The sequence below is a fragment of the Pseudobutyrivibrio sp. genome (assembly GCF_017471675.1).
GTDB lineage: Bacteria > Bacillota > Clostridia > Lachnospirales > Lachnospiraceae > Pseudobutyrivibrio.
The window spans coordinates 1-47,022 of record NZ_JAFUSK010000071.1; the positions used below are offsets into that span (position 1 = coordinate 1).

A 47,022-nucleotide genomic window follows, 5' to 3' on the forward strand; every position below is an offset into this window, starting at 1 on the left:
AGGGGCTGTTAAAAAACTCCCCTAAAAAAGGACTGGATTCAGTGACTATCCTCGGATAGCCCCTGAATCCTCTTTTATTTTGTTTTTGGATTTTCTTTTGCCCCTATAATTATAAAAAATAGAGTCACTAAGCAAAGCCATGCACTTCATGGCCGGTTAGATGGAAAAGGGACTTAGGCTCTATGCTGCTTTTATGGCTTCTCTTTGCTTTCTGTTATGGTATTTATAAAGGTTAAAACCACAGGAAATTAGTGTAAACTCTAAAATCACACTTTCTAAGCCTTTTCTGAATGCTCTTTTGTATGACTTATCCCATTTCATAACACCAAAAGTTCCTTCTGCCTGAATGCTTCTATTCATACAAAGTAAAGCTCCTTGAATAGAACAAAGGTTATCTAGTACTTCTTCATGAGTCTTAGTTAACTCGCGATTAAGTCTTATGGTTCTATTATTCTTAGCTCTAGGACAGCACTTTTCTTTGTGTTCACAGCCTTCGCAGCTTTCACATTCATAGACTTCTTCAGTTCTGCCATACTGATTACCTTTTACATGTTTTTCATACTTAAACTGAAATTTCTTTCCGGCAGGACATATCAGATTACCTTCTGAATCACTAGCAAAATTGGTGGCTCGATAAGGATTTTCCTGGTATTTCTTATCCTTTGTTTCCTTTTCAAACATTGTGAATTTCATATATTTTTCCATTCCATGTTCTTCGCAGTAGATATAATTATTGTATGAGCCATAGCCAGCATCAGCAACAGGGTACTTTGGATAGTGTCCATACATCTCATTAAATTTCTCCATTAGCGGAACAAAACAATCCATGTCAGAAGCATACTGCTTTGCATCTATGACTGCTATGTATTCATCACATACAGCTATCTGCATATTGTAAGCTGGAAGAATCTGGTCATTTCCCATATAGTCTTTCTTCACTCTCATAAATGTTGCATCATGGTCTGTTTTTGAATAACTGTTTCGTTTATCTCCACAAATATTGATGCTTATGATGTACTTGGAAATCTTATTCCTGTAAGCTTCAAGAAGCTCATAGTTTCTCTGCTCATTGGTTTTTCTATGTCCTTTTCCATGCTTAAATTCTTTAGGATTTAAGTTCATCTGTTTGGCATATTCTTCCATAAGCAAATCCAAATATTCCACTGCATACTCAGATCGTATTTCGAACTTTATCCCCATTGTTGCCAAGTCTTCTATGTTTATGTGCTCAATTAAGGCTGTGATTTTCTCGAATGTTTTATCTCTGTTTTTTGTACATGATTTCTTCCACACCCAGGTGTATTTGTTAGCGTTAGCTTCAATCTTTGTTCCATCTATGTAAGTATGATTTAAGTCTACAGAATCACGTTTAAAAATTTCTTTGTTTATATCGAGGAAAATATCTTGAATTGAAGATTTTAGTGAGTTAATGAAAGATCCTATAGAAACATAGGTTGGAACTTTCATGCCATCTAAAAGATACATATATCGTATATCAGTTTTGCATGATTTTTCTATTTTTCTCAAGGAAAGGTAGCCATTTTCCATAAAAGAGAATAGAACAGCTTTTAAGAGCTTGATTTGATCGTACTTAGGCCTTCCAGTGTTGCTCTCCTTTGTTGCAACATATTGGCTTAGGTCAATACTATCCACAATCTCACAAAAACTATACACAATGTCTGAAACTGGAATTAAAGTTTCAATATCTAGTGGTAATTTTAGTTGTTTTGGTTTAATATTTGTAGTGGTTAGCATAGGTATATTATATACCGGATTTGGGTCACAGCCATAGGTCTGTGGCTCATTTTTTTAATAAAAGAGGAGTGAAATCCGAAGATTTCACTCCTTACCTTTTAGGGGAGTTTTTTAACAGCCCCTTTGCCTTTAATGTTATTTTATTCCATCTTAGCCAAAATAAGCTTCTCAAGATATGCAATACGTGCGCATACTGTGAATATCTTAGCAGCCTGCTCAAGCTCTTCGATTGGTGGAAGAGATGGTGCGAAACGGATGATAGAATCGCCTGGATCCATGTGATATGGGAATGGTGCACCAGCAGGTGTAAGCTTAACGCCAGCCTCAGCTGCCAAATCTACTATACGAGTAGCTGTACCCTTAGGAGCCTCAAATGTGATGAAGTAGCCACCCTTTGGTGAAATCCATGAGCCGCAGCCTGGGCCTGTTAAATCCTCTTCCATTGTCTTGATAACAAGCTCAAACTTAGGACGAAGAATCTTAGCATGCTTTTCCATGTGCTTAGATACTGATTCCACATCCTGGAAATATCTTGCATGACGAAGCATGTTAATCTTATCAAAGCCGATTGTCTGCACTGTAAGCGTTCTCTTAAGCTCCTCACGGTTGTTATGGTTGCAGGCGATTGCTGCAATACCACCACCGGCAAATGTAATCTTTGATGTAGATGCAAATTCGAAAACAAGGTTAGGGTTATCAGCTTCCTCACACTCATGAAGGATGTTTAGAATCTTGCTCTTTTCCTTGTAAAGGTGATGAACTGCATAAGCGTTATCCCAGAATACTCTAAAGTCTTTAGCTGCTGGCTTAAGATTAGCCATACGTCTAACAACCTCGTCAGAATATACGATACCCTGTGGGTTAGAGTACTTAGGAACGCACCAGATACCCTTGATGCTGTCATCTGCAGCAACTAAGCCTTCGATAACATCCATATCAGGGCCGTCCTCGTTCATAGGAACATTTATCATATCAAATCCAAAATGCTGTGTAATAGCAAAATGTCTGTCATAGCCTGGAACTGGGCATAACCATCTTACACGCTCCAGCTTGCACCATGGTGTACATCCATCAAAACCAAACATGTAGCCACGTGCTACTGTATCAAACATAATATTAAGAGATGAGTTACCACAAACAATTACCTGTTCTGGCTGGCAATCCATAATCTCTGCCATAAGGTGCTGTGCCTCAACTATACCCTCAAGCTGACCGTAGTTTCTTGTTTCTACACCATTCATGCACTTCATAAGTGATTTACCATCAAGGATATCAAAAAGTGGCATAGAAAGATTGAGCTGCTCTAAAGAAGGCTTACCGCGGCTCATATCAAGCTTTAGGCCTTTGGCTTGCCATGCAACATATTCCTTTCTAAGAAGCTCCTTTTCGGCTGATAGTTCTTCTGGGGTCATTTCGTTGTACTTTTTCATAGTTGTCCTCTCTCTTTCTATATATGAAATGTCATACCCTCATCAGTCAGCTGCGCTGACAGCTTCCCCCTACTTAAGGGGGAAGCCTTTTAGTGGGTTCTTATATATTCTAGATAGTCTGTTATTTGTTTTTCGTAGCCAAGGTTGCCTGGCTTGTAGAAGTCCCCGATTTCAAGTCCTTCTGGAAGGTACCTCTGGTGGGAGAAATGATTAGGGAAATCGTGGGCGTATTCATAACCGATGCCATGGCCAAGCTTGCCTGCTGATTTGTAGTGAGCGTCCTGCAAATGGGTAGGTATTGGTCTAGTAGTGTTGTTCTTTACCTCTTGCATGGCAAGGTCAATGGCTCCGTAGGCTGCATTGGACTTTGGTGCACATGCCACATAGGTGGCTGCATGAGATAAAATAATCTGACACTCTGGCATTCCTATACGTTCTGTGGCAAGAAATGCACTGGTGGCAACAACAAGTGCCTGTGGGTCTGCATTTCCCACATCCTCTGATGCACAGATGCATATACGCCTTGCAATAAACTTAGGGTCTTCCCCTGCGTATAGCATCCTGGCCAGATAATACACTGCAGCATCCGGGTCGCTTCCCCTCATACTCTTTATAAAAGCTGAGATGGTGTCATAATGATTATCGCCATCTTTGTCGTATTTAATAACTCTTCTTTGTATACATTCGCTGGCAACATCTATTGTAATGTGAATCTTACCATCCTCTGATCTATCAGTAGTAAGAACGCCAAGCTCTATTGCTGTAAGAGCACTTCTGGCATCACCATTTGCAATGTCTGCAAGGAAATCAAGTGCGTCATCATCAATGATGGCATCATAGCTGCCTAAGCCCTTTTCGTTATCTGTAAGAGCCCTCATAATAAGTGTCTTAATATCCTCTGCTTCAAGAGGCTTAAGCTCGAATATAATGGAACGGGAAAGTAAAGCCCCGTTTACCTCGAAGTAAGGGTTCTCTGTGGTGGCTCCTATCAATATGATTGTGCCGTCCTCAACAAATGGTAGCAGGTAATCCTGTTGTCCTTTATTAAATCTGTGAATCTCGTCTATGAATAATATGGTTTTCTTGCCATAAGCTCCAAGAGTTTGCTTGGCACCCTCAACCACTGCTTCCATATCCTTTTTTCCAGATGTAGTGGCATTGATAGATGTGAATTCTGCTGATGTGGTGTGGGCTATAACCTGTGCAAGAGTAGTTTTTCCTGTACCAGGTGGCCCATAGAATATGATGGAAGAAAGCTTATCGGCCTTAATGGCACGATATAAAAGCTTGTCCTTGCCAATAATATGCTGCTGCCCAACCACCTCATCTAAAGTGGTAGGACGAAGTCTTGCTGCAAGAGGCGATTCTTTTTTCTTTGCTTCCTGTCGCATGTAATCAAAAAGATCCATGTGGATACCTTCCTTAATATCTTACTTTTTTCCTAAATATAATAGCACATTTTCAGTGATTTATATAAAACAAAAAAGTATCAGAGATTTAACTTTACCCCACTAAAGTAACCATCTCTGATACTATACTATAAAACCTATTCACTTACAACAAAAAATTTGTCTGTGACGGACATTTGTCCGTAGGGCAAGTAATTCATTTCTAAAACAAACTATCTTGTTTTAATAAATTCCTTAATCTCGTCCTCTTTTGGCATTACCTTTAAGGCACCGCGCTTTGTTGTGATAATAGAAGCTGCGGCATTTGCTACTGTAAGCATTCCTAATAGGCTATCCTCATCATAATTATCAATACCAACCTCAAGTACCGAATTAAGAACTGAGCCCATAAATGTATCGCCAGCACCGGTTGTTTCGATTGTATTTGGATTAAGGAATGGATTGCATTTAACCACCTTATCACCGTAAAGGGCATAGCTTCCATCCTTGCCAAGTGTGGCACACACAAGCTTAATTCCATATTTTTCCTTGATAAGCTTAGCACCCTTTAAAACGTCAGCCTCGCCTGTAAAGAATGTAACCTCATCATCAGAAATCTTAAGGATATCGCATTTGCCAAAACCGTAATCCATCTTTTCCTTAGCAACGCTTAAATCGTTCCAAAGTGGTGGACGAAGATTTGGGTCAAAGCTTACTAAGCATCCGTTATCCTTTGCAAGCTGAATAGCCTTAATTGTGGCATTCTCAACTGTAGAATGTGTCATTGAAAGTGTTCCAAAATGGAAGATTCTAGCCTTCTCAATGATTGAAGGATCTATCTCCTCTGCGCTAAGTCTTACGTCAGCACCTGGATTTCTGTAGAACGAGAAATCTCTGTCTCCATCTTCGTAGGTGTGTACAAAAGCAAGTGTTGTATGAATCTCATCATCGAATTTCAAGTTAGAAACATCGATGCCAAGGGACTTAACAGTGTCAGCCAGCATGTGTCCAAAATTATCATTACCAACCTTACCAATGAATGCTGTGGACTTGCCATATTTTTGAAGCATTGCAAGCACGTTACATGGGGCTCCTCCTGGGTTTGCCTCAAGCAATGGGTTACCCTGCTCACTTAACCCGTTTTCAGTGAAATCAATTAATAGCTCACCTAAAGCAACTACGTCTAATGTTTTTTCCATAATACCTCTCGCTCTAATAATTAGTTTAAATCATATTTGGTGATACTTACTATGGCATCCTCATTAGTGTTAAAGTAAATGCCATCACATGAAACATCTGTAGGAAGTGATGCTGTCATAACATACTTGCCTTCCTCGAAGAATACTTCCATGCTGTATCTGTCCATGACTATTCTAACCTTTATTGACTCTTCTGTCCATGGAATATGTGCACGTCTTTGATGAACTATGGCGCGTCTTGAGCCTGAGAACTTTCTATCAATCTTTGCAATATTCTCCTTTGGACGAAGTACGATATCTGTGTGGAACTTTTCATCAGCAGCAATTGAAATAACAAATCTGTCAAACATTGCATCAATGTCCTTAGGCTTTACTTCAAGCTCCATATCAAGGCATCTGCCCTTGATTCCTTCAAATGAAACACCGCCTGTTATTGATTCGCTATCTCTATCCTTAAGGTCTTTTGTTGCCTCAACTACAGCGTCCTTGATTTCTACCTTGTTAACACGCATGTCTTCAAGCTCTTTGATTGGCCACTGGCAAAGTCTGCCATCCTTTATTGTAACCTCTCTTGGAAGTGACATCTGGCCAAACCATGGGTCAGAACCATCATGGGCACCTGTAGTATCCCAGTTTTGCATCCAGCCAATCATTACGCGTCTGCCATCCTTTGTAAGGATTGTCTGCATAGCGTAAAAATCGATTCCGTAGTCAACAGCCTGAACACTTTCCTCTGTAAAGGTATCTGTAGCATCATCGTATGAACCGATAATGCAAAGGTTACCGTTACCATTGTGGAATTCGAAGCCCTCAGGAAGCATATCCTGTGGACTTGTGAGAAGTACGCCCTTTCCATCTAATGTAAAGAAATCTGGACATTCCCACATAAGACCGTAACGTCTTTCGTTCTTGGCAAATACCCTCTCAAAGTCCCAGTGGATGCAGTCATCACTCTTAAACAAGAGTAAATGACCACTTCCATCTGCAGGACGATTAGCAACAAGACATCTGTAAGTTCCGTCAGACTTCTCCCAAATCTTAGGATCTCTAAAGTCTGTCTTGCTGGCGCCATCAGGGATTTTATCTGAATTAATTACTGGGTTATTTTCATATTTTTCATAATCCAGGCCATCACCTATTGCAACACACTGTGTCTGAAATTCCTTCATCTGTCCATTTTCCACAGTGCGTTTCATAACTCCCGTGTATATGAGCAGGTGTCTTCCATCCTTTAATGTGATTGCACTTCCTGAGAATACACCATCCTTATCGTAGTATTCATCTGGTGCAAGTGCCACAGGAAGGAATTCCCAGTGGAGTAAATCATCACTCACTGCATGTCCCCAATGCATTGGTCCCCAATGTGCATCATAAGGATGATACTGATAAAACAAATGGTACTTATCCCCATAGATACAAAATCCGTTAGGATCGTTCATCCAACCTACTCGTGGAGACAAATGAAACTTAGGTCTTTGCTCCGCTGGAATTAACTTTTCAAAGGCCTCCTCGTATTTTCTAGCCTCTCTCAAAGTTTGACTGTTCATATATCTTCTCTTCCTTACTATTTATTATTATTTTCCTGAATAGAAATCATCGAAATACTTCTGATAGATTTCAAGGTACTGGTCTAAGCCGTAGCTATCAACCTGGTTAATGTATGCATTCCATGAATCATCTGTAATACCATCTCTGATGAACTCAGCCTTGCTTGAGTTTAAGTATGATACTAAATCTGTCTGGATTGCTGAAAGCTTTTCTGTGTCTTCTGATGACATAAATACGCGTGGGTAAACATACTTGCAGTGCATATCATCTGTGTAGTAATCCTTGATCCAATCAAGACGATACTGTGCATCATCTGGGCATGTTACATACTTTCCGTAGTACTCATCAAGAACTGCAAGAGGACCACCAACGCACTCAGCCTCACGAACTTCTACTGGAGAAGCATCGCCAAGTGGTGCATGCTTAAGCATCTTCTCGCCATCTTCGTTCTCGCCAAGCTCGAAGATATCGAAATCATCATCTTCACCGTATGTTCCCCAGTTGTTCTGTGGAGACTGGAATGGATCATACATCTTATCAAGCCATGCGCAAACAAATGCTGGGTTCTTGCAAACGCTTGTTACAACACAACGTCCTCTATCAAAACCTGATGTGAAAGAACCGTTTTGTGGAGTTACATTTACTGTATCAGCCTTAAGAGCCTTAAGTGGAACGTAATCCTGAATGTTATCGATGTTAGCTACATCCCATGTAAAGCAAACACCATATCTGTGTGACTTACCCTTTGCAACGTATGTTGACCAATCCTGTGTGAAGCACTCTGGATCGATGAGTCCTTCAGCGTAGAGCTTGTGTAACCATTCAACACCCTTTCTGAAGCCATCTGTTGTTGCTGTACAAATAACCTTCTTGTCATCTGTAACTGCAATATGCTGTCCCATATCAACATCACCGATACCATCGCCAAAACCGTTGATAAGAAGGTTAGGATCCTGGTCGTTTACGATGCAAGACATAGGGATAATGTCACCATCAATACCAAATTCCTTCTGAAGCTCTGGAGCGTGCTCCTGGAAAGCAAGTAATACCTGCTCGAACTCATCTACTGTTGTAGGTGTTTCAAGTCCAAGGAAATCTAACCATTTTTGGTTGATGAATGTCATGTTGTTACCAACTGTCTGGATTGCAGTCTTCTCTGAACCAAGCTGCTCAATCCAAGGAAGTGCCCAGATGTGTCCATCAGCGTCCTCACACATTGTGCGGTACTCTGGGTACTTATCAAATACTGCCTTAAGGTTTGGCATGTAGTTGTCAATGTATTCTTCAACTGGAACGATAACGCCCTGGTCAGCATATCTGATTAAGTCGTTGTCGCCGAAGCCTGCTGTAAATACGAAGTCTGTAAGAGTGTTTGCATTAGCCATGTTAAGTGAAATCTTGTCACCCCACTGGTCTGAAGAAATTGCTGTCCAATCAACATGTACATTTGTCTCTTCCTCTAATCTCTTGAAGATTGTACGATTGTTTGGATTCTCCTCAGTTCCTACAGGGTAGCTTGTTGTACCTGTAATAGTAACTGTCTCTGCAAGTGGGAATGAAAGGTTTTCCATATCAACCTTATCAGCGTTACTTGCATTGTTTCCCTTTGAACCGCAACCAGCAAACATTGTAGATGCCATTGTTACGGCTAGAGCTGCAGCCACAACTCTCTTTGCGCTTTTCATTTTCATTCTTTTCTCTCCTCCTATATATAGAACTGCTTTGTGCAGTTACTAGCAAAAACGATTTATCCCTTTACTGAACCCACCATAATTCCAGCATCGAAATACTTCTGGAAGAATGGATACATTACAAGAAGTGGTAAACTTGAAATAATAATTGTTGAATACTTAAGTAGCTCTGCAAGGCGAGCTCTTTCAGCTGTAGACTGCATATCTGCAATCATACCTGCATCTGGCTGGTTCTGAATAAGAATAGCTCTAAGTACAAGCTGAAGTGGCTGCTTAGATGCTGTGTTTAAGTAAATCATTGCATCGAAGTAGCTGTTCCACATTCCAACGAACTGCCATAAGCAAAGAACTGCGATAACAGGTGTACATACTGGAAGAAGTATTCTGAAGAATAATGTAAGCTCGTTGGCTCCATCAACCTCGGCAGCTTCTCTAAGCTCACCAGGAATTCCTCTATAATATGTACGGGCGATAATCATGTTCCATACTGAAAATGCTCCAGGAAGAACAACTGCCCACATGCTATCAAGCAAACCTAAGTTACTGATAAGCAAGTATGTAGGAATCAAACCACCGCCGAAGAACATTGTAATCATGAAGATTACGTTAAATATCTTTCTTCCCTTGAAATCCTCTAAAGACATTGGGTAGGCACATAGCATGGTAATAGCTACTGATAGGAAGGTAAACACTAATGAATAAATCACTGCATTTTTAAAGCCTACCCAAATCTGTGCATTAGAAATAACTCTTTCATAGGCAGTTAATGTCCATTTGTCTAAATCAAAAGTAATACCTGTATTCTGTAATGTTATAGGATCCATAAATGATGCTACAACGATGTATACCATAGGAATGATGATTGCTAAAACAAAAAGAGCAAGTATCACATATCCTACAAGTAAAAATGCTTTGTCCCCAGCTGAGTATCGTGAGAACGCGCTTTTTTTCTTTTTCTTTGCTTCCATTTCTTCCTCCCGATTATAGTCCCTGACCATCGTTCATCTTTTCAACAACCTTGTTAACTGTAATAAGCAAGATTAAGTTGATAACTGTATTAAACAAACCAACGGCTGTTGAATAACTGTAGTTTCCATCAAGCAAACCTTTCTTATATACGTAGGTTGCAATGATTTCTGATGCACCAAGGTTCAAATCTGTCTGAAGTGCATAAGCTTTTTCGAAGCCGATGCTCATGATGTTACCAGCCTGTAAAATAAACTGGATAACAACCATATCCTTAATAGCTGGCCACTCTACAGCCTTAATCTGCTGGAAGATGTTAGCTCCGTCGATCTGAGCTGCTTCCTTTAATTCCTGGCTGGCATTTGCAAGTGAAGCTGTGTACATGATTGATGCCCAACCTGCTCCCTGCCAGATACCACTTATAATGTAGATTGGTCTGAATGCCTCTGGCAATGTAAGGAAATTGATTGTGGTATTAAACATCATGTTAACTGGTCCAGTAACTGAAAGAAGAATTCTTACCATACCACAAAGTACAATTACTGATATGAAGTTTGGCATATAAAGCACTAGCTGAATCTTCTGCTTTATCTTGCTGCTTTCTATTCTATTAAGAAGAAGTGCTAAGATAATTGGCACTGGAAAGCCCCATAACAATCCAAATACACTAAGCTTTAATGTGTTTACCAGATAAGATATAAAATCTGGTGAAGATAAGAATTGTTTGAAGTATTCTAGTCCAACCCATTCACTTCCAAAGAACCCTTTAAAAGGACTGTACTTTTCAAAAGCAATTAATATACCGCCCATTGGTAGGTATCTAAATATGATTGTAAGTAACAATGCTGGTCCTAAAAAGAACACATATAATCTCCAGTGATGCATAACATAGGTTAGGGTATTATGCATTTTTCCTTCCTTTTTCATTAATCCTCCTCAATGAAACCCATATTTTATTGTGCGTTTGCACAAATCGGTTATGCATAAATCATACCATGTTTTACATTTGTGTCAATGGAGTTTTGTTTATTTGTAAAAATATAACAAGGGGGATGGTGTGTTTTTGTAACAATTTTCACATGAATTTTTACATTTGACAAATATGTTGTTACATTTTATAATTTACAGGTGTCAAGTACATGTGAATTGAAATATTTTTAGTTTTTACATAATAAATAGGAGAATATAATGGCAAATAAAGTTACTATTCAAGACATTGCCGATGCATTAGGGGTTTCTAGAAACACTGTATCAAAGGCTATCAATAACACCGGAATCCTTGCAGATTCCACTAGGGAAAAGGTATTAGCTAAGGCTGTAGAAATGGGTTACAAGCAGTTTTCTTATGCTAATTCTGTTTCAGATATATTAGGCTCTAACAGCGCAAGCAAGCCTGTTGTATCTGGTGAGATTGCACTTTTTACAGGTAATTTCCTTGGCAATTCCCACTTTGCATCTACCATGCTAGATAAATTTCAGAATGAAATCACTCACTTAGGCTACAGCATGACCATGCATCGTGTTACACCTGACAACATAGAAAATGGCACATTTCCTGCCAGCTTTGACAAAAGCCGCACTCATGGAATCATCTGCGTGGAAATGTTTAATCAAGGCTACTGTGAGCTTCTATGTGATTTAGGCATTCCTGTTTTATTTGCAGATGCCCCAGTAGGTAGCTACACTAAGCAGCTTCCAGCTGACATTCTTCTTATGGATAATTCCACAGGAATTTTTACACTTATCTCTGAAATGGCTAAGCGTGGTGTTAAGAAAATAGGTTTTGTTGGACAGCCAGATCACTGTCGTTCTTTCTTTGAAAGATACATGGCATTTCGCAACGCCATGTTTTTAAATAACCTGCATATTATAGAAAAGTTCTGTCTTACAAATGTTCATCCACACGGTGGCGAATACATTTCTTACCTTTCTGATGCAATAGAAGCATTGGACGAAATGCCAGAGCTTTTCATCTGTGCCAACGATTTTATCGCCTTGGATTTTATTACTTGTCTTAGAAAATTCAGGGTTAACTGCCCTGATGATGTTATGCTATGTGGCTTTGACGATTCAGCCGAATCAAAGGTAATGACTCCCTCACTTACCACCTGTCACATCCACTCACAGATTATGGGTGGCACAGCTGCTAATTTACTTATATCAAGAATTGAGCAGCCTGATCTTAACTACAGAACAGTTTACACTGAGACAAATCTTATCTTAAGAGAGTCTACAAGAGATTAGCATATAGGAGTTTTTTATGCGAAATTTATTAAACTATGATGGGCCAGTACTTAGATTTTTGACAAAGGTTGTATACAGTGTCTGGCTTAATATACTTTGGTTTGTATGCTGCATACCAGTTGTTACAATTGGTGCATCCACCACTGCACTTTGCTATTGCACTGGAAAGATTGCTCGTGATGAGGAGGGCTATATTACAAAGGCCTTCTTTTCAAGCTTCAAGGATGGATTTTTGAAAAGCACTATCATCGGAATCATTATGACTGTACTTGGCGTAGTGCTTGCTGTTGATGCTTATGTAATGTACCATCTTTGCTTTACATCAGCATTCTGGACACTTGTCAGCGCCATCCTTGTGGTAGCCTGCATCGCATACATCATCGTACTTTTATGGGTTTTTCCACTTAACGCCCGCTTCGAAAATACGATAATCAACATGTTCAAGAATTCCATCATGCTTGGCATGAGATTTATCTTTTGCACTGTTATAATGGCTGGCATATACGTAATCATGGCTTATCTCATCTACTACGTGTGCACGCCACTTATCATTTTTGGAGTTGGCACATGTGCATTGTTTTCTGCCATGCTTATGAAGAACATCTTAATCCAGTGTGAAGAACAGAGTGAAAGCTAAAATTATGAAAGAAAGAAATTCAACCTTTAAAGAATTAAGCGCAAAACAAAAACTACAGTGCATATGGGATTATTACAAAATCCACATAATAGTCACTGTAGTTTTGATTTGCGCTATTTTTTCTATTGTAAAAACTGTTAAGCACGCTGGCTCTGTTGATTTATATGTGGCTTACGTGAATGTAGCCGTTGATGATAAGGTTACTGATGCACTTTTAGGTTCCAGCGGGCTGATTATAAGCAGCTACAAGGATTTGCTTATCACCGAAGACCCATCTAGCGAGAACTTAGAATACGCCTACGCATCCTCTATGAAGCTTACCTCAGCCCTAAGTGCTGACAGGCTGGATGTTATTATAGGTGATTCTTATGCTATGTCCTATGCTAATGGCGCTGAGTATCTTGTGAATATTGAAGACTTTGTGAGGGCTAATAGTCCTCAGTTGTTGGATAAGCTTAAGCCACTGTTTCTAATTGATGATAATGGTAAGCCTTATGCTATCGATGTCTCAGGTTTTGCCCCATTTAAAAGCGCCGGCTACAGCGAGCCTATCTACCTGGGTATTGTTGCATCTGACAATCACGTGGATGGAAAGCTGACGCTACTTAGGGAGTTTATGTAATCCCCGCCACCCGCTGGACCCGTCCCCCTTAGGTAGGTGGCTACAGTCACAGATTTTAGATTATCTAAATGTGAAATCTTGCATATTTATTAGTAGGTGTTCTTACAAAGTTTTACAATTCTATCAGTAAAGTATGCAGAGAGCGGACATATTTGTTATTTTCAAGGAGCATAAGTATGAGGCTAGTTATGCAGTATTGCTTTTGCTTTGGAACGAGCTTAGAAAAATAAAAAGCAGGTTTTGTTATATATAGTCATGCGCCGCCATGGACGGCGGCGCAAGTGGCCACTTGAAACACGATGTTGAATGTGCCACGGTGGCTATATATACAAAACCTGCTTTTTAATTTTTGTTAGCGAGTGTAGTAGCAATAGCAATACTGCATAATCTAGCTCATGCTTATGCTTTGTAGTCTATGTTATGTCCGCTCTCTGCATACATTACTTTCGAATTGTAAAAGCTGTGTAAGTACACCTACGTTATGCAAGATTGCTCACATTAAGATAATCTACAAATCTGCTCCAATGTTAGCCACCTACCTAAGGGGGACGGGCCCAGCTGGTGGCGGGGATTATTTGATACCTACGTATTCGTAGCCGGCAGCTTCAACAGCAGCCTTAAGGTCAGCTTCTGCTACATCAGCTGATGTCTTTAGGGTTACTGTGTTGGCCTCATGGTTTGCTGTAGCCTCATCAACTCCTGGGAGTTTTTCAAGTGCTTCCTTTACGTGTGCTTCGCAGTGCTGGCACATCATTCCATTAACTGTGATTTCCATAGTGTTGTTTTCCTCCTTGTTGTTTACTGTATTATTAATAAGCATGTCATGGCCTAAGGTGTTCTTCATCGGTTTGTCCTTAGAGCTGTCATGCATTTTAAATAGATTTAGCCTTAGTGCATTGGTTACTACGCAAAAGCTTGATAGGCTCATGGCTGCTGCACCAAACATAGGGTTAAGTGTCCATCCAAAGGCGTGTATATAGGCTCCTGCTGCAAGTGGAATTCCTATTATATTGTAGAAGAATGCCCAGAATAGATTCTCATGAATATTCTTAAGTGTGGCCTTGCTAAGTCTGATAGCTGCTGCAACATCAGATAATCTGCTTTTTACCACTACTAAATCTGCTGCATCAATGGCCACATCAGTGCCTGCGCCAATAGCAATTCCTATATCCGCCCTGGTGAGAGCTGGGGCATCATTTATTCCATCACCTACCATGGCAACCTTGCCAAATTCCTGAAGCTTTCTAATTACTTCTTCCTTGCCATCAGGCTTAACACCTGATATAACTTCATCTACCCCGGCTTCCTTGGCAATAGCCTGTGCAGTCTTTTCGTTATCACCTGTCAGCATCACCACATGAATGCCCATGTTTTTAAGATGCCTAATTGCCTCTGGGCTGTCATCCTTGATTACATCTGCCACAGATATAATCCCAAGGAACCTGTTTCCTTTGGCAAAGAACAAAGGTGTTTCTCCTTTGTTAGCAAGTGTATCTGCAAGACCAAGGCTTTCTTCATCTATATCAACATATTTTTTGATAAAATCTCCGTTACCACCATATATGTTTTCTCCATCAAGTGTGGCACTTAGGCCACTGCCAGCATGAGCTTTAAAATCAGATATGTCTGCTGGCTCCATGCCATCCTCTAAGCCACGTTCTACTATGGCCTTAGCCAGAGGATGCTCCGATTTGCTTTCAAGAGCAAAGGCTGTTCTTATAAGATCAACATCATCTATTCCTTCTGCCTCAAAAACACCTATAACCTTTGGCTCACCCTTGGTGATGGTACCTGTCTTATCAAGGGCAACTATCTGAGTCTTACCTGCCTCCTCAAGGGAAACTGCCGTTTTAAACATGATGCCATTCTTGGCACCCATGCCGTTTCCTACCATTATGGCAACTGGTGTGGCAAGGCCAAGTGCACATGGACAGCTGATAACAAGCACCGAGATTGCCCTTGCGAGGGCGTAGCCTACAGGCTGTCCCACTAGCATCCATATTACAAATGTGATAATGGCAACTATAATAACTGCTGGAACAAATACTCCCGATACTCTATCTGCAATCTTTGCAATTGGAGCCTTTGTAGCTGCTGCATCACTTACCATCTGAATAATCTGAGAAAGGGTGGTATCCTTTCCTACTCGGGTGGCCTCACAAACCATGTAACCGCTTTCGTTGCTGGTAGCTGCAGATACTGTATCACCCACTGCCTTATCTACAGGGATGCTCTCGCCAGTAAGGGCTGCCTCATTAACAGCACTGCTTCCCTCAACTACCACGCCATCTACAGGTATATTATCACCTGGTCTGACTACAAATCGATCTCCTATCTTCACCTGTTCAATAGGAACCTCTACCTCTTTGCCATCTACTATGACAACAGCTGTCTTTGCTGCAAGCTTCATCAAATCCTTCAGGGCATTAGTAGTTCTGCCCTTCGAAACAGCTTCCAATAGCTTACCTACAGTAATAAGGGTGAGAATCATAGCCGCTGATTCGAAATAAAACTCATCCATCAGCTCCATTACTCTTGTTGAATTTCCATTCAACTGTGCACTTGTCATAGCAAACAGGGCATAAACACTATAAATAAATGAAGCCGCTGAACCCATGGCAACTAATGTATCCATATTAGGAGCCCGGTGCGCAAGCCCCTTAAATCCACTAATAAAGAACCTCTGGTTGATTACCATAATCGTTGCCGCAAGAATCAACTCGTAGATTCCCATAGCAATATGGTTTCCATCTAAGAATCCTGGCAATGGCCAATCCCACAGCATGTGCCCCATGGTCACATACATAAGAGGCAGCAGTATAATCACCGATGCAATCAGCCTATTTCTAATCTTTGGTGTTTCAGTATCCTTTAAATCATTATCATAATTTGGAACTGAGCTACTATTTGCGTCCTCACTGGCCTTTACACTGGCACCATAGCCAGCATCCTCTACAGCCTTTATAATAGCTGCCGCATCTGCACTGCCCTCTACTCCCATGGAATTAGTAAGCAGGCTCACAGCACAGCTGTCAACACCAGGCACAGCCGAAACTGCCTTTTCCACCCTGGCCTGGCAAGCGGCGCAGCTCATTCCCGTAACATTGTATTGCTCCATAATCTATCCTTTCTAACCGGATTACTTCATCAGCTTCTGTAAAACACCTACAAGCTCATCCACCACAACCTCATTTCCTTCACGGATGTTATCAGCCACGCAGGTCTTCACATGATTCGCCAGAAGCACCTTGTTAAAGCTATTAAGCGCCGATGTAATTGCCGACACCTGCATAAGAATATCAGTACAATAAGCATCCTTCTCAAGCATATTCTCGACGCCCCTAACCTGGCCCTCAATACGCTTAAGACGATTCATCAAATCCTTAAACTCCTTATCATCCCGCTCCTTATGCTTACCAGAACAGCAGCACTCACAAGCTTCTACAGTAATCTCTTCCTTATTTCCCATAATTGTAACTCCTATACACGCATACCCCTATGGGGTATCTTTACACAGTCATAATATACCCCTGTAGGGTATTTGTCAAATAGATTTACATAATCTATAGTTCTCCCTATAATCCAATCAAGGAATGGGATATTTATAGCAAGTAACATTTTTACGAAGCGGGCTCCCCCATTTCTTTTTTCTTTTTCCCGCTTTCATATTTCAAGTATCTCCTGAGTGATTTTTTGCAAAAAGATACTCGTTTCAGCCACTAAATACTTCTCTGAGTATCTCCTGAGTGATTTTTATTAAATTCATAACCGATAATTCCACAATATTATAATTCAGAGGTGTATTTCAGCTATACAAAGTATGACTTTAAAATATTCGGGCTATAATATACCAATTTTTCCAGAACCACTATTCCAAACAGACGAAAAAGGTTTGACTTTTAATTTTTCTCTATTTTAGATACTTTTCCACACGCAAAAAGCTCCAGAGCACAGTTGCCCTAGAGCCTTAAGCAAGTTCACTGTATGATTCTACCTAAAATAATAATCCACTAGCATATATCTTCCTTCAGCACCTCAATAATCTCATCCTTCCTTACCTTAGATAGGCTAAGCATCATGCTGGCTCCGATAATGATAAATACAACTGTGATTACCATTAGGTACATTGGTATGTTTATTTCAAATGCCATCTGGCTGTTGGCTTTTTTGGTCATTAGATAGGATAGCATGATGGAAAGTGGAATGCCAAGCACTAGTGCCCTTATGCCATAAAGCAAGCCCTCCAAGGCAAGCATTCTGTTAAATCCCCTTTCGTCCATACCAACAGAACGGTACATTGCAAACTCTTTACGTCGCATGATGGTTCCTGTATAGATGGTGTTTACCATGTTGGCAAGACCGATTAATGTAACAAGTGTGGTAAAGCCGTACATAACAGTTTTTAATATAAGAATTACCACCTTCATGGCGCCAACCGCCTCACTTAAATTACCGCAGGTGTAGTTGTGATACCCATCTTTTTCAAGCATACTAAGCAGCTCATCATTAAGCTTCTCAGGATTGTTTGTTTCAATATCCATAGTTACTGTGGCATTTTCTTCACCCATAGTCTCAACTAATCGTGGATAAAACATGGATTCTGGCACATAGACTACCACTCTATTTTTAGGTACAAGGCGAAATATGTAGTTATCCTTTTCATATGCAACCAATCCACCTATTGTTACAGCAGGAAGATTCCCTTTTTGTTTATCATAAAATAGCTTTTGACCAATTATGCCATCATTTAGCATTGGCTTTTCAGATGTCTTTCTATAGTAATTATTTAGAGCCACCCCTTTAAGCTCATCACCAAAGTAATCTGTCCTATCAAGTCCATTAGCATCTATCAAGGTTGCAAAATCCTCATCGGGAATTGTGCACAGTGACATTACCTTAGCATCAAATACAAATTTGTATCCCTCATTTAAATAATCCTTATTTAAAATCATATCATTTGGTGGCACAAAATCAGGATCCTTATCCTTGTTATAAAACTGATAGAGATAATAATCTGAAGTGTAGCACTTAGTTACATCTTTATTTTTAGCCAACGCATCCTTTAGCATATCCTTGTCAGATACAGCACAGCTTACATATATCTGATATGGTATGTTAAATTCATAAGCATTAGCCTTCTCAAAATCTCCACAAAAATGCATTATTGTCAAAAACATTGTTACAGAGACAGCAATGGATAAGGTGATAATCGTTGCCTTTGAGCCATTTCTTTTGATGTTCTTGTAGGCAAGCTCTCCTTCGTAGCCAAATACTTTTCTAATCAGAGGATTAATCCTTAGCTTTCTTGACTTTACTTTTATATTATTTACACTTCTCAGTGCATCAATAGGCATCACTTTGGAAGCCCTTATTGCAGGCACCATAGATGAAATAGAAATAGTAATTATCGCAATTACGATAACAAATAAATAGACTACTAATGGAGCATTTACTGGTATCGTTTCAAATCCTTCAACACCACCTATAATCATATTGGAATCTATCATTGCTTTGCCCAATATAGATATTGTAAAATAAGCACCTATATATCCTATAAATATACCAAGTGGAATTCCAAAAAGAGCCAGTATAAATGCCTCAAAATAAATGGAACCTCTCTTTTGCTTCTTTGTAGCGCCCACGCTTGCAAGCATTCCCAAATATCTGGTCTTTTCCATTAGAGACATTCCAAATGCATTGTAGATAAGAATAACTGACACCCCTATAATAACTGCAAGAGCCATTAACCCTGCTGGAATTATAGCTGCAACACCCCTACTTGATTTGTCAAAAGAAAACACTGATATAAGTAGTTCTGTGTTTCTGCTTGACAACGTAAGATTGTGGTCAGTAGCTATACTTTGCAGTGTAGCCGAGGCTCTAAAATCAAGCTTTTTCAAACATATACTTACAAAGTTTTCTTTAGGCACTAAATCTTCATCAAAACACATCAGCATATCAAATCCATCAGTTGGAGAATTTGAATGCAGGATTGCTGTGACCTTACAGGTTTCTTCAGAAATCATCTCAAACTCTTCGTTAGAGTGATAATTTCCTGCCATGTAGACCTTTTTTCCATCAGGATCATACATGTATCTGGCGCCTAGATCAAATGAAATAGAATCTCCTGGCTTAATTGATAAATCATTATCCAGCAAAAATTGTTCCTCAATTGCAATTTCACCAGCCTCATTTGGAAGAGTGCCATCATAATCACATGTGACCTTATTCTTTACAGCCTCCCCATCAAGATGAATCACATTGCCAAGCTTCATTCTATCCGCGGTCTTGGAATGCATCCTAACTCCAGTGTTAGCGGCATCACCATCAACAACAGCTACCGAAGCAATTCTTTTATCTGCCTTAAGTTCCGCAAGCTGCTCCTTTGTAAGGTTCTCAAACTGACCGTGCCAGTTGCCATCCTCTTTTAAGGATGTAGTTCCAAAGAAGCCGAAGAAGGATGTGATACCTACAAGCATTGTCGTAATCAAGGCTGTCGCTGCTGCAATGCCAAGAATTGTGACAACAGTCCGCTTCTTGTTTTGTTTTAAATGTCTTAGGGTGAGCTTTGATATGATGTTCATTATGCGCTCACCTCCCCAAAGCTTGCATCTCTTGTGATTTTGCCATCCTCAATTGTGATTACTCTATCCGCCGAAAGGGCAATCCTTTCATCATGGGTGATGATAATTACAGTCTGATTGCTTTCTCTATTAAATTTTCTAAGAAGGGAAATGATTTCCTTGCTGTTTTCGGAATCAAGATTTCCAGTTGGCTCATCAGCAAGCAAGATTGCAGGATGATTCATCAAAGCTCGTCCAATTGACACTCTCTGCTGTTGACCACCTGATAGCTGATTTGGTAAATGCTTCAGCCTTTCCTTTAATCCCAACTTATTTACCAAATCCTTAAGTAGCTGCTTATCTGGCTTTTTCCCGTCAAGCAAGATTGGAAGCGTCATGTTCTCTTCCACATTAAGAATCGGAATAAGATTGTAGAATTGATAAATCAAGCCTATATTTCTTCGCCTAAATATCGCAAGCCTGGTTTCATCCAGCTTTCCAATATCTGTGCCAGCGATATTCACAGTTCCAGATGTAGGGGTATCCACACCGCCAAGTATATGCAAAAGTGTTGATTTACCTGAGCCCGAAGGACCAACTATAGCAACAAATTCTCCCTGCTTCACATCAAATGAAATGTCTTTTAGGGCATCTACCCTGGTTTCACCTTTTCCGTATACCTTGCATAGATTTCTAATTTCTAATATGTTCATGCCATTCTCCTTTTCTCAATATTTTATCTTGAGAATAGGTTACATTTTTTATCTTACAATCAAGTGACTCTTTTATTACAATTTAGTCACATTAGATAAGTGTCTTATAAAATCTTATGAAAAACTTTGTACCGATTCCCTCTTTGCTTTCCACTAATATATCTCCATGCTGGCTTATGATAATGCTTTTGGCCAGTGCCAGTCCAATGCCTACGCTATCCTTTATGGCGTTCTTTCCCTTATAAAAACGTTCAAAGATATGTGGCAAATCCTCTTTTGCAATACCACATCCCATATCAGCAATAATAATCTGATTGTAGATATTAGTATCTTCCGAGGATATGGTAAGTGTGCCGCCATTTTCCATGTGTTCTATGCAATTTTTGATGATATTTTGAATAGCTTCTATAGTCCAGTTTTTATCACATTTAAAAGATGTTCCTATCGTATTTACGATATTTGATATACCTCTCAAATCCATCTGTATATCAAATGGTTTTAACGCTTCTAGGATTAAATCTTTATCTAAAATGCTTTCTGATTTAAGCTCTATTGTTCCTGCATCAAGCTTGGATAACTTAAGCAATGTCTGGATTAACCAATTCATTCTATCCAGCTGAGTGGACTGTGTGTTTAAGAATTCTTTTTTCCTATCTGCATCTTCCTCTGTCTTTAGCAAATCATTCATCACCATCATTGATGTAAGTGGCGTCTTTAGCTGATGACTAATATCTGCAATAGCATTTGCCATACGAAGCTTATCTTCTGCAAGCAATTCCTTCTGATGGTTCAATGTAGTTGTGGCTTTGTAGATATTAGTTTTAAGAATTGATAACTCTCCCTCTTCCTGGTCAATGATGCTTGGCATATCATCACCAGCCAGCACCTTATCCAGATAGATATTAAGCCTCGCCAACGCCTTATATCTTTTATCTGTATAATATGAAAAACCAGCTATAAGCACTAATCCAAGGCATGCTATAAGTATGGCTGTAATGGGACCTGACAAAATTAGTCCTGTGATAATTGCTATTATTACTGCAGCTATTCCTATTAAAATCATTCTTACAAAATCTTTATTTTTCAATTATGTACCCCATCCCTCTCACAGTTTTAATAATAGTTGGATTGGCAGGATTTTTTTCAATCTTATCTCTTAGCCTTTTGATATAAACAGTAAGGGTGTTGTCATTTACAAAATCTCCACTAATATCCCACATATCCTCTAAAAGCTGAGTGCGGGATAGCACCACGCCCCTGTTATTGCAAAATGTAAGTAACAGGCGATATTCCAATGCTGTCAGCTCGATTTGCTCTTCCTCATTCGTTTGTGAATTAAGCTTGCATACCTTCGCCTCGTTAGGATAGATTATAATATGTTGAATAGTAAGCGCTTGGTCAGCTTCTTCTTTACTGCTGCCCTTACCGGCTCTTCTTAGGACAGTACGAATCCTGGCCATTAGCTCATTAATTCTAAATGGCTTACAAATGTAATCATCTGCCCCCATCTCAAGCCCCATCACCACATTCACTTCGGCATCACTGGCTGTCAGGAAAATAATTGGCACATCCTCCTTGCTCTTTATGTATTTACATATATCATATCCATTTCCATCCGGCAGATTGATATCTAATATGCAAAGGGCATACTGGCTTTTTTCCCAGCTAGCTATGGCCTGCTCCTTAGATGCACATAGTAGCACCTCATAGCCTTCCTTCTCCAACGAATACTTAAGCCCTGTTCCTATTGCATCATCATCTTCTACTAAAAATATTTTCATATCATATCTCCATTTTGCTTGCCTTCTTGTGAGCTACTTAAGGAAAAAGCCCACAAGAACTTGGCTTTGCCAAGCAATATTTTCTTTTTGAGTATGACTTTTGCGCATTTTTGCAAAAATATACTTGTTTCAACCACTATATAACTTTCTGAGTATCTCCTGAGTGAATTTTATCAAAGTCATATTTTACTATACCACACCCGCTTGTATCTGTGGTGCTACTATCAGTATAAAAGTTTGACTTTTTAATTTTTGCTCTATAATATACTCATTTTTCCTGAAAGCCGCATTTTACCATGCTCAGAAAGTTTGACTTTTCATTTTTTGCTCCATAATATACTCATTTTTCCTGAAGGCGGCATTTAGGCAGCTCCAAAGGTTTGACTTTTCATTTTTGCCTCTATTATATACTCAAAATCTCTCTAAAGAAAAAGACGGCTCCTGTGAAGCCGTCTTAAATATGTTAGTTTCTGCTTTTATGTTAGTTTTTGCTCATATATTTATGACTTCTTGTGGGCTACTTAAGGAAAAAGCCCACAAGAACTTGGCTTTGCCAAGCAATATTTTCTTTCAGAAAATATTGGTCAATCTCCGGTTCTTGATTTTCTGATGAAAATCAAAAACCTATGGATTAGTTCTGTCCGTAGTATGCATTAGCACCGTGCTTACGGTTGAAATGCTTATCACGGATACAATCTGGAGCTGGCTTTACCTGTGGGTTAACCTGCTCGGTGAAGAGTGCCATCTTAGCAACCTCTTCAAGTACAACTGCATTGTATACTGCCTGGTCTGCATCCTTACCCCAAGTAAATGGGCCATGGTTCTTGCAGATAACACCTGGCACATACTTTGTGTTGATTCCTCTGTCTTCGAAGGTTTCGATGATTACCTTGCCAGTGTTTACCTCGTATGCCTCATCGATTTCCTTTTCAGTAAGGTTTCTTGTGCATGGAATAGTTCCGCAGAAGTAATCTGCATGTGTTGTTCCATACAAAGGAATATCGCGGCCTGCCTGTGCCCATGCTACTGCATAAGTAGAATGAGTGTGGACAACGCCACCAATATTATCATACTTTTTGTAAAGCTCTAAGTGTGTAGCTGTATCTGAGCTTGGTCTATATTTTCCCTCTACAACCTCACCATCAAGATTTACAAGAACCATATCCTCTGGCTTCAAATCCTCATATTCTACACCAGATGGCTTAATAGCAAAGATTCCTGATTCTCTGTCGATTCCAGAAACATTGCCCCATGTATAGGTTACAAGACCACGCTTTGGAAGCTCCATGTTGGCCTCGTATACCTGCTTCTTCAACTCTTCTAACATCTTATCTCTCCTAGTCCGTCCGTTACTTCTATATTAGGCAACCTCCCAGTTTCTCATGCTCCCGGAAGCCATCTCCCATTGCAGTCAAGGAATCCTCCCCTAAAGGGGCGCCCCTCCTTAACTACATGGGGCCCTCTTCCTCGCGCTTGCCATGTCTACGTAGTTGCCTACCTAGCACATCTAATATCCGAGCGGCAACTCAACCTTGGCGAGCGCGAGCAGGGGTGCTAAAGGTCCAGTGGACCTTTGTTAAGCACCGACCGTAGTGAAACGGAGACAGCACCATGCCGAGCATGGGAAGGACCTACACCGGCGGGAGGGTTCCCATGCGAAGGTATGGCGGGTGCCCTGCGGGAGCACGGAGTTCTTCGGTGCCGCGTAGCAATTAGTACACTATCTCCATTCCGCTACGGCGCAAGCTTCTGCCTTAAGTGCCTTCTTGTATTCTGCAATCCACTCATCGTAGCCCTTAACCATTTCTGGGTCTGGTTCCATTGTTGTAGATTCCTGTCCTGCGAATACCTTTTCATCAAGGTATGACTGAAGCTTCTGGCTCTTGTCGTCGCGGATGCAGTAGTTAGCAAGTACTGCCATACCCCAAGCGCCGCCTTCGCCTGCTGTTGCCATTACAGTGATTGGTGCGTTAAGTGCAGCTGCAAGTACAGACTGACCTACGCCCTTTGTCTTAAAGAATCCGCCGTGTCCTGTAATAGACTTGATAGAAACCTTTTCTTCCTTAAGAAGGATATCGTTACCAATCTTAAGAACACCGAGTGCTCCGTAAAGATTTGAACGCATAAAGTTTGCAAGTGTAAACTTTGCATCTGGCTTACGAACAACCATTGGACGTCCTTCGTTAACACCAACTACAGGCTCACCGCCGAAGTAGTTAAATGATACAACGCCGCCGCAGTTAGCATCCTCTGTAAGAGCCTTGCGGTAAAGTGTTCCGTAGATATCATTCATAGAAATATCTACGCCGAATGCATCTGCAAACTCCTTGAAAATTCCAATCCAAGAATTAAGGTCGGATGTGCAGTTGTTGCAGTGAACCATAGCAACTGCTTCACCTGTTGGTGTTGTAACCATATCGATTTCCTCGTATGGCTTAGAAAGTGGCTTATCAAGTACAACCATTGAAAATACTGATGTACCAGCTGATACGTTACCTGTTCCAACTGAAACAGCGTTTGTAGCAACCATACCTGTACCTGCATCACCTTCTGGTGGAGCAAGTGGGCAGCCTGGCTCCAGCTCGCCTGTTGGATCAAGAAGCTTAGCACCTTCAGCTGTAAGTGTACCTGCATCATCACCTGCTACAAGTACCTCTGGAAGTAAATCCTCTACCTTTGTAGTAATGCCATGAGCGCTTGCAAGCTTATTAAACTTCTCAAGCATTGCCTTATCATACTGGCATGTAGATGAATCGATTGGAAACATACCTGATGCTTCGCCAACGCCTGCAACCTTGCGGCCTGTCATCTTGTAGTGAACATACACTGCAAGAGTCATGAAATAAGCTACATTCTTAACATGCTCTTCCTTATTAAGAATGCACTGATAGTAGTGAGAAATACTCCAACGCTGAGGCATGTTGAAGTTAAGCTCCTTAGAAAGCTCTGTAGCAGCCTCACCTGTGATTGTATTTCTCCATGTTCTAAATGGAACCAAAAGATTATCATCCTTATCGAATGCAAGATATCCATGCATCATTGCTGAAAATCCGATGGCACCAATCTTTGTAAGCTTCACATCATATTTGTCATTAACATCCTTCTTAAGCTTTGCGTAGCAATCCTGCACGCCAGCCCATACCTCTTCAAGAGGATATGTCCAGATGCCATTATCTAAATGGTTCTCCCACTCATGGTCTCCCTGAGCAAGCACCTTGTTGCTCTCGTCAACCAAAACCGCCTTAATACGTGTAGAACCAAACTCAATGCCGAGGGCAGTTTTCTTGCCCTCAGCGATAACATCATTAATATTCATTCGCAAATTCCCCCTTGGGTTATTGTGTTTTACTCACCAAATACGGCGATGTAGTCCTTCTGGAACTTTTCGATGCCGGCTGTTGTAAGTGGATGAACAGCCATCTGCTCGATTACCTTGTATGGTACAGTTGCAATATCAGCACCTGCAAGTGCGCAATCATGTACGTGAATAGGATTGCGGATAGATGCAGCAATGATTTCTGTCTCGTAGCCGTAGATGTCGAAGATTTCAGCGATGTCTCGGATAAGCTCGATACCTGGCTGGTTGATGTCATCAAGACGTCCAAGGAATGGTGAAACATATGTTGCACCTGCGTTTGCAGCAAGGATAGCCTGGTTTGCTGTAAAAATAAGTGTTACGTTTGTCTTGATTCCCTCAGCTGAAAGAACCTTAACAGCCTTAAGACCTTCAAGAGTCATAGGAATCTTTACGATCATGTTTGGATGAAGAGCTGCGATTTCACGGCCTTCCTTAATCATGCCCTCTGCATCAACTGTTGTAGCCTTAACCTCACCTGAAATAGGGCCATCTACGATAGAAGCGATTTCCTTAAGGATTTCTTCCTGGCTACGTCCACCCTCTTTTGCGATAAGAGATGGGTTTGTTGTAACACCACAGATAACTCCTAAATCATTTGCTTTTCTAATGTCCTCAATTTTTCCAGTATCAACGAATAATTTCATTTTTTCTCCTTCTTTCTTTGGCCATGCCAATACATTAATTCTCATGAAAGCACTATTGCTTCATACTAATTAAAGTTTAATTGTTTTGCTTTATGCCTTCAATCAAATTAATGACTTTGTTATGGCACAATTTTTACATCCATAACTCATGCGACCAACAAATTATTTTCCGTATACAAGATTTCCAAGTGCAAGCTCACGCTTGAAGTCACGAATCTTTGTATCCTTGTCGATGTATACAGCTTCGATACCCATAGCCGCTGCCCAGTCACCCATCTGCTCTGCAGTAAGGTCATAAGAGAATGCTGTATGATGTGCACCACCTGCAAGGAGCCATGCCTCTGTTCCTGTGTAGAAATCTGGCTGTGGTGTCCAGAAGTTGATTGCTGTAGGAAGCTTTGGAAGTGGCTTTTCTACCTTCTTGCAATCTACATCCTGAATGATGAGACGGAATCTGTCGCCAAGGTCGATAAGTGATGTAGCAATACCCTTACCTTCCTTAGACTGGAATACAAGACGAGCTGGATCTTCTCTATCGCCCATTGAAAGTGGCTGAACCTTAATCTGTGGCTTGCCAGCTGCAAGTGAAGGACAAACCTCAAGCATGTGAGCCTGGATGATACCTTCCTTACCCTTTACAAGGTTGTATGTGTAATCCTCAAGCATTGATGTACCCTTAGCATCCTTGATGCCTGTTGTCATAATCTTCATGAGGCGAACCATAGCTGCAACCTTCCAGTCACCTTCTGCGCCAAAGCCATAGCCCTTTTCCATTAATCTCTGGATTGCAAGACCTGGAAGCTGCTTAAGTGAACCAAGGTCACCAAAGTGTGTAACGATTGCCTGATAGTTCTTCTCCTCTAAGAATCTCTCGAAACCAAGTTCAATCTGTGCCTGAACTGCAACATGCTTCTTGAACTCTTCTGGGTCTCTACCCTCAAGGCAGATATCATATTTATCATAGTACTCATCAACAAGTACATTTACATCTGACTGAGATACAGCATCAACAGCCTTTGCGATTTCGTTTACTGGGTAAGCATCTACTTCCCAACCGAACTTAAGCTGAGCCTCTACCTTATCACCTTCTGTAACTGCAACATTTCTCATGTTGTCAGCTACACGCATTACACGAATGTGGCTAGATTCTACAACACCTACTGCCGTACGCATCCAAGATGCAAGCTTCTCCTGAACCTCAGCATCCTGCCAGAAGCCTACGATTGTCTTTCTCTCGATACCCATTCTTGAAAGGATGTGAGCGTACTCTCTATCGCCATGTGCTGCCTGGTTCTCATTCATGAAATCCATGTCCATTGTCTCGTATGGGATTTCACGGTTGTACTGTGTGTGAAGATGGCAAAGTGGCTTTCTATACTCCTGATGTCCTAAAATCCATGACTTTGCTGGTGAGAATGTGTGCATCCATGTGATTACACCAGCACATGTTGGATCATTGTTTGCCTCGTTAAATGTACGCCTGATTACTTCGTTTGTAATCATTGTAGGCTTCCATACAACTTCGAAAGGAAGACGTCCTGACTTGTTTAAGCATTCAACGATTTCCTTTGAGTGTGCTGCAACGTGCTCTAAGCACTCGTCACCGTACAGGTCCTGAGAACCAGTACAGAACCAAAACTTGTAATTAAGCTGTGTTTTCATAATGTTATTACCCTCCGTTTGTGTTTTAGTACCTAAAAAAAGAATACAACTTGTCTGCAAGCGCAAACAAGTTGTATTTTTCAATAATATTTCTTTAATTTTCAGTGGTTTTAAGCGTGTGTACAAGTGGATTTTGCCATGTACAAGTTTTATATCTTTACCTAATCATAGTCTTCTGTTCTGTGCTCCAATACATGTTTTTAAACTCTGTAGGTGTACAACCTTTTTGAAGCTTAAACATCCTTATAAACGAAGATATGGACATAAATCCACAGCTAAGAGCCACATCAGTTACAGAATTACCAGGCTCAACCAAAAGCTCCTGAGCCCTGGCGATTCTCTTTTGGTTGACATATTTATAGAAGCTTACACCTGTAAACTGCTTGAACAAACGCTCAAAGTAAAATTTGCTGAAGCCGCTTTTATCTGCCACCTCATCCAGCTTTAAATCCTCAGTACAGTGTGCATTGATATAGTCACAAATCTCCAAGAATTTGCTTGCATAGTCCTCTCTTGAAATGGTACCATAATCGATTTCTTTGATATTAGGTGGGGTAAAGTTTTGTCCTATTAACACAAGCATTTTTAAAAACTTACTATATATATCCACCTCAGAATAAGAAGTTCCATGCAAATACTCTTCTCTGATTTCCTCTAAATATTCCACTAGCTTCCCGTGGATTGTAGGATATTCCTCAGGAGTAAAAATTGCATAAGGGGATAGATTCGAAATCAGCATTTCCACTTCCTTCATATATCGTAAATACGTAGTGTTAGGTTGAAATATAATCCTTCGCCCTGTCTTAGGAGCACTGATTCCATGGATACAGCCTGGGCAGATAATACATATATCCTGCTCCCTAAGCTCCACTGTTGTGTTGGAAAAGTGCAAAATGTAGCCATTTTTAACAGGCATGACTATTTCTAATGCCGGATGCCAGTGCATAGGATAATCCTCGTATTGGATATTATCGTATAGCTTAAGGCTTGTACTTTTCTTGTAATTTACGGTTTCAAAAATACCATCAAGTGTTTCAATCATAACATTTCCCTATATGTGTACGTAAATTTTATGTTCTTAAATCTTGCTTTCAATTGTTGCTCTAATTGCTAAAAATTGCAAGACTAAATTCCTACTTTTAACTATTCGTTGCATAAATTTTGTGAATTATCACCTATTTCGTAAGTTTATTTTAGGATATGGTATACAACGTGCTGATTTTTCAAGTCCAAATAGTAGCAAGAATTAATAATCAATTAACAATAATTCAAATGAATGCCCCCTATTCCTATGCTACATTTAATCCAACAAGAAAAATGATGGATTGGGGTTCATCAAATCTAGTAAAAAAAGGAGAACGGGAATGAAAAAAAAGTTTTTAGCAACACTATTATCAACAATCATGGCTGCATCACTTTTAACAGGATGTGGCGGCGCTAGTGGCTCTTCTGATTCAGCGTCTTCTGGGGGCGACGGTGTACAGGAAATCACCTGGATGTTCTGGGATGATTTGGATGCTACACAAGATCTTATCTCTCTTGGTTACAAGGACACAATCGAGAGATTTAACAAAGATTACGAGGGCAAATATCACGTAACACCAATTACAACAAATCTTGAAGAATACTATGATAAGTTAAATGCACTTGTTGCTGCAGGCGAGACACCTGATGTGTTTATCGTCAGCCCAGGTCCACAGCTTACAGATTATGTAGCACCTGGTATTGCTGCTCCACTTGATGATTATCTTGCACAGGATGGATGGAAGGATACATTCACAAGTGACGCTGTATTCACACAGCAGACATATGATGGAAAGATTTACGCAATACCTCTTAACACAGCTGCTGCTTGCTGCTTCTATAACACAAAGATGTTTGAGGATGCAGGTGCTAAGGTTCCTACAAACTGGGATGAAATGCTTGACGCCTGCGATAAGCTTGAAAAAGCTGGTTACACACCAATCACAATCTCTGCTGGTACAGCATGGTGCCTTTCAATGGTAGCTGGTTACCTTTGCGAAGCTGAAGGTGTAGACCTTGCTAAGCTTGCAGATGGAAGTGCTTCTTGGGAAGATGGAAAGCTTGAATCTGCTGCAACAAAGCTTCTTGACCTTTCAAAATACTTCCAGGAAACAGCTGCTGGTGATACAAACGATGTAGCAACAGCAAACTTCTACAACGAAGAAGCTGCTATCCTTATCCAGGGTTCATGGGCAATTGGTCAGATCAACGGTGAAAACCCAGATTTCGAAGCAAACTGTGGTGTATTCCAGTTCCCAGGCGTAGATAGACTTATTGCAAAGTCTGATTCACTTTGCATGAGCTCTTCAACAAAGTCTCCTGAGGCTTGCGCAGCATTTATGAAGTATTTCACAGACGACACAGCTCAGAAGTACACAGCTGAGGTTGGTGGAAAGATTCCTGTAACAAAGGTTGAGTACGATGCTTCAAAGGCTCCTGCACAGCTTGCATACGTAATGGATATTTTTGAAAATGCAAAGGGTACATTCGGCTTCTACAATGAGTCAATGCCTACAACAGAGACAGGTGCTCACTTCGATGACACAATGGTTTCTGTATTCCTTGGTGACATGACACCAGCGGATGCCGCTAAGGACATGGAAGAATATTATAACGCAAACTGCAGATAACATTCTTTTTCTTCATACCTTTATTTTTCATGGGGCGCAAATTCCATGCGCCCCTATTCTTTTATCAACACACGTTAAGGAAGTAAGCTTATGGACAAATTATTGAGAAACAAAAAGGCTATTGTCATTTTTATGGCACCAGCACTTATACTATTTACTTTTATTTTATTTATTCCAATTTGTCAGTCTGTATATTACTCTTTCTGTGATTACAACGCGCTGACACCAGCAAAGTTTGTTGGATTAAAGAACTATCAGGGATTACTTGCAGATAAGACTCTTAAGATTGCACTTAAAAACTCAGTGTTCTTTCTCATTTATTCCTGCGTAACTCAGCTTATTATGGGTCTATTCCTTGCAGCACTTCTTACCAATATAGATAAAGGAAGAAACCTTTTTAAAAATATTATCTACCTGCCATGTGTACTTTCATCTGCTTCACTTGGTTTGTTATGGATGTTCATATTCAGCCCTAAGCTTGGTATTAACCAGCTGTTACAAAAGTTAGGAATGGAAGGACCACTTTGGCTTATGGATACTAAAGGATTTATCATCCTTCCAATGTGGGTTATCGCATTCGTTTCATTATGGCAATATGTAGGTCAATCTATGATGCTTTACATGGCTCAGATTTCAGGTATCAGCAAATCTCTTTACGAAGCCAGCTACATAGATGGGTGTAGCAAGGCAATGAGTTTTAGATACATTACTCTTCCACTGGTTAGACCTATGGTTGCAACAGCAATGTCACTTAACGCCATCGGTTCGCTTAAATTCTTCGATATGATTTTCAACATGACCGAAGGTGGTCCAAACCACAAGACAGAGGTTCTTGCCACTCACCTTTATCAGCAGGGCTTCAAGTACTTCAAATACGGCTATGCCAGTGCCATCGGCGTACTGCTATTGGTACTGTGCCTCCTCGTAACATTGTTCATTAACAAGGTAGTTAAGACAGAGGCATATGAAATGTAGGAGGTCGTGAAAATGAAAAAAATATCTATTTGGAAAATAATAATTTATATTTTTTTGGTGCTGATGGCAGTGCTTTATCTGGCACCACTACTTTGGACATTTAATGTGGCCTTCAAGACAAACAAGGAGATTTTCACTGCTCCATTTGCCTTGCCACAGAATCCAACCTTTGAAAACTTCACATTTGCATGGACAGCTGGTAAGCTAGGCATAGCAACACTTAATTCATTTATTGTGTGCGTTATAACACTTTTCTTTAGCATGATTATCGGTTCCATGGCAGCCTTCGGCATCGCTAGATTACGCTGGAAGTTTTCACATGCAGCACTTGTTTATTTCCTTACTGGAATGATGATTCCTGTGCACTGCGTTTTGATTCCACTTTTCACACGCTTCGCAAAGATAGGACTTTCAAACAGCCTTACAGGTTTGATTCTTCCTTACCTTACATTCTCTCTTCCAATCACCATTTTTATTATGGTAGGATTCTTCGAGGGAATGCCAAACGAACTGATTGAAAGTGCCTGCATCGACGGTGCCAGCATTTATCAGATTTTCTTTAAAGTATGTCTGCCACTTGGCAAGACAGGACTTTTCGTTACAGGACTTATGACCTTCGTAGGTAACTGGAACGAGTTATTACTTGCAATGGTATTTATATCCGACGATATGAAGAAAACACTTCCTGTTTCTCTTTCAAAATTCGTTGGACCTTATAATACAAACTACTCACAGATGTTTGCAGCCATCATCATCGCAATCATACCAACAATCGTAGTATACTGCGCTTTCTCTAATCAGATTGTAGATGGACTAACTGCAGGTGCTGTTAAGGGATAAGGAATAAGAAGGGGCCCAGCTTGCTGGGAAGATTTCTTATTCCCACAGCGCACCCACTTTGCCGAAGGCAATTATAATGGTGCGCTTTCCCGCTAGCCTTAAAGTGAGTAAATTATTATTAACAGGAGATTTCAAAAACATGAAAGCACAAAACAAACCCCTAATCACTGAACTTTTTACAGCAGACCCATCTGCTCACGTGTACGAGGACAAGATTTACATCTATCCTTCACACGACATCCCTCACAACGGTGAGGACAATGACAACGGTGATGAATACCAGATGGAGGATTATCATATCTTCTCAATGGATGAAAACAGCGACGAGGTTACAGACCACGGCATGGTATTACATCAGGATGATGTGCCATGGGTTAGCACACAGATGTGGGCTCCAGACTGTGTCTTCAAAAACGACACATACCACTTAGTATTCCCAGCAAGAGACAAAGATGGAATCTTCAGACTAGGTATCGCTGATGGCAAAAAGCCATACGGACCATTTACTCCAAGACCTGACTACATCAAGGGAAGCTTCAGTATTGACCCTTGCTCTTTCATCGATGATGACGGACAGGTTTACATCTACTTCGGTGGACTTTGGGGCGGTCAGCTTGAAAAGTACCGCACAGGCACATTTGATCCAAACGGCACAGAGCCAGCTAAGAATGAGCACGCTGTATGGCCAAAGGTTGCTCCTATGAAGGATGACATGTCAGAATTTGCTAAGGCTCCTTCAGATGTTGTAATCCTTGATGAAAATGGAAATGAACTTCTTGCTGGCGATGAAGACAGAAGATACTTTGAAGATCCATGGATGCACAAGCATAATGGCAAGTACTACTTCTCTTACTCTACTGGTACTACACACTATATCGTATATGCGATATCAGATAGTCCTTACGGACCATTTACATACCAGGGCCGCATCCTTGAGCCAGTACTTGGTTGGACAACACACCACTCTATCGTGGAATATCATGGCAAGACATATTTGTTCTATCATGATTGTGAGATTTCAGGCGGCATCAACCATCGACGTAATGTGAAGTACTGTGAGCTTGAGTACAATGCTGATGGTACTATTAAGACTATAACACCGGAGTATAAATAAAAAGGCTTCCCCCTTTTAAGGGAGAAGCTGTCACCGCAGGTGACTGATGAGGGTCACCTTTATAAAACCCTCATCCGTCTGCTGCGCAGCCACCTTCCCCCTTAAAAAGGGGGAAGGCTTTTTTAGTTATCAGTTTCTTTATTATCTGTTAGTTCCTCTGATTCAGATTCTTCCTCAGGCCTTTCATCCTCGGATTCCTTCTCTTTTTCTTCCTCATCCTCAGACTCTTCCTCAGTAATCTCAACCTCTAATCTACCACCATCCCATGCATCATTTCCATCTGGGTCGATGGCGAAAGTGATTTCGTCGTTCTTCTTAACTTCATAGTGCTCATCAAATGTAACAGTTCTTTCATCAGAGAAATTGCCTTGAGTAACACCACCAAGCCATTTCTTTTCAACTCCGTTTAAGAAGATTCTCATGCAGGTTCCGTTTGCCTCTGGGTCTGCGCTGTTGGCAAACTTAGTATAGCTTCCTTGAACTCTAATATTGCCGTCTTTTCCTACTACCCACTTGTATGCTGCATTCTTGCCGTTACCTGGCTCTACAAAATCTGCCTTAAGCTCTGGCTTGCCACCATTATAGTATCTGTTATTTTCGGCATCATATGGAAGCTTTTCAAAATTCTTGCCATCCCAATCACATGTTCCGTAGAACCAGCCGTTTTCACCCTGTTTGCCAAAAGCATCCTTAAGTGTAGTTTCATTGTTTCTATCTTCTTCAACTACTGGCTCTTCTGGTTCCAATTCATCTGCATCCTTGATTGTTACATCAAGCTTACCACCATCGTAGCTGTCGTTGCCATCAGAATCGATTGCAAACATTACCACATCGCCTTCGTGAACAAGGTAAGTTTCATCAATCTCCTTTACAACATCTGCGGCAAAGTTGCCCTGGATGTCTCCGCCAATCCACTTCTTCTCTTCACCATTGATAAAGATTCTCATGCATACGCCGTTAACCTCTGGGTCAGCATTGTTTGCAAACTTAGTGTAGCTTCCCTTGATGTTGATTCTGCCAGTCTTTGCAACAACCCACTGGTATGCTGCATTGCGTCCATTACCTGGCTCTACAAAATCAGCCTTAAGCTCTGGCTTGCCGTTGTTATAATATCTACCCATTTCAGCATCATAAGCAAGTCTTTCAAAGTTAGCTCCGTTCCAATCGCACATTCCATAGTACCAGCCATCAGAACCCTGCTCACCAAATGCGCTGCTAAGATTTGTGTTGTTCTCTCTAGCTTCTTCCTCTGGTGTCTTGTCCTTTACTGCATAAATGCTAGCTGATAATCTACCTGCATCCCAGGCATTGTTAGCTTTTGCATCAATAACAAATGATATCTTGTCGCCTCTTGCAACTTCAAGCTTTGTAAGCATGATTTCAAGCTTGTTGTCATTGCCATCACCTCTAAATGCCTCAACATCCTGTTCTAACAAAACATCGTTATTCTTATAAACACTGACCTTAACACCATCAGGTAGATCTGGGTTAGGATCATTCTGACCAAACTTAACATAGTCAGCTATTATATCTATTTTTCCGTCTTCATAAGCTACCCACTGGTAGATTGCAGCCTTATCCTTACCTGGATGAACGTAATCCTTCTTCATCTCCAGACCTTCGTTTTTGGTAGACATGTAAGCTGTTCCATCAGCGTTAAGATATGTAAGAACCTTAGCATCTGCTGGTGTCTTACCATCTAAGAACCACCATCCGTCTGTGCCCTGAGCCATTGATGTAAGTGCACCAAGAACTGTATTATTCGTACGCTCTTCATCACCTACAACAACCTTTATTTCGTTTGAATCTGCAATATCAATATTGAAACGTCCGCCGTCCCAAGCATTATTCTTGTTACAATTTACTTCGAATGTAAGGACATCTCCAGCACTAACATTTAACTTCTGAATGTTAATCTCTTTTGTGTTATGTCTATCTTCGCCTCTTGGGCAAGAAATAGTTTCATCGATAAGATTGTGTCCATTTATGTAGATGCCGAATCTTGTACCATCTGGCCAGCTGGCATTTGGATCCTCATGACCAAACTTTGTGTAATCTCCAGTAATGTCAATCTGACCATTTGCTGCAACTACCCATTTGTACATTGCATTGGCATTAAGTCTTGGCTGAACAAAATCCTTCTTAATCTCAAGATTCTTTTGCTTTCTTGAAATATATCCCTTACCGTCTTCGGTCTTATTCTGTAGCATTTCATATTTGTTAACGCTACGGCCTTCGCAGTAATACCATCCATTGCTTCCCTGTGCCCCAAAATCAAGAGCAAGGTTTGCGTAATTCTTACCGCTGTTATTTACCATAGGAATTGTCTTAAGCTCGGCATCCTCAACTACGAATTTAAAATTACCACCATCGTAAGCTGTGTTTTCCTTGCCATCTACCATAAGTGTGATGCAATCGCCTGGCTTAACCATAAGTCCATTAACAGATAAATCCTTAGTAACCTCGCGTCCTACTACTGGAGCGAAGCTTTCCTTCTTAATCTGCTTATCATTCTTGAAGATGTAAACATCTACTCCATCTGGCCAGCTAGGATTCTTGTCCTCGTTCTTGTGCTTAGTGTAATCAGCCAAAACATCTACAGAACCTTCCCTGTTGGCAACCCATTTAACAATAGCTGAACGACCTTTGTTACCTGGCATGATGTAATCGCGCTTAACTTCTACACCGTCGATTGTTGTATACTTATCGTTCTTTTTATATGTTTCAAGGTTAACTGCAAAGTTTGGATCAAGATAGTAGCCTGACTGATAGCAATAGCCGCCACTCCCCTGCTTACCAAAATCATCTTGAGCCGATGCATTGTTTGTACGCTGGCCACCAGTGTAGGTAACGTCCTTTTCGGTCTTTCCAACCATTGGTGTGATTCCCTTGATAGAGAATTCATACTTTCCTGCATCGTATGCATTGTTAGACTTAGGATCTACAACCATTGTAATGAAGTCGCCCTTCTTAACGTCTACTGATGCAACATCAAGTCGTTTTGTAATTTCCCTTAATCTGTCTGGAGCAAAATCCTCAGTTACAAGGGGTTCATCGTTATGGAAGATTGTAACTGTTGTTCCATCTGGCCAGCTAGGATTCTTGTCCTCGTTTTTGAGCTTTGTGTAAGCTGCATCAACCTTAACCTTGCCGTCCTGAGCAACCTTCCATTTTATAACTGCGGATTTGCCCTTACCCGGATTAACGAAATCTCTCTTAATTTCTAAGTAGCTAGGATCGAAATATCTCTCCTCTTCCTTTTCGAAGTTCATCATGTTGTAAGAATTAGTAGCTTCGCTTGCGAATCCATCCTGGTAAAACCAGCCATTCTTACCCTGCTCTCCGAAATCGTATTTTGTATCTGCAAAATTCTGTCTTGTCTCTGTCTCATCGATAGCAACATCAGCCTCTGTCTTAGCCCCTGTTCTATCAACGATGTCGATATCAAAGCAGCCGCCATCATAAGATGAATTGCCACCTGCATCAACAACAAAATATAAATCGTCTGATGTTGTTACTGCCAAATTCTTCTCTCTGAAGGAAATTTCGTTTTCGCCTTTTCTTGGTGCTGCCACCTTCTTGCTAAACAGCTTTTCATCGTTCTTGTAAACAGATACGATAACGCCATCTGGCCAATCTGGATTTCCATCATTTTGTTCGAACTTCTTGTACTTTCCTCTTATTTCAATAGTGCCATCAACCGCTGGCTTCCAACCTAAGATTGCATTGTCATTGATAGCTGGATGAATGAAATAATGGCTAAGGACAAGGTTTGGAGAAGTCACATTCATGAATTCGCCATTGTTTTCTGTAGAAACAAGCTTTGAATCCTTACCTGTTTTTCCAAATCTGTAGGTCCAACCGTTCTGTCCCTGAGTACCAAAGTCCTCAATTGAATTAGCATTGTTATTAGTTCTTGCAATATCATTGATTGCTGATGGGCCCTTAGCATCTACATCATTTATTGCCACATACAATGAACCGCCATCATAAGCATTGTTCATGTTTGGATCAACGATGAAATATAGGCTTTCAAGCTCTTCCACTGATAGGTTAGAAAGCTCCTTTTCAATAACATTCTCCCCATCAGTTTCAACATCCACCTCATATCTGCCGATGGCCTCATCCCCCTTGTACACATACAGTGTGACACCGTCTGGATATGATGGATTCTTGTCCATGTTTACATTCTTAACATAGGTAAGGCTCACATTCACATCCCCTGCCTTAGCAGCTCGCCACTCTAGGATTGGTGCAGTGCCTTCTGCAGTGTGAATGAAGTTTGATTTGATTTCCATTCCTGTCTTACCAAGCTGGAAATACTTTTCTCCATCAAAATTTTCCATTCTTTTTGATGCTGCAGGATTTGTAGCTGTGCCATATCTATAGAACCAACCATTATGTCCCTGCTCTCCAAAGTCAGCCACATTGAAAGCATTGTTTGTACGATTTTTATCATCTACAAATTCTGGCTCAACATAATCATCCGCCATAAAAGACTGAGGCCAGCCACCAGCTAAGGCAACTATTTCATCCTTGATAGTTACAGGCGTATTTCCACCAGCAAAGGCAAAGCTTGCTGCCACTGAAGCTGCAGCAACTACTACAACACCGCTGCCAGCAAGTAGCTTTGCCTTACGGCTCATCCCCATTAATTTCTTTAACATAATCTCCCTCCTCTTCTATTTATATAGCTTTGTATCTGTGAAAGTCACAGGAGATTTTATACTAAACAATCCCCACTGGCTTCCCTGTGATAGATACATTCTTGTTGTAAATGCCACCTGATCATTTACATACATGACCACTACACCATCAGAGATAACAGCCTTGATATTAAGCTTATCTGCCTTTGATAAATCATAGTCCAAGCTAGACTGGGCTGTGGTCTGAACGATATCACTGTTGTTATAGAATTCAATTCTATTTGTAGCGGCATTAAACATAATATTGAGGTTTCCAACGCTTTCATCATTTGTATTGAAGCAAATGCCAAACATACCATTTTCATCATAATCTGAAACTGTAGTCTCAAATAGGTAGCTTCCCATAATGTTCTTAAAGCCTACTGTCTCATAATCATTGCCGCTAAATGTGTAGCTTCCATTCTTTTCCTTAACAGTGTCTGTCATTTTTACAGGCGAAAGAGTGCACTCATTTTTCATTGTGCTTTCAATGGCAGTAGGAATCACTGGGTTAAGTGTTCCATCAGCATTTTGCTTAAGTAGGTGGGTTACCATGTTTCCACCCCAGTCATATTCATCACCATCTTGATGATTCTTCTTGGTTCCGCACCATCCTACAACATACAGATTTTCTCCATCTGTCTCAAGGCGGCCTGCATAAAAGCCGTTGCAATCAAATACATCATTTGCCGGCTTTTCAAATGGTCCATTTAAACTATCGGAAATACGATAATGAACCTGTCTTTTAGGCCACTGATCAGAAAATGTAAGATACCACTTGTCCTTGTATTTAAGAACTGTTGGACACTCCATGTTAGAATCGTTTCCCATATCATTTTCAAAGAAAACGCCCTCATCCTTCCAGGTCTTCAAATCATTAGATGAGTATTTTACAATCACACCACCTTTGTCTGTTCTTGTGGTTACAAACATCAGATAGCATTTATCTTCTTCTGAATACATTACATAAGGGTCACGGAAATCATCCTTGGAATAATTTCCTGCACTTGTAAATGTATCCTCTGGAATCTTATCCCAGTTTTCCATGTCAGAGCTAACGGCATGCATCACCGCTTCCTTTGGTGAATATGTATCATTATGTCCTGTGTAAAAAGCATGATATATCCCATCCTTATCCTTGATTACACTTCCTGTACCAAGGGCAATATCCTGGCTTTCTACAGTATCACCGTAATTTATCACAACTCCCTTATCATCAAAGCTGGCAAAATCCTCTGTCTTAATTAAGCCCCAGGGATGATATCCCTGCTTGCCGTTTCTTTGGTCTGCCAGATAGAAAACATTGAATTTGCCATCGTCATAAAAGGGCATCGTATCACCAATAAAGCCTTCTATAGATGCTGGATAAAACACGTAATTACTCCACTCCTCTCCTATGTACTTTTCTTCATTTGTGTCTTCTACATTAGAACCTGCGCCACAGCCTACCGCATTTAAGCACATGGCCGCTAGTAGAAGCATTAATACAACCTTCTTCATATTCCCTCCTATAGGTGCAATTGCACTATTCTCTGTAACATATAGTGTAATATCATGATACATTTAAATCAATATTCTAATGCATTTGCACTATATTTTTGTGAAATATGCGTTTAAATATGGGATTTGTTTTGGTAAAAATTACACATTTAAGATTTTATCCAATGTTACATTTGACACATTAGGACGTTTTCAGTATCATTGTTACTATATTGAATTTAGGAGAATACTATGGGAAATAGAGTTACTTTACAAGAAATAGCAGACACACTTGGAATATCTAGAAACACCGTATCTCGTGCTCTTAACAATACCGGAAATGTTTCAGCCGAAACCCGCAATAAGATATGCCAGACAGCCATTTCAATGGGCTATAAGCAGTTTAATATGGCAGGATATGTGGGTCCTTCTTCTGCATCCGATGCCACAGTCGTAGCTTCCGGCGGTAAGACAGAAATAGCCCTCTTCACTCAGGCGTTTCCTGGCAGCTCCCACTCTGGCAACAAGATTTTAGATGCCTTCCAGCACAAGATTGATGCTATCGGCTACAAACTTTCTATCAATATCATCCGCGATTACGAGATTAGCCACCTTTGCTTTCCAACCAATATCAATGTGGATAACATAGCTGGTATTATTTGCATGGAGCTTTTCTCAGAAAAGTACTGTGAATTTTTGTGCAAGCAGGGGCTCCCTTTATTGTTTGTGGATACACCTTTAAGCCAGCGCTGCAGCCTTAATGCAGATGTTTTATATATGGAAAATCTTTCAAGCGTATATCACATGCTTGAAACCATGATAAATAATGGATGCAAAAAGATTGGGTTTATAGGAGATAGATACCACTGCCAATCCTTCTATGAAAGATGGCAGGCCTATGTATCTGTCCTTGCAGATAAGGGAATAGGCCTTGATTTAGACAGCTGCATCCTTGCAGATGATAGCAATCCATATTCAGACACCACCTGGCTAAGTGAACAGATTGTATCACTTAAGGAGCTACCAGATTTGTTCTTCTGCGCCAACGACTTTTTAGCCATGTCCACAATCAAGTCTCTTCGCCTTCTTGGAAAATCGGTACCTACGGATATTCGCGTATGTGGATTCGATGATGCACCAGAGGCAAGCCTTATAGAACCTGGCTTAACAACCATCAAAATTCACTCAAGCTCCATGGGCTACACTGCTGCAGAGCTATTGCTGGCAAGGATTGCAAACCCTGCTATGCCTTATAAGAAGACCTATATCGAAACTGATATAATGTATAGAGAATCCACTTCTTTTAAATAACAAAAAGCAAGAGCCTGAACTGTAAAGTCCAGACTCTTAATTTTATATTGCAATAGCTTCTGCTATGTTTTGTATATGCTCAACCACACGTCTTGAAATGCTCAGATAATCCGATAAATATACGCTAATCTCAGCATCCATTTTTCCTTTTCTAAGCTTCTTTAGATCTGATTTTTTAGCCTTCTTAATCTGGTCAACCAGCTCTTCTGATTGTTCTCTTACTTCATTAGCCTTTGATACGTCATCATTTTCGTAGGCAATCATGATTTTTTCAAACAGGCTTTCAAGCTTTTTATTAGTATCCTTTAGATTCTTTTTCAGTTCCTTTTTGTCGTAATCTGCCTGCTCCATTTTCTTGGCAACTGTAGAAAGATTAAGGGAATAATCACTGATTCTTTCCATATCTCCTATTGTATGAAGTGTGGTAGCTATTATCTCACTATCACTGTCTGACACATCCTTTGAGGATAGCTGGATAAGGAAATTGTTGCAGGATTCCACCATCTCATCTACTCTTTCCTCTAATTCCTTGATGTTATCCTTGCTCTTACTATCATAATCACCGATTAATGACATAGATTCCATGTAACCATTTGCTGCATCCTGTAGAATAAGTGCTGATTTTTTCTTACATTCCTTAACTGCAATAGCAGGTGTAAGGAGAAGTCTCTTGTCCAAAAAAACTTCCTGATTTCCATCATCCTTGATAACGCTTTCTGCGATATTAACAAGCTGCTTAGAAAATGGCAGCAGCAGGCATGTTGTCACTACGTTAAAAATAGAGTGGAAAGCTGCTATTTCAAATGGTTTGATTGCATCATTAAAAATAGAAAGCCCTGCTCCCCAGTCAAGCATTAGGTATACTATCAATCCTACTGCTGTACCTATAAGATTAAAGCTAATGTGAATTACTGAAACTCTTTTTGCATTTTTACTAACGCCAATTGTTGAAAGTAATGCTGTAACACAGGTTCCTATATTTTGACCCATAATAATAGGAATAGCCACACCGTATGTGATGTGCCCTGTTAAACTGAGTGCCTGAAGTACACCGACTGAAGCTGCAGATGACTGAATAACCGCTGTAAATAATGTACCAATCAATACTCCGAAAAATGGATTTCTGAAAGCTGTTAAGGCATCAACAAACTCTGGTACTTCTGAAAGTGGAGACAGTGCATGTGACATCATTTCCATTCCATTCATCAAAATCGCAAAGCCTACAAGAACCTGTCCTAGATCCTTTTTCTTTTGCTCCTTGGCTGCCATGATCATGCACACACCAATAAGCGCCATTACTGGAGAAAAATTAGCCGGCTTAAGCATTGAAAGCAAAATATTGTCAGTCTTTAAGCCACTTAAGCTAAGAATCCAGGCAGTAAGTGTTGTTCCGATATTAGAACCCATTATTACACCTACAGTCTGTGCTATATTCATAATGCCTGAATTTACAAGACCTACAAGCATAACGGTTAGTGCTGATGATGATTGCATTGCTATAGTTATCACCGCACCAAGCACCAATCCCTTTAGTGGATGGTCTGTCATTTTTTCCAAAATAACTTCAAGTCGTTTACCTGCTACCTTCTTCAATGCGGTAGACAATACACTCATTCCAAACAGAAAAAACGCCAAACCGCCTATTACTCCAATAATACTATCTAGTCCCATCTTCTCTCTCCATTCTCATATCAATTTCATTTGCAGGAAATACCAGCACTATATCAGTTCCTTCGTCTTCAATACTAGAAAGCTCTATCTTTGCATTGTGCAAATAAGCTCCCTGCTGAACTATGGATAATCCAAGTCCTGTGCCACCCAGCTCTTTTGAATATGCTTTGTCAACTCTATAGAACCTTTCGAATATGTGCTCCTGTTCTTCCTTAGGAATTCCTATACCTGTGTCGTTAACAGCAAATCTAATATTATCTGAGTCCTTTGTAATCTCTATATTTACAGAACCATTTTGATGATTGTACTTGATTGCGTTATCCACAAGATTGTAAATCATCTCATGCAGTATTCTCTTTTCTCCATATACATAAGCCCTATCCCCTTCAAGATTAATGTCTATATTTTTCTTTTTGGCACTGGCAAACAATGTCTTTACTACATCTTTGGTCATCTCTATCAGATCAATATTTTCGAAATGATATTTTTCTTCTTTTTCATCCATTTCTGCCAGCTTAATAATGTCACCTATAAGGGTAATCAGCCTTGCAGCCTCGTCATAAATGGACTTGGCAAAATCCTTGACAATGCTGTTTTCCAAATCATCCTGCATTAGAATCTCAGCAAAGCCTGAGATAGATGTCAGTGGAGTCTTTAGCTCATGGGTCATGTTTGCAGTAAATTCGCTTTGCCTGCGCTGCTTTTGCCCAAGCTCACTGTATATTTTTTCTTTCAGCTTTCTATTTTGAACCTGTATTTTCCTGGTAAGAGGTTTTATCTCCTCGTAAACATAGCTATCTTCTGGATGCTCAAGGTCTAGGTCATTTAATGGCTGCAATATCCTTCTTGCAACAACCTCTGATAGCACAACAGATAGAAGAACGATAACAGATATGATTACGCAAACAGGCATAATCAGCCAGGATAGAATCACCAATACGTAGTTTTGAGCTACTGATATTCTAATTATCTGATTGTTGTCAATCCTTAAAGCGTAATTGATGGTTCGTACTGTCATGGTATCGGAAAATCTAATACTGCTGCCGTAGCCCTGCTCTATGGCCTGCTTAACCTCTTTTCTGTTTTTGTGATTGTCAAGCTTGCCAGCATTTGCTCCGCTGTCAAATAAAACAGTACCATTCTCATCTATCAGGGTTATTCTTCGCTCTTCGTTATCAGCAATATCCTCAAGATACTCTATTCCATCAGCTGCCACACCTCTTGATATAAGCTCGGCTTCGATTTTCAGCTCCTGCAAAATCTCATTTTCCATAAAAGGAACACCGAGAACACTAACTGATACAATAGCCGTCAGCGCCGCTATAATGGTTACAACTAATATAGAAGTAAAAATTTTTTTCTTCATTTATTTTTCCCGAATCCTATATCCAAATCCTTTTACAGTTTCTATCAAATCTTCATTATCAAGCTTGTGTCTTAGCTTTCTTATGTGCACATCCAAGGTACGGGATTCGCCGTAATTCTCTCCCCATACTGCACTAAGCAGCTCCTCTCTGCTGCACACATTTCCTTTGGCTTTCAAAAGCAATACAAGCAAGTCATATTCCTTTTTAGAAAGAACTATTTCATTTCCATCTACGGTAACAATGTGCTTTCCCTCATCTACCTTTAGGTTAGCCACCTCATACACTGTATAAGTTTGCACTTCATATCTTCTGATAACTGCTCTGATGCGTGCCATTAGCTCCGCAACTCCAAATGGCTTTGTTACATAATCGTCAGCACCACCATCTAATCCATGAAGCTTATCTATTTCGCTGTTCTTTGCTGTCAGTATTATCACAGGAAGCTTTTTAGTGGCCAGATTACTTCTAAGCTTTTCAAGTACTGTAAATCCATCCTCCCCAGGGAGCATAATATCAAGTATTAACAGCTGGGGCATTTCTTCTTCCAAGGAGCTATATAATTGTGATGCATCGGGAAACTCTTTTACCTCAAAGCCCGCTCTTGCAATGGCAAACATAAGCATCTTCTTGATATTTGCATCGTCCTCAACAATGTAAATCATCTTTTCCTCCTACTAAAAAAGCCCTCGTCTTATCGACGAAGGCTCTGAATACCAAAATCTAACATTCATCGATATTTTCACAAAACTCTCTTGAATTCAAAAGACAGCTTTATTCTAATATCAAAAGTTAATAAAAGTCTATACGTTGAATGTTAAGTGTATGTTAATTTTTGTTTACCTAAATTGCAGCTATTTCTTTCTTGTGTATCTCATCTAAGATTTCTATTGCATCCCCTGACCATGAATCCTTATGCAATTCATAGTGAAGTGATTTCTTGGCGCTGCGCTTTACATACAAAAGTGCCTCACCATAAATGTGAATAGTAACATCGTACTTTTTAGCAAACAGCTCTGCCAACTGCTTTTTCTCTTTGGAATCTGTGGTGTCGAATCTGGTGGCGCCTGTCACAATAAAATTAGTATCAATGTGATAGAACTTAAGGAGACGATGTATGTATTCTCTTGAATATAGCCCTGTGGTATAAACCCAGATATCGTATCCATCATTAGCCAGATGATTGCATACTGCTGGCAACCCCTTAAGCAAATGCTCCTTGTACACCTTCTTAAATGGGAAGCCTAGTCCCTTTTCCACATCCTCATCTTTAACATGTCTAAACATTACCTCATCCAAATTGATAGTCACACGCTTATCGTATTTAGAATCATTCAGCATCTGGAAAATATCATGGCTATTGGTAAGGTTTACAATATGGATAGGCACCTTTTTGACGCCGATTCGCATATATGCAGCCCATCTGTGATGTCCGTTAAGAATCATATACCCATCAGGATACATCTTTTCCACAGTGATGTTTCTATCCTCAACCCCGGAAAACAAGCCATCATATTTATCCTCAACCATCTTCTGCACATATTCATTGATTATACGATAGCTTGGCCCTATAGCTGGAATGCAGAATTCATCCTCTGGATTTGGATGAAGCTTTTTGTAGCTGACCTTGCGCACAAGTGCACGCTCTAAAAGACTTGCTTTTAAAGGAAAAGAATTACCCTTATATTTTGCCACTTCATCTGCGATGAATTTATCAAACTCAGTCATTTATATTCCTCTCATGATTGCATTTTAGAATGCATTACTTGGCAAATCATTGCCATTTACTATATTTTATAATAACTGAGATTTTATGTGTGTTTTTTTTTAGAATTTTACAAACATAATGCTTAGGAACGAATTTTAGCTATAGTAACTTTCTCACCTGTAATCTTTAAATCTAAAAGTATGCCTGAATCTGCACATGATTCAAGATAGCCTGCAAATTCTTCCTTAGTTACTGTCTCAGGGCCGTATTCGCCGCCAACCATCTGAAATACAGTTTCATCAGTGATTATAAACTCAGCATAATCTCCTGGTCCCATTCCCACAGGATCTTGGCTTTCTTCATTTCTAAAATTAGTTGTTCCTTCGATGATTAAGCTATCTCCATCGATTTTTGCCACATAAATAATAGGCTGAATAACACCGTATTCGTCTGGCTCACCAGACTTATCCTTTTCAGAAGACTTTAAATAACCGCTTAACCAGTAAGAGCCATCGTCTTCCTCAGCCTCTTCGTTATCAACAGAATCAGGTGTCTCGGCAAAATCCTCAGAAGCAGTATCTTCTGGGATTTCTGTAGATTGATTGGTTTCAACTGAATCAGTAGATTCTAAAGCAGCAGGTGCTGTATCTTTTCCACATCCTACCAGTGAAAAACAAAATACAATGGCTAGTAATAATGATATTTTTTTCATATTTGATTCTCCATTAATTAAATTTTAGTATTAAGTGAAAATACAATAGTATATTAAACGTAGATAGGGAAAATAGCAAATACAAGGTGCCATCTTATTTTACTGGAGAGCTCTTTTGGGAGAGTTTTGTAGTCTAGCGCAAAATTAGTATGACTATTGTGAATTCTGGGATAAAGCCCATATAATGGTGTAAATTCTAAAATTTATTAAAAAGAGCCAAGTGCTCATCTTTCAGTTAAAATTAAGTTACCACACAAAACATAATTGAAAGGATGAATACTATGGCTCAATTACATTTTACATTGGAT

34 protein-coding genes are annotated in these 47,022 nt (G+C 40.2%); 8 read left to right on the forward strand and 26 right to left on the reverse strand.

Going from position 1 to position 47,022, the window contains the following annotated elements:
• Positions 1-180: 180 nt before the first annotated feature.
• From IJ535_RS11450 to IJ535_RS11485, 8 genes are all read right to left on the reverse strand, one after another.
• Positions 181-1,755, reverse strand: a complete 1,575-nt coding sequence (locus tag IJ535_RS11450) for a transposase (protein ID WP_294302893.1) — start codon at positions 1,753-1,755, stop codon at positions 181-183.
• A gap of 140 nt (positions 1,756-1,895) precedes the next feature.
• Positions 1,896-3,185, reverse strand: a complete 1,290-nt coding sequence (locus tag IJ535_RS11455) for an aminotransferase (protein ID WP_294302896.1) — start codon at positions 3,183-3,185, stop codon at positions 1,896-1,898.
• Positions 3,186-3,274: 89 nt separating this feature from the next.
• Positions 3,275-4,594 (reverse strand): replication-associated recombination protein A, encoded by a 1,320-nt coding sequence (locus IJ535_RS11460; RefSeq protein WP_294302899.1) that lies wholly within the window; start codon positions 4,592-4,594, stop codon positions 3,275-3,277.
• 212 nt (positions 4,595-4,806) lie between these two features.
• On the reverse strand, positions 4,807-5,772 hold the full coding sequence (locus tag IJ535_RS11465; protein ID WP_294302900.1) for a carbohydrate kinase family protein: 966 nt from the start codon (positions 5,770-5,772) through the stop codon (positions 4,807-4,809).
• A gap of 20 nt (positions 5,773-5,792) precedes the next feature.
• Entirely contained in the window at positions 5,793-7,319 is a 1,527-nt protein-coding gene (locus tag IJ535_RS11470; RefSeq protein ID WP_294302902.1) for a glycoside hydrolase family 32 protein, read from the reverse strand.
• A gap of 27 nt (positions 7,320-7,346) precedes the next feature.
• Positions 7,347-9,011 (reverse strand): ABC transporter substrate-binding protein, encoded by a 1,665-nt coding sequence (locus IJ535_RS11475; RefSeq protein WP_294302904.1) that lies wholly within the window; start codon positions 9,009-9,011, stop codon positions 7,347-7,349.
• A 56-nt stretch (positions 9,012-9,067) separates the two neighbouring features.
• A complete protein-coding gene (locus IJ535_RS11480; RefSeq protein ID WP_294302907.1) occupies positions 9,068-9,979 on the reverse strand; it encodes a carbohydrate ABC transporter permease in 912 nt (303 codons plus the stop codon).
• Positions 9,980-9,992: 13 nt separating this feature from the next.
• A complete protein-coding gene (locus IJ535_RS11485; RefSeq protein ID WP_294302910.1) occupies positions 9,993-10,904 on the reverse strand; it encodes an ABC transporter permease in 912 nt (303 codons plus the stop codon).
• A 261-nt stretch (positions 10,905-11,165) separates the two neighbouring features.
• Here IJ535_RS11485 and IJ535_RS11490 point away from each other — a divergent pair, with 261 nt between their 5' ends.
• The 3 genes from IJ535_RS11490 to IJ535_RS11500 are packed head-to-tail and all read left to right on the forward strand — an operon-like array spanning position 11,166 to position 13,480.
• A complete protein-coding gene (locus tag IJ535_RS11490; protein WP_294302913.1) occupies positions 11,166-12,221 on the forward strand; it encodes a LacI family DNA-binding transcriptional regulator in 1,056 nt (351 codons plus the stop codon).
• Between the two features lie 16 nt (positions 12,222-12,237).
• A complete protein-coding gene (locus tag IJ535_RS11495; protein ID WP_294302916.1) occupies positions 12,238-12,858 on the forward strand; it encodes a YesL family protein in 621 nt (206 codons plus the stop codon).
• A gap of 4 nt (positions 12,859-12,862) precedes the next feature.
• Positions 12,863-13,480 (forward strand): hypothetical protein, encoded by a 618-nt coding sequence (locus IJ535_RS11500; RefSeq protein ID WP_294302917.1) that lies wholly within the window; start codon positions 12,863-12,865, stop codon positions 13,478-13,480.
• A gap of 571 nt (positions 13,481-14,051) precedes the next feature.
• On the opposite strand, the gene IJ535_RS11505 is transcribed toward IJ535_RS11500, so the two are convergent.
• From IJ535_RS11505 to IJ535_RS11555, 11 genes are all read right to left on the reverse strand, one after another.
• Positions 14,052-16,598: a heavy metal translocating P-type ATPase gene (locus tag IJ535_RS11505; protein ID WP_294302920.1), complete on the reverse strand. Its 2,547-nt coding sequence runs from the start codon at positions 16,596-16,598 to the stop codon at positions 14,052-14,054.
• Between the two features lie 21 nt (positions 16,599-16,619).
• On the reverse strand, positions 16,620-16,949 hold the full coding sequence (locus IJ535_RS11510; protein ID WP_294302924.1) for a metal-sensing transcriptional repressor: 330 nt from the start codon (positions 16,947-16,949) through the stop codon (positions 16,620-16,622).
• Between the two features lie 541 nt (positions 16,950-17,490).
• Complete coding sequence (locus IJ535_RS11515; RefSeq protein ID WP_294302926.1) at positions 17,491-20,064, reverse strand: ABC transporter permease; 2,574 nt, start codon at positions 20,062-20,064, stop codon at positions 17,491-17,493.
• A complete protein-coding gene (locus IJ535_RS11520) occupies positions 20,064-20,756 on the reverse strand; it encodes an ABC transporter ATP-binding protein (protein WP_294302929.1) in 693 nt (230 codons plus the stop codon). Before IJ535_RS11520 ends, IJ535_RS11515 begins: the two co-directional genes overlap by 1 nt.
• Before the next feature lie 91 nt (positions 20,757-20,847).
• Positions 20,848-21,843: a sensor histidine kinase gene (locus IJ535_RS11525; protein ID WP_294302931.1), complete on the reverse strand. Its 996-nt coding sequence runs from the start codon at positions 21,841-21,843 to the stop codon at positions 20,848-20,850.
• Positions 21,833-22,537 (reverse strand): response regulator transcription factor, encoded by a 705-nt coding sequence (locus tag IJ535_RS11530; RefSeq protein WP_294302935.1) that lies wholly within the window; start codon positions 22,535-22,537, stop codon positions 21,833-21,835. The genes IJ535_RS11525 and IJ535_RS11530 overlap by 11 nt, the downstream gene beginning before the upstream one ends.
• Before the next feature lie 631 nt (positions 22,538-23,168).
• Entirely contained in the window at positions 23,169-23,864 is a 696-nt protein-coding gene (locus IJ535_RS11535) for an L-ribulose-5-phosphate 4-epimerase (RefSeq protein WP_294289177.1), read from the reverse strand.
• Between the two features lie 393 nt (positions 23,865-24,257).
• Positions 24,258-25,853, reverse strand: a complete 1,596-nt coding sequence (locus tag IJ535_RS11540; protein WP_294302938.1) for a xylulokinase — start codon at positions 25,851-25,853, stop codon at positions 24,258-24,260.
• Positions 25,854-25,882: 29 nt separating this feature from the next.
• Complete coding sequence (gene fsa / locus IJ535_RS11545; RefSeq protein WP_294302942.1) at positions 25,883-26,539, reverse strand: fructose-6-phosphate aldolase; 657 nt, start codon at positions 26,537-26,539, stop codon at positions 25,883-25,885.
• Positions 26,540-26,701: 162 nt separating this feature from the next.
• Positions 26,702-28,201 carry an L-arabinose isomerase gene (gene araA / locus IJ535_RS11550; protein WP_294302945.1) on the reverse strand — a complete coding sequence of 500 codons (1,500 nt, stop codon included), beginning with the start codon at positions 28,199-28,201 and terminating at the stop codon, positions 26,702-26,704.
• A 157-nt stretch (positions 28,202-28,358) separates the two neighbouring features.
• Positions 28,359-29,243 carry an AraC family transcriptional regulator gene (locus tag IJ535_RS11555; RefSeq protein ID WP_294302947.1) on the reverse strand — a complete coding sequence of 295 codons (885 nt, stop codon included), beginning with the start codon at positions 29,241-29,243 and terminating at the stop codon, positions 28,359-28,361.
• 322 nt (positions 29,244-29,565) lie between these two features.
• Between IJ535_RS11555 and IJ535_RS11560 the strand changes: the two genes are divergently transcribed.
• The 4 genes from IJ535_RS11560 (at position 29,566) to IJ535_RS11575 (ending at position 33,784) form a co-directional block, all read left to right on the forward strand.
• Positions 29,566-30,855, forward strand: coding sequence for an ABC transporter substrate-binding protein (locus tag IJ535_RS11560; RefSeq protein WP_294302950.1), 1,290 nt, complete (start codon positions 29,566-29,568; stop codon positions 30,853-30,855).
• Between the two features lie 90 nt (positions 30,856-30,945).
• Entirely contained in the window at positions 30,946-31,830 is an 885-nt protein-coding gene (locus IJ535_RS11565; protein ID WP_294302953.1) for a carbohydrate ABC transporter permease, read from the forward strand.
• Between the two features lie 12 nt (positions 31,831-31,842).
• Positions 31,843-32,670, forward strand: a complete 828-nt coding sequence (locus IJ535_RS11570) for a carbohydrate ABC transporter permease (RefSeq protein WP_294302957.1) — start codon at positions 31,843-31,845, stop codon at positions 32,668-32,670.
• Between the two features lie 139 nt (positions 32,671-32,809).
• Positions 32,810-33,784 carry a glycoside hydrolase family 43 protein gene (locus IJ535_RS11575; RefSeq protein ID WP_294302959.1) on the forward strand — a complete coding sequence of 325 codons (975 nt, stop codon included), beginning with the start codon at positions 32,810-32,812 and terminating at the stop codon, positions 33,782-33,784.
• Between the two features lie 122 nt (positions 33,785-33,906).
• On the opposite strand, the gene IJ535_RS11580 is transcribed toward IJ535_RS11575, so the two are convergent.
• Both IJ535_RS11580 and IJ535_RS11585 read right to left on the reverse strand, forming a co-directional pair.
• Positions 33,907-38,451, reverse strand: coding sequence for a hypothetical protein (locus IJ535_RS11580; protein WP_294302962.1), 4,545 nt, complete (start codon positions 38,449-38,451; stop codon positions 33,907-33,909).
• 15 nt (positions 38,452-38,466) lie between these two features.
• Positions 38,467-39,969, reverse strand: coding sequence for a glycoside hydrolase family 32 protein (locus IJ535_RS11585; protein ID WP_294302965.1), 1,503 nt, complete (start codon positions 39,967-39,969; stop codon positions 38,467-38,469).
• A gap of 231 nt (positions 39,970-40,200) precedes the next feature.
• On the opposite strand from IJ535_RS11585, the gene IJ535_RS11590 reads away from it, so the two are divergent.
• The gene (locus tag IJ535_RS11590) at positions 40,201-41,259 is read left to right on the forward strand and encodes a LacI family DNA-binding transcriptional regulator (protein ID WP_294302967.1); all 1,059 of its coding nucleotides are present in this window, start codon (positions 40,201-40,203) and stop codon (positions 41,257-41,259) included.
• Between the two features lie 42 nt (positions 41,260-41,301).
• Here IJ535_RS11590 and IJ535_RS11595 read toward each other — a convergent pair whose 3' ends face one another.
• From IJ535_RS11595 to IJ535_RS11615, 5 genes are all read right to left on the reverse strand, one after another.
• Positions 41,302-42,930, reverse strand: a complete 1,629-nt coding sequence (locus tag IJ535_RS11595) for a Na/Pi cotransporter family protein (protein WP_294302969.1) — start codon at positions 42,928-42,930, stop codon at positions 41,302-41,304.
• Complete coding sequence (locus IJ535_RS11600) at positions 42,917-44,296, reverse strand: sensor histidine kinase (RefSeq protein ID WP_294302972.1); 1,380 nt, start codon at positions 44,294-44,296, stop codon at positions 42,917-42,919. The genes IJ535_RS11595 and IJ535_RS11600 overlap by 14 nt, the downstream gene beginning before the upstream one ends.
• Positions 44,297-44,959, reverse strand: a complete 663-nt coding sequence (locus IJ535_RS11605) for a response regulator transcription factor (RefSeq protein ID WP_294302975.1) — start codon at positions 44,957-44,959, stop codon at positions 44,297-44,299.
• A 178-nt stretch (positions 44,960-45,137) separates the two neighbouring features.
• Complete coding sequence (locus tag IJ535_RS11610) at positions 45,138-46,022, reverse strand: ParB N-terminal domain-containing protein (RefSeq protein ID WP_294302982.1); 885 nt, start codon at positions 46,020-46,022, stop codon at positions 45,138-45,140.
• Positions 46,023-46,144: 122 nt separating this feature from the next.
• On the reverse strand, positions 46,145-46,714 hold the full coding sequence (locus IJ535_RS11615; RefSeq protein ID WP_294302987.1) for a hypothetical protein: 570 nt from the start codon (positions 46,712-46,714) through the stop codon (positions 46,145-46,147).
• Between the last annotated feature and the right edge of the window lie 308 nt (positions 46,715-47,022).

What these genes read in the sequence shown, in the direction of transcription:
- IJ535_RS11450 (WP_294302893.1), bottom strand. Translation starts at nt 1,755, where the DNA reads ATGCTAACCACTACAAATATTAAACCAAAACAACTAAAATTACCACTA.
- IJ535_RS11455 (WP_294302896.1), bottom strand. Translation starts at nt 3,185, where the DNA reads ATGAAAAAGTACAACGAAATGACCCCAGAAGAACTATCAGCCGAAAAG.
- IJ535_RS11460 (WP_294302899.1), bottom strand. Translation starts at nt 4,594, where the DNA reads ATGGATCTTTTTGATTACATGCGACAGGAAGCAAAGAAAAAAGAATCG.
- IJ535_RS11465 (WP_294302900.1), bottom strand. Translation starts at nt 5,772, where the DNA reads ATGGAAAAAACATTAGACGTAGTTGCTTTAGGTGAGCTATTAATTGAT.
- IJ535_RS11470 (WP_294302902.1), bottom strand. Translation starts at nt 7,319, where the DNA reads ATGAACAGTCAAACTTTGAGAGAGGCTAGAAAATACGAGGAGGCCTTT.
- IJ535_RS11475 (WP_294302904.1), bottom strand. Translation starts at nt 9,011, where the DNA reads ATGAAAATGAAAAGCGCAAAGAGAGTTGTGGCTGCAGCTCTAGCCGTA.
- IJ535_RS11480 (WP_294302907.1), bottom strand. Translation starts at nt 9,979, where the DNA reads ATGGAAGCAAAGAAAAAGAAAAAAAGCGCGTTCTCACGATACTCAGCT.
- IJ535_RS11485 (WP_294302910.1), bottom strand. Translation starts at nt 10,904, where the DNA reads ATGAAAAAGGAAGGAAAAATGCATAATACCCTAACCTATGTTATGCAT.
- IJ535_RS11490 (WP_294302913.1), top strand. Translation starts at nt 11,166, where the DNA reads ATGGCAAATAAAGTTACTATTCAAGACATTGCCGATGCATTAGGGGTT.
- IJ535_RS11495 (WP_294302916.1), top strand. Translation starts at nt 12,238, where the DNA reads ATGCGAAATTTATTAAACTATGATGGGCCAGTACTTAGATTTTTGACA.
- IJ535_RS11500 (WP_294302917.1), top strand. Translation starts at nt 12,863, where the DNA reads ATGAAAGAAAGAAATTCAACCTTTAAAGAATTAAGCGCAAAACAAAAA.
- IJ535_RS11505 (WP_294302920.1), bottom strand. Translation starts at nt 16,598, where the DNA reads ATGGAGCAATACAATGTTACGGGAATGAGCTGCGCCGCTTGCCAGGCC.
- IJ535_RS11510 (WP_294302924.1), bottom strand. Translation starts at nt 16,949, where the DNA reads ATGGGAAATAAGGAAGAGATTACTGTAGAAGCTTGTGAGTGCTGCTGT.
- IJ535_RS11515 (WP_294302926.1), bottom strand. Translation starts at nt 20,064, where the DNA reads ATGAACATCATATCAAAGCTCACCCTAAGACATTTAAAACAAAACAAG.
- IJ535_RS11520 (WP_294302929.1), bottom strand. Translation starts at nt 20,756, where the DNA reads ATGAACATATTAGAAATTAGAAATCTATGCAAGGTATACGGAAAAGGT.
- IJ535_RS11530 (WP_294302935.1), bottom strand. Translation starts at nt 22,537, where the DNA reads ATGAAAATATTTTTAGTAGAAGATGATGATGCAATAGGAACAGGGCTT.
- IJ535_RS11535 (WP_294289177.1), bottom strand. Translation starts at nt 23,864, where the DNA reads ATGTTAGAAGAGTTGAAGAAGCAGGTATACGAGGCCAACATGGAGCTT.
- IJ535_RS11540 (WP_294302938.1), bottom strand. Translation starts at nt 25,853, where the DNA reads ATGAATATTAATGATGTTATCGCTGAGGGCAAGAAAACTGCCCTCGGC.
- fsa (WP_294302942.1), bottom strand. Translation starts at nt 26,539, where the DNA reads ATGAAATTATTCGTTGATACTGGAAAAATTGAGGACATTAGAAAAGCA.
- araA (WP_294302945.1), bottom strand. Translation starts at nt 28,201, where the DNA reads ATGAAAACACAGCTTAATTACAAGTTTTGGTTCTGTACTGGTTCTCAG.
- IJ535_RS11555 (WP_294302947.1), bottom strand. Translation starts at nt 29,243, where the DNA reads ATGATTGAAACACTTGATGGTATTTTTGAAACCGTAAATTACAAGAAA.
- IJ535_RS11560 (WP_294302950.1), top strand. Translation starts at nt 29,566, where the DNA reads ATGAAAAAAAAGTTTTTAGCAACACTATTATCAACAATCATGGCTGCA.
- IJ535_RS11565 (WP_294302953.1), top strand. Translation starts at nt 30,946, where the DNA reads ATGGACAAATTATTGAGAAACAAAAAGGCTATTGTCATTTTTATGGCA.
- IJ535_RS11570 (WP_294302957.1), top strand. Translation starts at nt 31,843, where the DNA reads ATGAAAAAAATATCTATTTGGAAAATAATAATTTATATTTTTTTGGTG.
- IJ535_RS11575 (WP_294302959.1), top strand. Translation starts at nt 32,810, where the DNA reads ATGAAAGCACAAAACAAACCCCTAATCACTGAACTTTTTACAGCAGAC.
- IJ535_RS11580 (WP_294302962.1), bottom strand. Translation starts at nt 38,451, where the DNA reads ATGTTAAAGAAATTAATGGGGATGAGCCGTAAGGCAAAGCTACTTGCT.
- IJ535_RS11585 (WP_294302965.1), bottom strand. Translation starts at nt 39,969, where the DNA reads ATGAAGAAGGTTGTATTAATGCTTCTACTAGCGGCCATGTGCTTAAAT.
- IJ535_RS11590 (WP_294302967.1), top strand. Translation starts at nt 40,201, where the DNA reads ATGGGAAATAGAGTTACTTTACAAGAAATAGCAGACACACTTGGAATA.
- IJ535_RS11595 (WP_294302969.1), bottom strand. Translation starts at nt 42,930, where the DNA reads ATGGGACTAGATAGTATTATTGGAGTAATAGGCGGTTTGGCGTTTTTT.
- IJ535_RS11600 (WP_294302972.1), bottom strand. Translation starts at nt 44,296, where the DNA reads ATGAAGAAAAAAATTTTTACTTCTATATTAGTTGTAACCATTATAGCG.
- IJ535_RS11605 (WP_294302975.1), bottom strand. Translation starts at nt 44,959, where the DNA reads ATGATTTACATTGTTGAGGACGATGCAAATATCAAGAAGATGCTTATG.
- IJ535_RS11610 (WP_294302982.1), bottom strand. Translation starts at nt 46,022, where the DNA reads ATGACTGAGTTTGATAAATTCATCGCAGATGAAGTGGCAAAATATAAG.
- IJ535_RS11615 (WP_294302987.1), bottom strand. Translation starts at nt 46,714, where the DNA reads ATGAAAAAAATATCATTATTACTAGCCATTGTATTTTGTTTTTCACTG.